Origin of the sequence: Pseudomonas sp. RA_15y_Pfl2_54 (assembly GCF_963971015.1) — a bacterium.
Classification (GTDB): Bacteria; Pseudomonadota; Gammaproteobacteria; order Pseudomonadales; family Pseudomonadaceae; genus Aquipseudomonas; species Aquipseudomonas baetica_A.
The window spans coordinates 56,184-113,854 of sequence record NZ_CAXAPN010000011.1; the positions used below are offsets into that span (position 1 = coordinate 56,184).

General features: G+C 59.4%; 51 protein-coding genes (2 of these 51 cut by a window edge). 25 read left to right on the plus strand and 26 right to left on the minus strand.

Translation table 11 applies throughout. The features are described from left to right. From AACY50_RS10440 to yaaA, 11 genes are all read right to left on the minus strand, one after another. On the minus strand, positions 1–89 hold the beginning of the coding sequence (locus AACY50_RS10440) for an alginate O-acetyltransferase (protein WP_339494789.1). It extends 1,087 nt beyond the left edge of the window; the window shows 89 of its 1,176 coding nt (coding positions 1–89); it begins with the start codon at positions 87–89; the stop codon falls past the left edge of the window. Positions 90–99: 10 nt separating this feature from the next. After that, positions 100–1,665, minus strand: a complete 1,566-nt coding sequence (locus tag AACY50_RS10445; RefSeq protein ID WP_221729956.1) for an MBOAT family O-acyltransferase — start codon at positions 1,663–1,665, stop codon at positions 100–102. A 132-nt stretch (positions 1,666–1,797) separates the two neighbouring features. Then, a complete protein-coding gene (locus tag AACY50_RS10450; RefSeq protein ID WP_339432065.1) occupies positions 1,798–2,922 on the minus strand; it encodes a mannuronate-specific alginate lyase in 1,125 nt (374 codons plus the stop codon). A gap of 8 nt (positions 2,923–2,930) precedes the next feature. Further along, positions 2,931–4,391 (minus strand): alginate O-acetyltransferase, encoded by a 1,461-nt coding sequence (locus AACY50_RS10455; protein ID WP_339538536.1) that lies wholly within the window; start codon positions 4,389–4,391, stop codon positions 2,931–2,933. A gap of 10 nt (positions 4,392–4,401) precedes the next feature. Next, a complete protein-coding gene (algG, locus tag AACY50_RS10460; protein ID WP_339432067.1) occupies positions 4,402–5,973 on the minus strand; it encodes a mannuronan 5-epimerase AlgG in 1,572 nt (523 codons plus the stop codon). A 26-nt stretch (positions 5,974–5,999) separates the two neighbouring features. Then, positions 6,000–7,487: an alginate export family protein gene (locus AACY50_RS10465; RefSeq protein WP_339494793.1), complete on the minus strand. Its 1,488-nt coding sequence runs from the start codon at positions 7,485–7,487 to the stop codon at positions 6,000–6,002. Beyond that, a complete protein-coding gene (gene algK / locus AACY50_RS10470) occupies positions 7,484–8,989 on the minus strand; it encodes an alginate biosynthesis TPR repeat lipoprotein AlgK (protein ID WP_339432069.1) in 1,506 nt (501 codons plus the stop codon). Before algK ends, AACY50_RS10465 begins: the two co-directional genes overlap by 4 nt. Positions 8,990–9,004: 15 nt before the next feature. Further along, positions 9,005–10,174, minus strand: a complete 1,170-nt coding sequence (locus AACY50_RS10475; protein WP_339432070.1) for an alginate biosynthesis protein Alg44 — start codon at positions 10,172–10,174, stop codon at positions 9,005–9,007. 35 nt (positions 10,175–10,209) lie between these two features. Then, positions 10,210–11,691, minus strand: coding sequence for a mannuronan synthase (gene alg8 / locus AACY50_RS10480; protein ID WP_339432071.1), 1,482 nt, complete (start codon positions 11,689–11,691; stop codon positions 10,210–10,212). 85 nt (positions 11,692–11,776) lie between these two features. Continuing rightward, the gene (locus AACY50_RS10485; protein ID WP_339432072.1) at positions 11,777–13,093 is read right to left on the minus strand and encodes a nucleotide sugar dehydrogenase; all 1,317 of its coding nucleotides are present in this window, start codon (positions 13,091–13,093) and stop codon (positions 11,777–11,779) included. An 811-nt stretch (positions 13,094–13,904) separates the two neighbouring features. Next, positions 13,905–14,684, minus strand: coding sequence for a peroxide stress protein YaaA (gene yaaA, locus AACY50_RS10490; protein WP_339432073.1), 780 nt, complete (start codon positions 14,682–14,684; stop codon positions 13,905–13,907). A 199-nt stretch (positions 14,685–14,883) separates the two neighbouring features. On the opposite strand from yaaA, the gene AACY50_RS10495 reads away from it, so the two are divergent. From AACY50_RS10495 to AACY50_RS10520, 6 genes are all read left to right on the plus strand, one after another. Further along, complete coding sequence (locus AACY50_RS10495; protein ID WP_339494796.1) at positions 14,884–16,008, plus strand: polysaccharide deacetylase family protein; 1,125 nt, start codon at positions 14,884–14,886, stop codon at positions 16,006–16,008. 348 nt (positions 16,009–16,356) lie between these two features. Beyond that, positions 16,357–17,751 carry a PhoH family protein gene (locus AACY50_RS10500; RefSeq protein WP_339432075.1) on the plus strand — a complete coding sequence of 465 codons (1,395 nt, stop codon included), beginning with the start codon at positions 16,357–16,359 and terminating at the stop codon, positions 17,749–17,751. Positions 17,752–17,986: 235 nt separating this feature from the next. Then, positions 17,987–18,460, plus strand: a complete 474-nt coding sequence (gene moaC, locus AACY50_RS10505; protein WP_221729944.1) for a cyclic pyranopterin monophosphate synthase MoaC — start codon at positions 17,987–17,989, stop codon at positions 18,458–18,460. After that, positions 18,457–18,699 carry a MoaD/ThiS family protein gene (locus AACY50_RS10510; protein WP_339432076.1) on the plus strand — a complete coding sequence of 81 codons (243 nt, stop codon included), beginning with the start codon at positions 18,457–18,459 and terminating at the stop codon, positions 18,697–18,699. The genes moaC and AACY50_RS10510 overlap by 4 nt, the downstream gene beginning before the upstream one ends. 3 nt (positions 18,700–18,702) lie before the next feature. Beyond that, entirely contained in the window at positions 18,703–19,155 is a 453-nt protein-coding gene (gene moaE / locus AACY50_RS10515; RefSeq protein ID WP_339538537.1) for a molybdopterin synthase catalytic subunit MoaE, read from the plus strand. 278 nt (positions 19,156–19,433) lie between these two features. Further along, positions 19,434–20,210 carry an ABC transporter substrate-binding protein gene (locus AACY50_RS10520; protein ID WP_339432078.1) on the plus strand — a complete coding sequence of 259 codons (777 nt, stop codon included), beginning with the start codon at positions 19,434–19,436 and terminating at the stop codon, positions 20,208–20,210. A gap of 124 nt (positions 20,211–20,334) precedes the next feature. Here the strand turns inward: AACY50_RS10520 and AACY50_RS10525 are convergent, their stop codons facing one another. The 5 genes from AACY50_RS10525 to AACY50_RS10545 all read right to left on the minus strand — a co-directional run bounded on the left by AACY50_RS10525 (position 20,335) and on the right by AACY50_RS10545 (position 25,644). After that, positions 20,335–20,961: a helix-turn-helix transcriptional regulator gene (locus AACY50_RS10525; protein WP_339432079.1), complete on the minus strand. Its 627-nt coding sequence runs from the start codon at positions 20,959–20,961 to the stop codon at positions 20,335–20,337. Between the two features lie 77 nt (positions 20,962–21,038). Beyond that, on the minus strand, positions 21,039–22,181 hold the full coding sequence (locus tag AACY50_RS10530) for an NAD(P)/FAD-dependent oxidoreductase (RefSeq protein WP_339465859.1): 1,143 nt from the start codon (positions 22,179–22,181) through the stop codon (positions 21,039–21,041). 149 nt (positions 22,182–22,330) lie between these two features. Further along, positions 22,331–23,275 carry an ornithine cyclodeaminase family protein gene (locus AACY50_RS10535; RefSeq protein ID WP_339538538.1) on the minus strand — a complete coding sequence of 315 codons (945 nt, stop codon included), beginning with the start codon at positions 23,273–23,275 and terminating at the stop codon, positions 22,331–22,333. A gap of 137 nt (positions 23,276–23,412) precedes the next feature. After that, positions 23,413–24,891 carry an ATP-dependent RNA helicase RhlB gene (gene rhlB, locus AACY50_RS10540; RefSeq protein ID WP_339465861.1) on the minus strand — a complete coding sequence of 493 codons (1,479 nt, stop codon included), beginning with the start codon at positions 24,889–24,891 and terminating at the stop codon, positions 23,413–23,415. Positions 24,892–24,987: 96 nt separating this feature from the next. Next, a complete protein-coding gene (locus AACY50_RS10545) occupies positions 24,988–25,644 on the minus strand; it encodes an alpha/beta hydrolase (RefSeq protein WP_339432083.1) in 657 nt (218 codons plus the stop codon). Positions 25,645–26,111: 467 nt separating this feature from the next. Here AACY50_RS10545 and AACY50_RS10550 point away from each other — a divergent pair, with 467 nt between their 5' ends. The 4 genes from AACY50_RS10550 to AACY50_RS10565 all read left to right on the plus strand — a co-directional run bounded on the left by AACY50_RS10550 (position 26,112) and on the right by AACY50_RS10565 (position 30,273). Then, complete coding sequence (locus AACY50_RS10550; RefSeq protein WP_221729935.1) at positions 26,112–27,143, plus strand: amino acid ABC transporter substrate-binding protein; 1,032 nt, start codon at positions 26,112–26,114, stop codon at positions 27,141–27,143. 65 nt (positions 27,144–27,208) lie between these two features. Then, a complete protein-coding gene (locus AACY50_RS10555; protein WP_339432084.1) occupies positions 27,209–28,390 on the plus strand; it encodes an amino acid ABC transporter permease in 1,182 nt (393 codons plus the stop codon). Positions 28,391–28,400: 10 nt separating this feature from the next. After that, positions 28,401–29,498, plus strand: a complete 1,098-nt coding sequence (locus tag AACY50_RS10560) for an amino acid ABC transporter permease (protein ID WP_339432085.1) — start codon at positions 28,401–28,403, stop codon at positions 29,496–29,498. A 10-nt stretch (positions 29,499–29,508) separates the two neighbouring features. Next, positions 29,509–30,273 carry an amino acid ABC transporter ATP-binding protein gene (locus AACY50_RS10565; RefSeq protein ID WP_221729932.1) on the plus strand — a complete coding sequence of 255 codons (765 nt, stop codon included), beginning with the start codon at positions 29,509–29,511 and terminating at the stop codon, positions 30,271–30,273. A gap of 57 nt (positions 30,274–30,330) precedes the next feature. On the opposite strand, the gene AACY50_RS10570 is transcribed toward AACY50_RS10565, so the two are convergent. Both AACY50_RS10570 and AACY50_RS10575 read right to left on the minus strand, forming a co-directional pair. Continuing rightward, entirely contained in the window at positions 30,331–30,819 is a 489-nt protein-coding gene (locus tag AACY50_RS10570) for a type II toxin-antitoxin system MqsA family antitoxin (protein WP_339538539.1), read from the minus strand. Next, positions 30,816–31,127 carry a type II toxin-antitoxin system MqsR family toxin gene (locus AACY50_RS10575; protein ID WP_339494801.1) on the minus strand — a complete coding sequence of 104 codons (312 nt, stop codon included), beginning with the start codon at positions 31,125–31,127 and terminating at the stop codon, positions 30,816–30,818. The genes AACY50_RS10570 and AACY50_RS10575 overlap by 4 nt, the downstream gene beginning before the upstream one ends. 165 nt (positions 31,128–31,292) lie before the next feature. On the opposite strand from AACY50_RS10575, the gene AACY50_RS10580 reads away from it, so the two are divergent. The 5 genes from AACY50_RS10580 (at position 31,293) to AACY50_RS10600 (ending at position 35,204) form a co-directional block, all read left to right on the plus strand. Further along, a complete protein-coding gene (locus tag AACY50_RS10580; RefSeq protein WP_339432088.1) occupies positions 31,293–31,952 on the plus strand; it encodes a FadR/GntR family transcriptional regulator in 660 nt (219 codons plus the stop codon). Then, positions 31,942–33,228, plus strand: a complete 1,287-nt coding sequence (locus AACY50_RS10585) for a CynX/NimT family MFS transporter (RefSeq protein ID WP_339432089.1) — start codon at positions 31,942–31,944, stop codon at positions 33,226–33,228. Before AACY50_RS10580 ends, AACY50_RS10585 begins: the two co-directional genes overlap by 11 nt. 143 nt (positions 33,229–33,371) lie before the next feature. Further along, entirely contained in the window at positions 33,372–33,842 is a 471-nt protein-coding gene (locus AACY50_RS10590; RefSeq protein ID WP_339432090.1) for a nuclear transport factor 2 family protein, read from the plus strand. Positions 33,843–33,881: 39 nt separating this feature from the next. Further along, complete coding sequence (locus tag AACY50_RS10595; protein WP_339432091.1) at positions 33,882–34,184, plus strand: GIY-YIG nuclease family protein; 303 nt, start codon at positions 33,882–33,884, stop codon at positions 34,182–34,184. A gap of 84 nt (positions 34,185–34,268) precedes the next feature. Continuing rightward, entirely contained in the window at positions 34,269–35,204 is a 936-nt protein-coding gene (locus tag AACY50_RS10600; RefSeq protein ID WP_339432093.1) for a glutathione S-transferase family protein, read from the plus strand. A 48-nt stretch (positions 35,205–35,252) separates the two neighbouring features. Here AACY50_RS10600 and AACY50_RS10605 read toward each other — a convergent pair whose 3' ends face one another. Beyond that, positions 35,253–35,603, minus strand: a complete 351-nt coding sequence (locus AACY50_RS10605) for a glutaredoxin family protein (RefSeq protein WP_339432094.1) — start codon at positions 35,601–35,603, stop codon at positions 35,253–35,255. Further along, positions 35,603–36,607 carry a nucleoid-associated protein YejK gene (gene yejK / locus AACY50_RS10610; RefSeq protein ID WP_339432095.1) on the minus strand — a complete coding sequence of 335 codons (1,005 nt, stop codon included), beginning with the start codon at positions 36,605–36,607 and terminating at the stop codon, positions 35,603–35,605. Before yejK ends, AACY50_RS10605 begins: the two co-directional genes overlap by 1 nt. 396 nt (positions 36,608–37,003) lie before the next feature. Between yejK and AACY50_RS10615 the strand changes: the two genes are divergently transcribed. Further along, entirely contained in the window at positions 37,004–37,285 is a 282-nt protein-coding gene (locus AACY50_RS10615) for an HU family DNA-binding protein (protein WP_003221909.1), read from the plus strand. Between the two features lie 186 nt (positions 37,286–37,471). Here AACY50_RS10615 and rlmF read toward each other — a convergent pair whose 3' ends face one another. From rlmF to AACY50_RS10640, 5 genes are all read right to left on the minus strand, one after another. Further along, positions 37,472–38,491: a 23S rRNA (adenine(1618)-N(6))-methyltransferase RlmF gene (gene rlmF, locus AACY50_RS10620; protein ID WP_339432096.1), complete on the minus strand. Its 1,020-nt coding sequence runs from the start codon at positions 38,489–38,491 to the stop codon at positions 37,472–37,474. Between the two features lie 147 nt (positions 38,492–38,638). Next, positions 38,639–41,485, minus strand: a complete 2,847-nt coding sequence (locus AACY50_RS10625; protein WP_339538540.1) for a valine--tRNA ligase — start codon at positions 41,483–41,485, stop codon at positions 38,639–38,641. Between the two features lie 201 nt (positions 41,486–41,686). After that, positions 41,687–42,082: a DNA polymerase III subunit chi gene (locus AACY50_RS10630; protein ID WP_339432098.1), complete on the minus strand. Its 396-nt coding sequence runs from the start codon at positions 42,080–42,082 to the stop codon at positions 41,687–41,689. Between the two features lie 8 nt (positions 42,083–42,090). Then, complete coding sequence (locus tag AACY50_RS10635; RefSeq protein ID WP_221729919.1) at positions 42,091–42,519, minus strand: DNA polymerase III subunit chi; 429 nt, start codon at positions 42,517–42,519, stop codon at positions 42,091–42,093. A gap of 60 nt (positions 42,520–42,579) precedes the next feature. Then, positions 42,580–44,070 (minus strand): leucyl aminopeptidase, encoded by a 1,491-nt coding sequence (locus AACY50_RS10640; RefSeq protein ID WP_339432099.1) that lies wholly within the window; start codon positions 44,068–44,070, stop codon positions 42,580–42,582. 308 nt (positions 44,071–44,378) lie between these two features. Between AACY50_RS10640 and lptF the strand changes: the two genes are divergently transcribed. The 8 genes from lptF to pdxJ all read left to right on the plus strand — a co-directional run bounded on the left by lptF (position 44,379) and on the right by pdxJ (position 52,791). Beyond that, entirely contained in the window at positions 44,379–45,500 is a 1,122-nt protein-coding gene (gene lptF, locus AACY50_RS10645; protein ID WP_221729917.1) for an LPS export ABC transporter permease LptF, read from the plus strand. Then, positions 45,493–46,554 carry an LPS export ABC transporter permease LptG gene (gene lptG / locus AACY50_RS10650; protein ID WP_339432100.1) on the plus strand — a complete coding sequence of 354 codons (1,062 nt, stop codon included), beginning with the start codon at positions 45,493–45,495 and terminating at the stop codon, positions 46,552–46,554. Before lptF ends, lptG begins: the two co-directional genes overlap by 8 nt. 172 nt (positions 46,555–46,726) lie before the next feature. Further along, positions 46,727–48,523 (plus strand): translation elongation factor 4, encoded by a 1,797-nt coding sequence (lepA, locus tag AACY50_RS10655; protein ID WP_339432101.1) that lies wholly within the window; start codon positions 46,727–46,729, stop codon positions 48,521–48,523. Positions 48,524–48,532: 9 nt separating this feature from the next. Next, entirely contained in the window at positions 48,533–49,387 is an 855-nt protein-coding gene (lepB, locus tag AACY50_RS10660; protein ID WP_339432102.1) for a signal peptidase I, read from the plus strand. Positions 49,388–49,556: 169 nt separating this feature from the next. Next, on the plus strand, positions 49,557–50,246 hold the full coding sequence (rnc, locus tag AACY50_RS10665; RefSeq protein ID WP_221729913.1) for a ribonuclease III: 690 nt from the start codon (positions 49,557–49,559) through the stop codon (positions 50,244–50,246). Beyond that, on the plus strand, positions 50,239–51,141 hold the full coding sequence (gene era, locus AACY50_RS10670; RefSeq protein ID WP_221729912.1) for a GTPase Era: 903 nt from the start codon (positions 50,239–50,241) through the stop codon (positions 51,139–51,141). The genes rnc and era overlap by 8 nt, the downstream gene beginning before the upstream one ends. Before the next feature lie 170 nt (positions 51,142–51,311). After that, positions 51,312–52,001, plus strand: coding sequence for a DNA repair protein RecO (recO, locus tag AACY50_RS10675; protein WP_339432103.1), 690 nt, complete (start codon positions 51,312–51,314; stop codon positions 51,999–52,001). 46 nt (positions 52,002–52,047) lie between these two features. Continuing rightward, positions 52,048–52,791: a pyridoxine 5'-phosphate synthase gene (gene pdxJ, locus AACY50_RS10680; RefSeq protein ID WP_129389552.1), complete on the plus strand. Its 744-nt coding sequence runs from the start codon at positions 52,048–52,050 to the stop codon at positions 52,789–52,791. 66 nt (positions 52,792–52,857) lie between these two features. Here pdxJ and mltF read toward each other — a convergent pair whose 3' ends face one another. Next, complete coding sequence (gene mltF, locus AACY50_RS10685; RefSeq protein ID WP_339432104.1) at positions 52,858–54,318, minus strand: membrane-bound lytic murein transglycosylase MltF; 1,461 nt, start codon at positions 54,316–54,318, stop codon at positions 52,858–52,860. A 285-nt stretch (positions 54,319–54,603) separates the two neighbouring features. On the opposite strand from mltF, the gene purL reads away from it, so the two are divergent. Then, on the plus strand, positions 54,604–57,671 hold the 5' portion of the coding sequence (gene purL, locus AACY50_RS10690; RefSeq protein ID WP_339466157.1) for a phosphoribosylformylglycinamidine synthase. The gene runs 829 nt beyond the window's last position; only the first 3,068 of its 3,897 coding nucleotides appear in the window; it begins with the start codon at positions 54,604–54,606; its stop codon lies beyond the right edge, outside the window.

Genomic DNA, 57,671 nt, shown 5'->3' on the forward strand with positions numbered 1-57,671 from the left:
CCGAAAAAGCTGCGCACTGACCACAGACCCAAGACCAGCAGAGTCACCAGGAACAGGGCGATGTAGAAAATGCGTAATGAGCGGGTCATGTCAGATCCCTCAGAACTGGAAGTAAAGGAACGGCGAGAAGCTTTGCGCCGAGAGTTTGAGAATCGAGGCGATGAACAGCAGCAGGATCAAGCCGCGCATCACGTAGCGTGACCAGTCCGCCGTCCAGTAGGCCGCTTGCACCTGGGCTTCAACGCCGACGGTGTAGCCAGGCTCGTGGATGCTCGCCGGGTTTTCGCCGGGGGCAGCCTTGATCATTCCTGGGGTCGCAGCGGCCGGGCCGTCGGTTTCGACGTTGACCGCTGGCTTGGTTTTGACCGGAGGCTGGTTGGTGTACAGATCACGCAGACCGAAGAACGCCAGCGTCACGTAAGCCACCACCAGCGTCGCCACTTGCAGGCCGGTGAGGCTGGCCTGATTGAGTTCCGACAGCGACCAGTCGCCGAAGCTGAACATCGCGCCGTACATGCGCCCGGCAACGTGCAGGTTCTCGGCACGGAAGATCACCCAGCCCATCACCACCAGCAGGAAGGTCAGCGCCCAGCGGATCGGGTTGAGGCTGCGCGGCGAGGTATTCAGGCCCAGCGCTTTTTCAATCGCCAGCCACATGCCGTGCCAGGCGCCCCAAACGATGTAAGTGATGTTCGCGCCGTGCCACAGACCGCCCAAAAGCATGGTCAGGAACAGGTTGCGATAGGTCATCAGCGTGCCTTTGCGGTTACCGCCGAGGGTGATGTAGAGGTAGTCACGCAACCAGGTCGACAGGCTGATGTGCCAGCGGCGCCAGAACTCGGTGATCGACTGGCTGATGTACGGCTGTTTGAAGTTTTCCATGAAGCGGAAACCCATCATCAAACCCAGGCCGATGGCCATGTCGCTGTAACCGGAGAAGTCGAAATACAGCTGCGCGGTGTAGGCCAGCGCGCCGAGCCAGGCATCGCCCGTGGTCGGGTTTTGCAGGGCGAAGCAATGGTCGGCCACCACCGCGAGGGTGTCGGCGATGAAGACCTTCTTGATGAAACCCTGCATGAACCGCGTGCAGCCTTCGGAGAATTTGTCGAGGGTGTGCGTGCGGTTGTTGAACTGGTCGGCCAGGTCACGAAAACGCAACACCGGGCCGGCAATCAGGTGCGGGAAGATCGCCACGAACGCGGCAAAGTCGATCAGGTTGCGCGTGGCCGGGGTGTCGCCGCGATACACGTCGATGATGTAGCTGATCGACTCGAAGATGTAGAACGAGATACCGATCGGCAGCAGTACGTGGGTCAGGATGAACGGCTCAAGACCGACCGAGGTCATCATCGCGTTGATGCTGTCGACGCCGAAGTTGGCGTATTTGAAGTAGCCCAGGATGCACAGATCCACCGCGACGCCGGCCAGCAGCCAGCGCTGGGCCGGTTTGGTACGCACGCCGGCGGCACCGACTTTGAGGCCGATCCAGTAGTTCCACAGCGTCACCGCTGCAAACAGGGCGAGGAAGTCCACGCGCCACCAGGCATAGAACACGTAGCTGGCGATCAGCAGCAGCAGGTTGCGATAGCGTTGCCCGCTCAGGTAGTACAAGCCGAGAAAGATCGGCAAGAACAGAAACAGGAACACGTTGGATGAAAATACCATCCCGATCTCTCCATGTTTGAACCAACAGTCAAGGGCCAAAGCCCCCCCAAACCCCCCGTGAAAATTCAGGGGGCGACATCACTTCACTGTGAGAGCGAGCAAGCCCGCTCCCACAGGGGATTGCATTCCTTCTTACGAACCCTTGTTGCCCTTCTCATGCGCCGGGTCGTAGACCTTGGTCAGGTCGCCACCCAGGCGGAAGGTCTTGAACGGTTGCATCCCGTGCTTCTTCTCCAGCACATCCGCCGAGCAGGTGTAGAGGGTGCAGAACGGTTCGAGCCAGGCGAATTTCATGTCCTCTTTCAGGTCGGTCATGTCCTGTTTTTTGCCGTTCTTCTTCTCGAATTCATCCGGGTTTTTCACCCCGGACAGCACGCGATCAGCCAAGCGTTTCAGTGCGCCATTGTTTTCCTGGCGCAGATCGACACCGTTGACCTGGGCGAAACTGGCGATCATCGCCAGCGGCGGCAGGGCGTAGTTGTGATAGGCGAGGGCGCGTTGCTGGCGCTTGAGTTCGTTCGGCAGGTAGCCGTCGGCGTCGATCTGATTGGCGCCGACCTTGTATTCCTTCACTGCCCAATCGAACAGGTCGCGGCGGTTGGTCGCGACCGACGTCGCCATCACCGACCACGCCGCCCAGTACGAATGGTTGTTGGTTTTTTCCAGCGGCAGATTGTCCCAGTCGCTGATCACCTGATCGGCCATTTTGCTGAACCAGGCTTCGATCACCTGCGCTTGCTGCTGATGCTCCGCCAGTGGATGCGAGTCGGAGAATTTCAGGCGAATGTACGAAGAGGCCATGCTGCCCAGCGCCCATTTGCGCATCGATTTGCCGGTGTGGTTGAAGTCTTTCGACATCAAGGCGTCGGACTTGGCCCACGCGGCCAGCCAGTCCAGCGTGCAATCGAGCTGCTCCGGGCGACCATCACGCATGAACTGCATGACGCGTTTGGCGGTGCCGCGTTCCAGCGTGGTGATGTCTTTGGTGGTGTCGCGGAAGGCTTTTTCCGATTGCACATTGAGCGTCGCGCGGGCCTTGTCCGAGCCTTCGTATTTGCTGCGAAATTGCAGCGGGCCGGTGTACGGCGTCGGCATTGCGTCGCAGCCTTCGCTTTTGTCGCTGGTCTTGAATTTATCCACAGGGGCGAAGTAGCCCTGAGGTGGACGCAGTGGCGCCGCGGCCTGAGTCGCCCCGGCGAACATCGCCAGGGTGAGCAGGGATGGCGCAAGCAGGTGTTTGATCGTTCGATTTCGCATAGCAGACCTCATTGCCCGACCTGAGCGGTGTGTTGCCCAGCGCCCGGGAATACGTTGCGTTTGCAGATTTTCGCTTCGACTTTCTGTGGCGCGGTGCCCGCTTCCGGGCCCTGAACTTCGACTGCCAGCAGGTTTTGCGAGCCCCAGTCTTCGTCGGTGCGCAACTCAAAGGCGAAACGACCGTCGGTGTCGGAGGTTTCCGGTTTCTCGATCTTGATGTCCTCGTGGCGACCGTTCATGTACCAGAGGGTGGCTTGCAGGGTTTTCACCGAGGTGTCGGCGAAACGGATGTCAACCTGATGACTGCTGTTTTGCAGGTTCATGTTCTTGCTGTTGACCAGCAGTTCCTGTTTGCTGCCCGGTTTCAGCGTGGTGCTGGCGCTCATCTGAGCGTCTTTGCCTTCGCAGCCGTTATCGAGCAGCGCCATCATCTGGCGGTAGATGGTTTCCTGATCGAGGCGATACAGCGGCGAGAACTCCCAGATGAGAATTTTCGGCGGGCTCTTCTGGAATTCGTCGCTGCCCAGGTACTGCAACATCGAACCTTCCAGACCACCGCCGGGGAAGGCAACGTTGAGAATGTCGGCACCGATGTCTTCTTGCAGGAAACCGGCGAAGTTGTAGTTCTTGCCGCTGTGGGACGTACCGACCAGGGTGATTTGCGGGTTGCCGGAATCGCCGAACAGATCGCCGTCAGCGGCCTCGCCTTTCGGCTCGGTGGTGAACTGATCCATGTACTGGATCGCGTAACTGGTGCCGCACAGTTGCCCGGCCATGTTATGCAAAGTGCCGGTTTTGCCCATGCGGCCGGACCGCTTGGTCTCGAACTCACGCTTGGGAATGTCGGCGAAGGCCGGGATCTGCTTGACCTTCTCGGCGACGATTTTTGCCGTGCGCTGCGCGCCGTATGGCGTCCAGTGCTGGTCGCCACGGAAATAGAAATCGTGGGCGGGCAGGGTGTCCGGCAGCGATTCGTTGGTCAGCGGCGACAGGTCCGGCACCACGTAGCCCATCTGCGCAAAACGGCCGAGCATGGTCTTGTAGTTGCCCAAAGCCTTCTCGTAATCGAACGCGGCTTTTTCCTGCGGGTTGAGTTTGTTGCGGTTCACCAGGCCCCGGGTCGGTTGATAGACGATCACCAGTTCCACGCCTTTGCTCTTGAACGCATCGTGCAACTGTTGCAGGCGTTTGTAGCCGGCCGGGGTGGTGTTGAATTCGGTGCGCAGGTCTTCCTGAGTCCGGAACAGCCAGTCGCCTTGCGCCTGCACCAGGGTGGTGAAGTTCTGCTGATAACGCGTGGTGTAGTTCTTCGCGTCATGGGCGGCCGGGCACAGGTTGCAGCACGGCTCGGCGGTGAACCTGGGCGGGGTGACACCGGCAGCCTCGTCGGCGCGAGCGCCATTGCTGGCGGTCAGAATGCCCACGGTCAGGGCCGACAGGCTGAGTAATCTGATCAAGTGTGGGTGCATAAAATTATCCTCAGTCCTGCAGTTCGGTCTGGCGTTCGACAGGGTCGATCAGCACGGCTTTCTGCTGGCGCACCAGCAGGTCGAGAATTTCATCCTGGCGCTCGCCGAGGATGCCGTTGAAGCTGATGCCGCTGGATTTGGTCGGCGCCAGCATCGACACGCGATACAGCTCGACACTCAAGGGCGAATCGATCGACAGCGGGCCGCTGCCGTTGGCCGCGAGTTCACCGCCCACCACGATCAGCGAGACCTGGGCGTCGAACGGGTCGAGCTTGATGTCACGGTCGGTGTCGGTCAGGTCTTTGATGTGGCCGTAGACGCCGGTCAGGCCGTTGGCCATGGCGATGTTCTCGTAGAGGCGGATGTTCACGCTGTTACGAATGCGGATGCCGTGGCGCTTGTTGCTGATGACCTTGTTGCCCCACAGCAGGTTGTCGGCGGACTCGTAGAGGGTGATGCCGTCGGTGTGGTTCTTGTAGATCTCGTTGTAGGCCACGATGTTGTTGACGCTGTTACGGTCGATCACCAGGCCCGAGAGGTGGTTGTCGTAGCTTTTGTTGTTGAAGATGAAGCTGTCGTTGACCTCACGGGAAATGATGATCCCGTGCTTCTTCTTCGTGCCGTGAACGGTGTTCTGGGCAATGATCAGGCCGTGCGAGCGGTCATGCGGGTCGATGCCGTAGACGATGTTGTCTTTGTAGGTGTTGCCCTTGACCACGAAGTCGCGGGTCTCGTAGCAGTAGAAGCCGTACCACATGTCCGAGAACTCGGAACCGACGATCCAGCCGGTAGGCTCGGGACGCTTGAGTACCTTGGCCATGTTCGGCGTGTACTGGGAAATGCTCACCCCGTACGACTTACTGTTGGCGTAGCCGAAACTGGCCATTTTGCTGTTGACGATGTAGGTCTCGGTGCCACCCCAGGCGAGCAGGAACGGCCGGAATTCCTTCGGCGAACGGAAGGTCGCCGGGCCGTTGTCCTTCTCGCGCCAGCCCGTGACTTTGGTGTCACGCACAAACAACTGGCCGTCGTTGACCAGGAACGAACCGGCCTCTTGTGACAGGCGCAGCTCTTGGGTCTGGCCGTCGATTTCGAGGATGCCTTTACGGCCAACCACGATCGGCAATTTGGCCAGGTACACGCCCGGTGAGGTTTCGCTGAAGTACTGCTTGGGCAGCTTCTGCGCCAACTCTTTGAGGTTCATGTAGCCGTCGTCGACGAAGATCGCCTGCGGGATGCCGTGCTGACGCACCACCCATTCAGCCATTTTGTTGTCGCCGCCGATGAAGTCCTTCAGGGCGTCTTCCTGCATCATCCGGCGCACGCTGATCTTGCCCGGTTGGCTACGGACGATTTTCGCGGCGGCGGCTTCGGCGGTGTAGCCGGAGAGGTCGGGCAGTGTCGGCCTGGCCAGTTCCAGTTCCTCGGTCGGCGCGCTGCTGACGGTATAGGTCTTGGCTTGCTGCAACTCTTTGGCAACGGTGACAGGCTTGACCGGCGCACCGGTGGCGAAGGCGCCAGCGGAGGCCAGCAGCAGGGCGCCGGCCAACAGGCTGAGCGAGCCTTTCCTTGCGTTATTCATGTCGGGCACTCCCTTCGCGGTTTGCATCAGAAGCGCCAGATCACGTCGATGAACGCGCGGTGCATGTACGAATCAACCTGTTTGCCGTAGGCGTCGCCCGGCTTGAACACGCCACCACGCAAACGCACCAGCGCCGAAGGTTCGTCGATCGACTGGCTCAACGCCGCCGGCAACAGGCCTTGCTTGAAGTACTTGGTGACCACCAGATCCATCTCCTGACCCAGATCCTTGTTGCCGTCTTCAAGCGGCAAAGAGGTGCTGGAAAGGATCGCGCCAGTGACGTCGTCGGTGTTGTTTTGCACGGCGTTGATGCCGTTGCTGCCGACCGGTTTGCTACCGTCGACACGCCAGAACTTGTGGTAGATCAGGCTGGCGTCGTACTCGTCGTTGAGCATCCACGAACCGAACAGGGTGGCGGTCTGCATGTTGTTCATTTCGCCACGGAAGGCTTCGCCGAAACGGTGAACGCGCGAACGCGTACCGGTGTAGTTCGAGCGGTTGCTTTCCAGGCCGTTCTGTTCGTAATCGGCACTGGCGCGGGCATACGCGGCACCGACCTGCCATTGCGGATCGAGGCGCAGACGCACACCAATGTCTGTAGCCCAGCCGTTGACGTCATCGCTGCGTTTGGCTTGCGCCGGGCGTGAACCATCGGCGTTGAGGGCGTTGACCGTGTCGCGCTCGCCGCTCATGCCGGTGATGCTGCCCCAGTAGTTGACGGTGTTGGTGTTGCGCCAGTTGTAGGCGTCGCTGTCGGCGGTCAGGCCGAGCCAACTGATGTCGCCGTTCTCGGTCTTGTCCAGCGAGTCGCGGGGCACGCCCGGTTCGGCGTAATCGAGCTTGCCGTCGTCGTGGGTGTGGTGACCGCGAATGCCGACCCATTGCCCCGGTGTCCACTGGTAAGCGGCATCGGCGTAGGCGTGCAGGCGATCCTTGTCTTTGGGCGCCAGCTCTTTGAGGTCGGTGCGGTATTCGCTGAAGCGTTCGGCAACACCGGCGTTGGCGCGCAACAGGGTGGTGTCGAAGGTCCAGTTCAGCGCTTCGATGTTGGTGTCGCGCCATTGGCCGTCGTCATTGCGCAGGCGCTGGCGACCGAACTTGAGCATCTCGCCCGGGTAAGGGGTGAGGCCGCTGTAGCCGACCCAGAACTCGCGCATTGCCAAGTAGTTTTTCTTGGTCTTGCGGTCACCGTTGTCGGTGGTCTGCGTACCTTCGCTGTCGGACTGCTGCAGGGTGTCGGTCTCGATGATGTCGGTCGAGGTCACGGCCTGACCCATGGCGTAGGCGCTCCACGCGCCGCTTTCGCCGTAGACCCACGGACGCAGGTCGAGCCCGAGGCCGTTGACGTCGCCGCCACCGGCGGTGCCGAGGTCGCGGTCGTCTTCGGACTGGCCGGTGATTTTCACTTCCAGGCCGAAGTTTTTGCTTTCAGTCATCGCAGCCAGTGTCGGGCAAGACCAGATCAGCGCGAAAGTGAGGCCAATGCCGGCCTTCACGAATGGATTGAGCTTCATAGTTTTTCCTCGCCGTCTTCTTCTTGCAGGGCGTGCAGTTGCAGCGTGTTCGGGTTCAGGGCACCACGACTGGCCTGCTCTTGCTGCAGCAGGCGCTGGGCTTGGGCCAGACGCTCGGGCGGCAATTGCGCCTCGAGGGTGGCGGCCAGTTCATTGGCTTGCGGGGTGTTTTGCGCCTTGGCCAATTGGCTGAACACATAGGCGTTGACCGGGTCGGGCTGGGTGCCTTTGCCTTGGGAGAACAGTTGGGCGATGGCGAAGTCGGCGCTGTTCTGGCCGTTGCGCGCAGCGGTCAGCAAGTGGTCGAGAGCCTTCTGCGGATAGACCTTGCCCAGGTAACCACGGCGATAGATCTGGCCGAGGTAGTAATCGGCGGCGACTTCGCGGCCGACGGCTTTCTGGAAATGTTCCTCGGCGACTTTCGCATCGGGCGGGACCATTTTGCCTTCGTAGTAGAGCTTGCCCAGCAACAGTTCGGCACGCGGCTGGTCGGCGGCGCGGCCGTTATCCAGGTACTGCATCATCTGATCGATGTCGCCCAGTTCCGGGAAGTCGTAGAGCAATTGCGCAAGCGTCACCCACGATGCCGGGTAGCCCGGAGCAATCGGTTCGAGCAACGACTGCGCGGTTTTTTCGTCGGTCGTGCCCAGGGTCGGATCGGCCAGCACACGGGCGACCGAATCGACGCGTTGAGCGGTGACGGTGCCACGGCTGTAACCGGCCTGCATCTGCTTGATCAGCTCGGCCTGTTGTTCAGGCTGGGCACGTTTCTGATAGACCGTGGCCAGTTCGACGTAGCAGATGTCGGTGGTGTTGAGCGCGGCTTTGCATATTCTTTCCACGTCATCCAGATGCTGGTCGTAAGTGCCTTGGGTGCGATAGAGCAGCACTTGGGCCAGACCCGCCTCGGGGTAACCGGATTGGCGCCACTGATCGATCTGTTGCTGAGCGTTGATGTTCGGAAAACTGTGCGGGTATTGCAGGTACAGCATCGCCAGCGGGATCAACGTGTTGCCTTCGCCTTGGGCGGCCGCCTTTTTCAGCAGGCTTTCGGCCTCCTGACGCTCGGCTTCGGTGGAACCGGGTTTGGCTACCAGCAAGCGGCCGAGTCGCGCCTGGGCTCGCGATGAAACACTGGCCGCTGCGCGGTAAGTCGCTTCGGCCTGTTTCATTTGCTCGGGGTCGTGGCTGTCGACCTGAATATCTGCCAGGCCCACTTGCGCTTCGCTGTAACCCAGATCGGCCAGTTGCTGATAGTTCTGCGCAGCGGTGGCGGTGTCGCCACGCTTGAGTGCTTCGTTGGCCAGGCGCTGGTCGGGCAGGCCGGCGCAACCGGCCAGACTGACCGCCAATGCCACTGCACACAGCGGCCCCATGTGGGAGCGGGCTTGCTCGCGAAAGCGGTGTGCCAGCCCACATTGATTTTGAATGTTCAACCGCATTCGCGAGCAAGCCCGCTCCCACAAGGGCTGCGGCGTGTTCAACAAAACAGGAATCGTCACAGGCATGTCCTCGACTTAAAGACCGGCAGCCATGGCTTTGTCGATCAGCCAGTTCAGGTTCGGGCCCCGGTCGCTGTTCACTTCCACCGGGCGGCCGGCGAAGCGGCTGTCGAGCGGCTCGTCAGGCTGGATCTGCACGCGGATGTCGGAGGACAGGTCTGCGCTTTTCAGGCTGGTGCTGCTGACGATCTTGCCGGTGCGGGTCTGGTCTTCGCCGGCGATCTGGAAGCTCACAGGCGTACCCGGACGCACGTCGCCGAACTGGCGATAGGAGAACCGCGCATCAACGGTGGCCTGGGTGTTGCGCGGCACCAGTTGGAAGATCACGTCGCCCTTGCTCGCGTATTGACCGTCGGCCACCAGTTGCTGAGCCACGGTGCAGTCGCACGGCGAAGTCAGGGTGCCGGTCATTTGCTTGCCGAACAGTTCCTCGACCTTGGCCGGGGTCAACTGGTCTTCTTCCAGGTGGCCCTTGAGCACGTCAAGCATGCTGGTGCTGAACGTCGCCAGTGGTGCACCTTTGGCGGCGACGCCGTCGGACTTGACCAGGCTCTGCACGGTGCCGTCACGCGGCATGGTGATGTTCATCCCCGGCACGCTGACCAGGCCAGCCTGCGCGTGGCTGACGAAGTACATGCCGTACACCGATTTGAAAATGAAACCGGCGGCGACCAGGCCGACGACAAAAACACCGGCGCTGAACGTCACGGCCTTCAAACGGCCGAACGGCGTCATGCCGGAGCCGCTGTCCTTGACCTTGCGGGCCTTGGTGAAGTTGTCGCGCTGCAGGGTCGCCAGCACTTCACCCATGCTGACGATGTCGCCAGCCAGGTGCGAGGTGATCAAGTGGCGCAGGGTGGAGATATCCTGCGGCTCAAGGTTCTGAAACTGGCAGCCAACGCGACCGCTCGGGCGGTCGTAAGAGCGAACCTGCAGTTCAACGTCCATGGCCAGGCCGAGGTTGTCGATGACAAATTGCAGGCGGGCCTTGTACACCTCGCCGATAGTCAGCGGCAGTTGCCCGGCGTTGAACGCCAGGCCGCCGGCCGAGAGGTCCAGGACCCGCGTTTCAACGGGCGCCCGGTCAGGGCCGAAGAAACGCAGTTTGGCCGGGATTTTCACGCGGGCGTGCTGACGCTGGGCTTCGGATTCATGCACTACATTGGCGTTGACGGCGGTATTCATAGGGGCGATTTCCTTGTTAATTCAAGAGGGGCGGGTCAGACCATCATCAGCAGCACGGCGACGAAAATGCTGCCGGCGGAGAAGGTCATGGTCCGAGACGACCAGGTGTTGAACCAACGTTGAAAGCTGGCGAGATCACGGGTCAGGGACGTGGGCTGGCGAGTCCAGGACTGTTGGTCGAGGCGGAAGAACACGTAGATCTTCACCAGCGCACCGACGATCTGGTTGTAATAGAGAATCGCCGGATAAGCCGGGCCGATCCGGTGACCGGAGCAGGACAACAGCAAGGTCAGAATCAGGCGGGTGATGCCGATCCACAGCAGGTAAACCAGAATGAATGCAGTGCCGTACTTGAAGCTGGCGATGATCGCCACGGTCAGGCCGAGCAAGGACGTCCACATCGATACGCGCTGATCAAACAGCACCACCGAGGTGAAGGCGCCGAGGCGTTTCACACCCAGACCCAACGCGCGGGAGTTCTGCCGCAGGTTGTTGCCGTACCAGCGGAACATGAGTTTGCGGCTGGCCTTGATGAAGCTCTTTTCCGGCGGATGTTCAACGGTGTTGATCGCCGCGTCAGGCACGTAAAAGGTGTCGTAACCCAGACGCATCAGGCTGAACCAGCTCGACTTGTCGTCGCCGGTCAAAAACTTGAAACGACCCAGGCGCCAGTGCTGCAGCGAGTCGCTCTCCACGTCGGCGATGAATTCCGGGTTGGTCACCACGGTGGCGCGGAACACCGACATGCGCCCGGTCATGGTCAGTACGCGCTTGGACAGGGCCATCGAACACATGTTGATGTGACGCTGGGCGAAGCGCAGCTTGTGCCATTCGCTCATGATGTAGCCGCCGCGCACTTCGCAGAACTCGTTGGTGGTCAGGCCGCCGACGTTGCCGAACAACTGAAACCACGGCACGGTCTTGCGCACGGTGCCTTCGCCGAGCACGGTGTCGCCATCGATCACGGCGACCACGGCGCGGTCGTCCGGCAGGTGACGGGAGATCGCGCGGAAACCGTAGGCCAGGCCATCACGTTTGCCGGTGCCGGGAATGCGCACGAAGTCGAGCTTGACGCGTTCGGGCGGATTCATCCGCGCCCACAACGCTTTCACCAACAGCTCATCGGACATTTCGACGATCGAGCAGACCACAGTGGTCGGCAGTTCGCAGTCGATGGCTTCGCGGATCACCGAGCTGTAGACCTGCGCGGTGGTGAGCGCGTCGATACGGAAACTGGTGACCATCAGAAACACATGCGAGGGGTCCGCTGCTTTACCCAGCTTGCGCACTTTACGGCGCAGGTGCGGATAAACGATGTAGAGAAAAATCATGCCGCGCACAAAGTGCGTTGCACCCATCGAGTAGCGCCAGATACCCACGGCGCCAATCAGGAAAATGAAGTCCTTCGACTCGGAGTCGAATGTGGACGCGGGCAGCATCAAGGCCAGGCCCATCAGCAGACTCAAATAGAAAAGCCAGCCGGCGGATTGCAGAAAAAAATGTTTGAGCTTGGTCATCAACGTCATCCGAAGGTATTGGAGGCTTCGAGCTGCAAGCCTCGAGCTGTAAGCCGCAGCTCGAGGCTTTTCGCTTAGGGCTGCGTTACCAGCAAATGCCTTCGGTGCGCGTGCCGGCGTCGGTGGCTTTGGCCATGAAACCGACCAGATCGATGACCTGTTTGCCGTGCGGTGCTTGCTGGGCCAGCGAACGGAATTTCTCGTCGCGGTTGCCGAGGATGATCACGTCGGAGTTATCGATGACCGAGTCGAAGTCCGCGTTGAGCAGGGACGACACATGCGGAATCTTCGATTCGATGTAGTCCTTGTTCGCGCCGTGAACACGGGCGTACTCGACGTTGCTGTCGTAGATGCTCAGGTCGTAACCCTTGCCGATCAGCATTTCAGCCAGCTCAACCAGCGGGCTTTCGCGCAGGTCGTCGGTGCCGGCCTTGAAGCTCAAACCGAGGAGAGCGACTTTGCGTTTGTCATGGCTTTCAACGATGTCGAAGGCGTTCTGCACTTGCGATTCGTTGCTGCGCATCAGCGAGTTGAGCAGCGGCGCTTCGACGTCCAGGGAGCCGGCGCGGTAGGTCAGGGCACGCACGTCTTTGGGCAGGCACGAGCCGCCGAACGCGAAGCCCGGACGCATGTAGTACTGGGACAGGTTGAGGGTCTTGTCCTGGCAGACCACCTCCATCACTTCACGGCCATCGACGCCGACGGCTTTGGCGATGTTGCCGATCTCGTTGGCGAAGGTCACTTTGGTCGCGTGCCAGACGTTGCAGGTGTACTTGATCATCTCGGCGACGGCGATGTCCTTGCGGATGATTGGCGCGTCGAGTTCTTCATACAGCGCTTGCAGAACGTCGCCCGAAGCCTTGTCGAACTCGCCGATGACGGTCATCGGTGGCAGGTCGTAGTCGGCGATGGCGGTGGATTCACGCAGGAATTCCGGGTTGACCGCGACGCCGAAATCAACGCCGGCCTTCTTGCCGGAGCAGTCTTCCAGGATCGGGATCACCACGTTGGCAACGGTGCCCGGCAGTACGGTGCTGCGAACGACGATGGTGTGGCGGGTGGTTTTTTCTCGCAGGACAAAACCGATCTCGCGGCACACCGCTTCGATGTAGTTCAGTTCCAGATCGCCGTTCTTCTTGCTCGGCGTGCCGACGCAAATCATCGACAGATCGGTGTCACGAATCGCCTCGGCGAAGTTGGTCGTGCCACGCAGACGACCGGTCTGGACACCCTGTGCCAGAAGTTCGCCCAGGCCCGGTTCAACAATCGGCGATTTGCCGGCGTTGATCATGTCGATCTTGTCTTTGGCAACATCGACGCCAACCACGTCATGGCCCCGTGCAGACAGGCAACCGGCACACACTGCGCCAACGTAACCCAAACCAAATATGCTGATGCGCATCGCAATTACCTCTGTATATATCAGGCCGTTAGAGGGCCGGAGTTAATGGTGTTCAGCGTTCATTAGTGCACTCGAAAGTGCGGCATACAGGCGCCACAATGCCGTGTGCAGGCATACTAAGTTTCGAGTGTCTAAATAAGTGCACTCAAGATGTGCGCAACCAGGCCTTGTTGTTATGACGTGCCCTGTTTTGCAGCCAATCTTCATGTTTGAAGATCTTGGTACAGTCGTTTTTACGCGCTTGATCTCAGGTTTAAGCCTTGCGTATCAAGCGGTTGGGTGCTCAGACGAGCACGTTTACAGGGGCGCGGCCATGGCCTTGCAGGGGATGTTAATGGTGCTTATCTCCTGTCCATCAAGTTGCTTTCAGACTAGTTAGTCATCTAGGCAAGTTGCTGTGACAACTTGGTTACATGGCTATCTGCCTGGCGTAAGTTATCTCGTACAAACTCGGCGAGAATCGTTACCGGTGGTATGAGCTATGCATTTGGACATAGTTCCAGCCCGCTCATCGCGAAATCTGAAATTTCTTGAAATATTGTCAAAGATGGCACTAATCTCAATTTGATAGCACTTTCGTTTTCGACCTTTATTAACAGGCGAATAATCACGTTAGATAGTTTTGTGCCACTACCGTGAAAAAATTCAGGTGCCACTACTGAAAAAAATGAAGAGTGTCGAGTGAAACTAATATTAGAAAAGAGGGTGTTGATTTTATGGCGCCATTAAAATGGCGATATCGAGGGAGGGATTTTTGACATCGTGCTCAATGCACGACTCTTTATAGAAAGCGTCGTGCATTGAGCATGCTTTATTCGGGGGCGTGGTCGCGCAAGAACACCAGCGTGTCCGGTTTCGATTGCTCGGTACTGTAGCGATAACCCTGCACATCGAATTGCTTGAGCAGGGCTGGGTCGTTGATTTTTTCCTGGATCACGAAACGGCTCATCAGGCCTCGGGCCTTTTTCGCGTAGAAACTGATGATCTTGTACTGGCCGTTCTTCTGGTCCTTGAACTCGGTGTTGATGATCCGCGCGTTCAGGGCGCTGCGTTTGACCGCCGAGAAGTACTCGTTGGAGGCCAGGTTGAGCAGCACGTCGTCGCCCTGATCTGCGAGCGCCTGGTTCAGCCATTCGCTGATGCGCGTGCCCCAAAAGGCGTACAGATCCTTGCCACGGGCGTTGGCCAGTTTGGTGCCCATTTCCAGGCGATACGGTTGCATCAGGTCCAGTGGACGCAGCAGGCCATAAAGGCCGGAGAGCATGCGCAGGTGCTTTTGCGCGTAGTCGAACTGGGCTTCGCTGAAGGACTGCGCGTCGAGACCGGTGTACACGTCACCCTTGAACGCGAGCAGGGCTTGCTTGGCATTTTCCGCGGTGAAGGCGGGCGTCCAGCTGCCGAAACGCGCGGCGTTGAGGCCGCCGATCTTGTCGGAAACGTGCATCAGTTCGCTGATCTGCGCCGGGCTCAGTTCGCGCAACTGCTGGATCAGCTCCTGGGAGTGGTCGAGGTATTGCGGCTGGGTAAAGCGCTGGGTCGCCGGCGGTGTTTCGTAGTCGAGGGTCTTGGCGGGGGAAATCACCATCAGCATGAAGTCGTCTCCTTTAATCGTGGGGGCGATTCTAGGGGGTTGGAGCGGATGACTCCAGCTATCAAGTCCATAGGTGATCGACGGCCTGCTGCGTAACCCCGGTGGGAGCGGGCTTGCTTGCGAAGGGGATGGGGGGAGTGCGGGAAGTTGGGCGGGATCAGCTATAGTGCCGCGCGGGTTTTGTTATGGAGACACCTCTTTGCGCATTGTTCTTTTATTCACCGCGTGGCTATTGAGCTTCGGTGCCGTCGCGGCGCCGGGCGATGTGGCGACGCTGGATCGCAGCACTTGGCCTGAGCAACTGACCAGCCCGACCCTGTTCGATGTCGCTTCGCGTGCGGAAATCCTTATGTTCGCTCGCGGTTTGCTCGGCACCGAGTCCATGGGCGAAGCTGCACTGGCTCAGCGCCTGGGGCTGCGTACAGTCAATATCGACGCGATCAACAGCCTGCGCCAGCGTCTCTGGCAGCGCTTGCTGAGCAGCTATAACTACGCCCAGCAAAGCTGCGATCAGGATGCCTCGTTCTGCTTCCTCGTTGAGGACTTGCCGACGTTGCGCGAGCAGGCCGCCAAGTTTGTGGTCAGTGACGACAGTTTTTACACCCAGTGGGCAGAGCCGAGCCGGATCTTCCATTTGCAGTATCTGAACGAGTTGATGCGCAAGGCTGCGCTGTCACCGCAGACCAGCAATGAATTCGATCGTTTTGGCGACTACGAGCGTAATGGCGACGAGATGCACGACCGGCTGTTTCTGCTGACGTTCGACAGCGCTGCCAATGTGCAACCGGACAACACCGACTGGCTCACCGAGTACCTGCGCAAGGCAAACTTGAGCGGTACTTTCTTCATGCTCGGCAAGGATATCCAGGCGCGGCTGGCCGATCGTTCGGTGAGCAGCCTGCAAGCGGCGTTCTCTCAACAGTGCGTAGGCGTGCAGGGTTGGGAGTTCCGCTCCCATAGCTACTGGCAGGACTGGCAGGATTCGGTGCGCCGCAGCGCCGATCTGGTGAGGAACAAGTTGCCGGAAAACTACGTGCCGCTGTTCCGTCCACCGGAAGGTCAGCGCCGCAGCGATGCACAAGGGTTCTTCAATACCCAGGGCCTGCACGTGGCGCTGTGGGACATCGATGCCCAGGACGGTGCGGGCAAGCTCAAGGGCAACCCAAGCGCGCAGCGAGTGCTGACCCTGATGTTGTTGTGGCGGCACGGGGTGATCAATTTCAACATGAAACAGGATGCGGTGAAGACCTCGCTACCGTGGCTGATCACGCAAACCGCGCAAAGCGGCATTGGTTGGGAAGACTGCCAGGACGGGTTTCGCTGAAAAACGGAAAAAGCCCGGAAACATTGGGCTAGAGGTGGTTTTTTTCGAGGAATCGATGCAGGCGGACTTCCGACTCTAACGGTGTCGACAGAGTCCGCCAAGGGCTTTTCGTCACTTTGCAAAATAAACTTAAAAAAACCGTCAAAGTGCTTTTTTATGTCATGGGTTTTGGAGTATTACGAAGACAGACCGCCGAAACCTGCAACACAGGTGGCGTCTTCCAAGACCCATTTTGTGTGCAGTTCATCTGCTCCTCACCGAGAGCTTCGCAGATGAATTCGGTAGTCACTTCGAGGCGCAGCACCGCCCAGGTATTGCGTCGAATGGCTCCCACAAAGGTGACCGAGTATGGATGATCACGGACGTAGCCCTTCTTCCAACCAGCCAATCCTTTATGTACTCGATACCAACGTATTGATTCACGATCCAAACGCCCTGCTTAACTTTGAAGAACATCACGTCGCCATCCCGATGACCGTGCTGGAAGAGCTCGACAAGCTCAAGAGCGGGCATCACAGCGTGGCCGCCGAATGCCGTCAGGCCATCCGGCTGATCGACAAGACCCTGGGCGATGCGTCCCCTGAAGACGTTGAACTGGGTGTGCCGATCCAGCGCGGCAAGGGCGGGCCGAAGGGCTTGCTGTCAATTTTGATGAGCAAGCACGCCGAGCCGCATCTGATTCTGCCCGAGCACCTGAACGACAACAAAATCATCAACCAGTTGATCGACCTGCACGCGCGCGATCCGAAAAAACCTGTGGTGCTGGTCACCAAAGACATCAACATGCGCCTCAAGGCGCGCGCCTGCGGGATTGCCGCCGAAGACTACAGCACCGACCAACTGGTCGATGACGTCTCCCTGCTGCCCAACGGCTATCACAACATGACCGGCTCTTTCTGGGACCGCGTGAGCAAGGTCGACACCCGCCAGGACCACGGCCGCACCTGGCATCAGGTGCAACTGATCGACAACCTGCCGGCGGTCCACATCAACGAGTTCATCATTGACGAACAGGGCTTTGTCGGCTGGATCAAGGAGATCGAAGAAGACAAGCTGCTGATCCTCGACCTGCATCAGGAACCGCTGCTCCATCAAGAGGCTTGGGGGCTCAAGCCACGGGACATCTATCAGAGTCTGGCGCTGTACGCGCTGCTGGACCCGGACATCCATCTGGTCAACCTGTCCGGGGCTGCCGGTTCGGGTAAAACCATTCTGGCGCTGGCGGCTGCGATCGAGCAGACCATGGTCAGCAAGCGCTATCGCCGCATTATCGCGACCCGCAGCGTACAAGGGCTGGATCAGGAAATCGGCTTCCTGCCCGGCACCGAAGCGGAAAAAATGGAGCCTTGGCTGGGCGCCATCACCGACAACCTCGAAGCCTTGCACATGGATGACGAAAACACCCATGGCAGCGTCGACTACATCCTCAGCAAAGTGCCGCTGCAATTCAAATCGCTTAACTACATTCGCGGTCGCAGCTTCCAGCAAAGCCTGATCCTGATCGACGAATGCCAGAACCTCACGCCGCACCAGATGAAAACCATCATCACCCGGGCTGGCGCCGGCTCCAAAGTGGTGTGCCTGGGCAACCTGGCGCAGATCGACACCCCTTACCTGTCCGCGACCAGCTCCGGGCTGACGTACCTGACCGAACGCTTCAAAGACTTCCCCAACGGAGTGCACATCACCCTGCAAGGGGTGCCTCGCTCGATCCTGGCCGAATACGCCGAATCGCACCTGTAACCCCGCAAACAAAACCGGGCGGCCCAACAGCCGCCCGGTTTTTTATGGGTAAACACAAAACCAAATGTGGGGCTTGCTCGCGAAGGCAGTGTCTCAGGTCATATTACTGGTGACTGACACTGCGCTTTCGCGAGCAAGCCCGCTCCCTCAGTAGATTTGCGGTGTGGCTGTAATCAAACTCGCGGAAATTTGACTCGCAGGTTTACAATCCCCGCTCCTGATCAGGAGTAATCCCGTGCTGACTCATCTCGATTCCCAAGGTCGCGCCAACATGGTCGACGTCACCGAAAAAGCCGTGACGTTCCGTGAAGCGACGGCCCAAGCGCTGGTGCGCATGCTCCCCGAAACCCTGCAAATGATCGTCAGCGGCGGCCATCCCAAGGGTGATGTGTTCGCCGTGGCGCGTATTGCCGGCATTCAGGCAGCGAAGAAGACCAGCGATCTGATTCCCCTTTGCCACCCGCTGATGCTGACCGGCGTCAAAGTCGAGCTCAGCGCTGAGGGCGATGACGCCGTGCGTATCGTTGCCCGTTGCAAGCTCTCGGGCCAGACCGGTGTGGAGATGGAAGCGCTGACCGCTGCCAGCGTCGCCGCCCTGACCATCTACGACATGTGCAAAGCCGTGGATCGCGGCATGACCATCGAAAGCGTGCGCTTGCTGGAGAAAGTCGGCGGCAAGAGCGGGCATTTCCAGGCGGAGCAGCCATGAACCTGACCGTAAAATTTTTTGCCCGATACCGTGAAGCGCTGGGTATGGACTCGCTGCAGGTCGAAGGTGATTTCGCCACGGTCGATGACGTGCGTGCGTTGTTGGTCCAGCGTGACGGTGCCGACGTGCTGGGCGAGCAGAACCTCATGTGTGCGCGCAACGAAGACCTCTGCCAGCTCGACGAACCGGTGGCCGAGGGTGACGAAGTGGCGTTCTTTCCCACCGTGACCGGAGGCTGAACCATGGCGATTCGCGTGCAGGCCACGCCGTTCGATCCGGGCGCTGAAGTCAATGCGATGCACGCGGCCAATGTCGGGGTCGGCGCCGTGGTGAGTTTTGTCGGCTACGTGCGCGACTTCAATGATGGGCTGGATGTAGCGGGGATGTTCCTCGAACACTATCCGGGCATGACCGAAAAGGCCCTTGGCAAAATTGCCGTCGAAGCCGAACAGCGCTGGCCGTTGTTGAAGCTGGAGGTGCTGCACCGCATTGGTGCTCTGGAGCCGGGTGAACCGATTGTGTTCGTCGGCGCCGCCAGCGCCCACCGTGAAGCCGCGTTCGATGCTTGCGCCTTTGTCATGGACTACCTCAAAACCCGTGCGCCGTTCTGGAAGAAAGAAAACACCAGCGACGGACCACGTTGGGTTGAGGGGCGTGACAGCGATCATACCGCCGCAGATCGCTGGAAGGTTTAAAACCGGCGTCACCCTCAAGTCAGTCTTCGCGAGCAAGCCCGCTCCCACATTGGAATGCGTTCCTTTGTGGGAGCGGGCTTGCTCGCGAAAGGGCCCTCAGTCTCACCGTATAAACATCCTGAATCACCCGACCACCGGCCGCTACGATCTGCGCACACCCGATTGACGATGTATACATTAAAGTCCAGTATGGAATTATAAGTACAAAAAAGGCATTCCCCTGTTTCAATTCTTTCTTCTGTCTTGCCAAACCAACAACAACCCGCGAGAGAACGAATATGAAGAAGCTCCCCCTCATCACCGGTCTGGCGTTCAGCCTGCTGGCGTGCAGCAACGTATTCGCTGCCGAGAAAACCCTGCGCATCGGAATCGAAGCCGCTTACCCGCCCTTCGCCTCGAAAACCGACAAAGGTGAAATCGTTGGTTTCGACTACGACATCGGTAACGCCCTGTGTGCGCAGATGAAGGCCAAGTGCGTGTGGGTCGAAGGTGAGTTCGACGGTCTGATTCCTTCCCTGAAGGTGAAGAAAATCGACATGGCGCTGTCGTCCATGACCATTAACGAAGATCGCAAAAAATCGGTGGATTTCAGCCACAAGTACTACTTCACGTCATCGCGTCTGGTGATGAAGGAAGGCGCCACGGTCGATGACCAGTACGCCAGCCTCAAGGGCAAAAACGTCGGCGTGCAGCGCGCAACCACCACCGACCGTTACGCGACCGAGGTGTTTGAACCCAAGGGCATCAACGTCAAGCGCTACAGCAACAACGAAGAAATCTACATGGACCTGGCGGCCGGGCGCCTCGATGCGATTTTTGCTGACACCATTCCACTGAATGACTTTCTGTCGATGCCGCGTGGCAAGGGGTATGCGTTTGTCGGGCCTGAGTTGAAGGATCCGAAGTACGTCGGCGAAGGCGCGGGGATTGCGGTGCGCAAGGGCAATAAGGAATTGGTCAGCGAGTTGAACAGCGCGATCGACGGGATTCGCGCCAGTGGCGAATATCAGAAGATTTCCGAGAAGTATTTCAAGTCCGATATCTACGGCGACTGATCATCCGCCTTCGGGAGCAAGCCGCCTCCCACAGTGATGGCGTCGTACATGAAACCTGTGTACGGCTCGGTCACTGTGGGGGCAAGCTTGCTCGCGAAAAGGCCGCTACGGTCTCTGCAAATCTTTAGCCCTTCAATTCCTTCAAATGCTTGTACACCGTCGCCCGCCCCATGTTCAGCACATTGGCCACGTAGTTCGAGGCGCTCTTGCCCTTGAACGCGCCTTCGGCGTGCAGTGCCAGCACCAGTTCTCGCTTGTGATCGCGGGTCAGCAGATTCAGGCTCAGTTGCCGTTCACGCAGCCAGGCGTGCAGGAAGGTGTTGATGCGCTCCTGCCAGTCATCGCGAAACAATGAGTCTGGTTGCGGGATCAGTTTGCTCGGCGACAGAAACAGGTCCAGCGCGGCCTTGGCGTTCTCGAACAACGAAATATTCAGATTGATGCACAGCACCGCCTGCGGATGGCCTTCGCTGTCACGCAGCACGGTACTCAGGCTGCGAATTTTCTGACCGTCCCAATTCAACTTTTCGTACGGGCCGATATTGCGCTCGCTGACCTCCTCGCTGAGCATGTCCTCCAGTGATGAATCGTCGCCGATTTCCCGTTTCGACAGGTTGTTGGCGATGTAGTCGACTTTCTGCGTGCGCAGGTCGTGCAGCACCACTTCGGCGTGCGGGAAGAACAGGGTGGCGATGGCGTCGGCGATGGCGCGGAAGTTATCCAGTGCCGGATCGAGTTCGTTGGCGGTCATGACAGTGGAGCTCCAGGCAGCGTCAGCGCCCCCGTAAACAGGAGGCGCTGCGAGTTTGCCGCAATCGGTGGAGCGCGTCATCCGGGGTGTTGCTCAGACAGCCGGGCAGGGGAGAGCATGGCGCTGCTCAGACCGAACTGGTGCAGATGTTCAGGCAGTGGCTGACCGCGCACCAGCGCCGCACTGGCCTGACCCATCGCCGGTGAAGTCTGAATGCCGTAACCGCCTTGCGCCGCGACCCAGAACAGCCCCGGTACTTGCTGATCGAAGCCACTGATCAGGTCGCCGTCGGCGACGAAGCTGCGCAGTCCGGCCCAGGTGCGGGTCGGTCGGCGGATGGTCAGGGTGGTCGCTTCTTCGATCTGGTAGATGCCCATGGCAATGTCCAGTTCTTCCGGCTGTACATCGTGGGGTTCGACCGGGTCGGCATTGGCTGGCGAGCCGAGAAACATCCCGGCGTCGGGTTTCATGTAGAAGGATTCGTCGAGGCTGACCAGCATGGGCCAGTGATGAATGTCGACGCCTTCGGGACCGGCAAAGATGAACGCGGCGCGGCGCTTCGGTTGCAGGCCCAGCGGTTTTGCCCCGGCCAGTTCGCCGATCTTGTCGGCCCAGGCACCGGCGGCGTTGATGATCACTGGCGCGCTGAACGTCTGATCCTGGGTTTGCACTTGCCAGAGGCCATCGGCATCGCGGTTCAGACTGAGCACTTCGCAATCGGTGTGCACTTCGCCATTGTTCCGGCGGATACCGCGCAGATAGCCCTGATGCAATGCGTCAGTATCAATGTCGCTGGCGCTCGGATCGTAGATCGCGCCGTGGACTTTTTCTCGGCGCAGGATCGGCAGCCGTGCACACGCTTCGTCGGCGCTGAGCAGTTGCATCTGCGGCACTGTCGCTTTTGCGCTCAGGTACTGGTTGCTCAGTTCGGCGGCGTCACCGGTGAAATCCACGGTCATTTCGCCGCGTGGCGTGAGCAATGGGTGCTCGCAGAAACCGGCGGGCGGGTGGTCGAAGAATGCGCGGCTGGCTTGCGTCAGAGCGCGTACTTGCGGCGTGCCGTAAGCGGCGGTGAACAGCGCCGCGGAGCGTCCGGTGGAGTGATAGGCCGGGTGCGATTCACGTTCCAGCACAATCACTTTGGCATGCGGCGATAGCCAGAAACCGGTGGAGGCGCCGGCAATCCCGCCGCCGATGATGATGAAATCTGCCTGGCTCATGAATGTCTCCAGTAAGGCGCAATATCGGGAAGTTCGACGATTTCCCTGTGGGCGCGGGCTTGCTCGCGAAAGCGGTGTGTCAGACGACACCAACGGTGCCTGACACTCCCTCTTCGCGAGCAAGCCCGCTCCCACGGAGAGGCGAGGTGTCAGTGCTGCAGGTGGTAAACCGCATTGGCCACGGCGATATCTTCCAGACCCAGGCCGATTGAACGGAAAAATACGTGACGTTCGTAACCGGGGCGCTGCACTTTTTCACTCAGCAGATCTGCCAGATCGCCGATGATCGAATCCTTGTCCCAGCCATGCTGTTCAGCGGCAATCAACATCTCACCCGCCGAGTCTGGCGTGGTCAGTCGATAGTCGCAGAACACCTGCATGTCGTTGAGGCTCTGCGGCGGTATTTCATGGGCGCGCGGGGCGTTGGTGCTGATCGAGGTGATCAGCGCCGGTTTGCTCAAGGTTGCCGGGTCGATCACGGGGCCTGCGGACGAGGTGCACAGCATGATCACGTCCGCATCGGCGATGGCGGCTTCACGGTTGTCGGCGATCTTCAGGCTTGGGGCAAGGGCTTTCAACACGGCCTGTGTTTCAGGATCTTCACGCAGGCTCGGCGAGTAAAGGCTGATGCTCTGCCAGTCGCGCAACGATTTGACGTCATGCAGATGCGCCTGGGCGACCTTACCGCTGCCGATAATCGCCAGACGCCGCGCATCCAGCGGGGCGAGCGCATCGACGGCGACAGCGGTGGTCGCGGCCGTGCGTGCGGTGGTCAGTTGACCGGCATCGCAAAGCAGCAACGGTTGACCGGTTTTCATCGACATCAGCAGCGTCCACGCCGTGACCAGCGGCCCTTGCTCGTGGACGATGTACGGCGACGTCTTCACGCCGTACACACCGTCCTCGGCCAGCACGCCCAGATAGTTGATGAAGTCTCCGGCGCCCTGCGCGAATTCCACCCGTTGCTGGGCCGGTTGCACCGCATGGCCAGCAGCGAGATCGCGGAACAGCTTGCGCAGAATCTGCGGTACATCGATGCGGGCCAGCAGTTCCTGAGCCTGGGCTTGGTCGATCACGTAAGGCGTACTGGACATATCTGGCTCCGGAGACAAGAGTTAAACTAATTTGTCCATTATGGACTTTTAGTTCTGCCTAGCAAGCGCCTGTTGAAAAAAATCAGGCGAAAAAAAAGCGCAGTCCGTTACCGGCTGCGCTTCTTTTATGGCGTCGCTTACTGTGGACGCTTGCGCTCAACGGCGCGCAACAGATGCGTTGGCGGCGTTTCACAACTGATCTTGCGGCCCAGTTTTTCTTCGATGGACGGCAATTGATAGGAGTCGTCCTCGCCGGCGAAGCTGATCGACACACCATCGGCGCCAGCACGACCGGTACGGCCGATGCGGTGCACGTAGTCGTCCGGCACTTCCGGCAGGGTGAAGTTGATCACATGGCTGATACCGTCGATGTGGATGCCGCGACCGGCAACATCGGTGGCCACCAGCACGCGAATCTTGCCTTCGCGAAAGCCTTCCAGCGTCTTGATGCGTTTGTGCTGCGGCACGTCGCCGGACAGTTGCGCGGCGTTGATGCCATCACGCACCAGGCGTTCTTCGATGCGGCGTACTTCGTCCTTGCGGTTGGCGAACACGATCACGCGTTCCCAGCCGTTATCGTTGACCAGGTTGAAGAGCAGTTTGTACTTGTCGGCGCCGGCCACGGCATAAATGTGCTGTTCGACGTTTTCGTTGGCGACGTTCTGCGACTCGATCTCGACGATGGACGGGTCGGTGGTCCACTGCTTGGCCAGGTTCATCACGTCTTCGGTGAAGGTCGCGGAGAACAGCAGCGTCTGACGTTCGCTTTTCGGTGGCGTCTGGCGAATGATCTGGCGTACTTGCGGGATGAAGCCCATGTCGAGCATGCGGTCGGCTTCGTCCAGCACCATCACTTCGACCATGTCCAGGTGCACGTCGCCGCGCTGGTTGAAGTCAAGCAGACGGCCCGGTGTGGCGACGAGGATGTCGCAATGGCGTGCTTCGAGGTGTTTGAGTTGCTTGTCGAAATCCATGCCGCCCACAAACGTCATCACGTTCAGGCCGGTGTACTTGGTCAGGTCGGCGGCGTCCTTGGCGATCTGCACCACCAGTTCGCGGGTCGGCGCGATGATCAGCGCGCGGGGTTCGCCCATGTAGCGCTCTTTGGGCGGCGGCGTCTGCAACAGTTGAGTGATGATCGAGATTAAAAACGCGGCCGTCTTGCCAGTGCCGGTCTGCGCGCGACCGATGGCGTCTTTGCCGGCGAGGGTGAAGCCCAGCACTTGCGCCTGGATCGGCGTGCAATACGGGAAGCCCAGGTCCTGGATGGCGTGCATCAGTTCCGGGGACAGCTTGAAATCGTGGAAGCGGGTTTTGCCTTCCTGAGGCTCGACGACGAAGTCTTCGAGTTTCCAAGGGATGACCGGTGCCTTGGGCTTGGGCTCGCGACGCGCTCTGGCCGGTTTTGGCGCTTCGCTCATTGCCGGCGTTGCGACAACGGGTACGGTCGGGGCAGGTTTTGGCACTTGCTTGGGTGGCGCTACAAAAGCCTGGCGGTCGACCGCAGGCACATCGGTGCGATGACCGGGGGCGCTCGAGGGCGCACTGGGAACTGGCGCGAGCTGCTCAGCCTCGCTTTTACCGAACATTTTCTTGAGTGCTTTGAGCACGGTCATCTCATCAATTGGTTAAGGAATGTACGCCGGCCAGTGTAATGCAAGAATCGGGCGCGGCGTAGTGGGATGATCAAAGGGCAGGGCTTGCGCGCAAAATCAGCGCAGGCGTTCGCTCAACCAGACGCCGATGTCGCGAATTTCTTCGGGTAACACTTCGTGCTCCATTGGGTATTCCTGCCATGTCACGGTGACACCATGCTGCTTTAAATACTCAAATGCGCTACGCCCCATCGAGTTCTGCACCACACCGTCGAATTGACCGTGCAGGCAAAGCGCCGGGATGCGCTGCTGGCTGGCGGACAACTCCAGTGCATCGCTGAACGTTGGCGCATACGTCGACAGCGCCAGCACCCCGCCCAATGGGCCCTGCCATTTCAAAAACGCGGTGTGTAAAACCACGGCGCCGCCCTGGGAAAAACCGGCAAGAAAAATTCGCGAGGCGTCTATTCCGCTGGCTCGCTCGCTTTCTATCAACTCGATAATGTCTTCGGCAGAGGCTTCCAGTTCATCGCGGTCGATCGCTCGCGCCGGGCTCATGGCTTTGATGTCGTACCAGCTCGGCATGGCATATCCACCATTAATGGTAACGGGCCGGGTCGGCGCCTGAGGCAGCACGAAACGCGTGCTCAAGAGGCTTTCCTGCAACGCTTCAGCCACCGGCAGGAAGTCATAGCGATCGGCGCCGAGGCCGTGCAGCCAGATCACGCAGGCGTCTGCGGGCTTAACAGGCTGAAGAATCAAGGGCTCGGTCATGGCTGCTCCAATTGTGTGCGGGCGCTCTCATTGAGTGCGCGATTTGCGTGCGCGCCCGGTTTATCTGTTAAGAATATGTCGCAAGGCTGCAAGTTTTGCTATTGACCTGTCGCTCAATCGCTTCAGCGGCCGGTGTGGTACGGGCTTTGCTTTGAGGTAGTCGTGCAATCGATCTCGCGCCTGGCGGTAACACTATCAGTGAACGCCTGATGACGGGATAGCAAAGAATCCGGTGATGGATGTTCGCCAATGGCCGCTTCGGGCTTAGCGAACGTGAAAGGGCTACAGCCCGTTCGGCCGACTGGTGAGAAGTGAGTTGTCCATGATGTGGATTTTCTCCTACTAGACTCATAGCGAAGGTTCATACGTCGGTTGACCCCAAAAAAGCCAACACGGGTCAACAACGCCTCAAAAGGGTGCGACAGGACTCAAGCTCCGACACAACAAGAGCAAAACTGGAGGTTTGAATGAAGATGTTGAAATCCACTCTGGCGATCGTGACTGCAGCAACGGTTCTCGGCGTCAGCGGGTTCGCTCAGGCGGGTGCAACGCTGGATGCCGTGCAGAAGAAAGGTTTCGTGCAGTGTGGCGTGAGTGACGGTCTGCCGGGCTTCTCGGTGCCGGACTCTACCGGCAAGATCCTCGGGATCGACGCTGACGTCTGCCGCGCGGTGGCCGCTGCTGTTTTCGGCGACGCGACCAAGGTCAAGTTCAGCCAGTTGAATGCCAAGGAGCGCTTCACCGCGCTGCAATCCGGCGAGATCGACGTTCTGTCGCGCAACACCACCATGACCAGCTCGCGTGATGCCGGCATGGGCTTGAAGTTTCCTGGTTTCATCACTTATTACGACGGTGTCGGCTTCCTGGTTAACAAGAAGCTGGGCGTGAAAAGTGCCAAGGAACTGGACGGTGCGACCATCTGTATTCAAGCCGGTACCACCACCGAATTGAACGTTTCCGATTACTTCCGTGGCAATGGCCTGAAGTACACCCCGATCACTTTCGACACCTCCGATGAAAGCGCCAAATCGCTGGAATCCGGTCGTTGCGACGTGCTGACTTCCGACAAGTCGCAGCTGTATGCACAACGCACCAAGCTGGCCTCGCCGAAGGATTACGTAGTTCTGCCGGAAACCATTTCCAAAGAGCCTCTGGGTCCGGTCGTGCGTAACGGTGACGACGAGTGGCTGGCCATCGTTCGTTGGGTTGGCTATGCAATGCTCAACGCTGAAGAGGCCGGCATCACTTCGAAAAACGTTGAAGCCGAAGCCAAATCCACCAAGAACCCGGACGTTGCCCGTCTGCTGGGCGCTGACGGTGAATACGGCAAAGACCTGAAACTGCCCAAAGACTGGGTCGTGCAAATCGTCAAGCAAGTCGGTAACTACGGCGAGATCTTCGAGAAAAACCTCGGCAAGAGCACTCCGCTGGAAATCGACCGCGGCCTGAATGCCCTGTGGACCAACGGCGGCATTCAATACGCACCACCAGTGCGCTGATGGTTCTATCACCCGGTGGGCCAACCACCGGGTGATGTTCTGTTCCATTCTTTGCGGGGCACTTCATGCAAAATTCAATCGGCGCACCAAAGCAGAGGTTCAGCCTCAGCGATCCACGTGTGCGTGCGTGGCTGTTTCAGATCATCACGGTTATCGCGGTGGTCAGTATGGGTTGGTATCTGTTCGATAACACGCAAACCAACCTTCAACACCGGGGCATTACTTCCGGTTTCAGCTTTCTGGAACGCAGTGCCGGGTTCGGCATCGCACAACACCTGATCGACTACACAGAATCGGACAGCTATGCCCGGGTCTTTGTCATCGGCCTGCTCAACACCTTGCTGGTGACCATCATCGGCGTGATCCTGGCGACAATCCTGGGCTTCATCATCGGTGTGTCGCGGCTGTCCAAGAACTGGATCATCAACAAGCTGGCGACAGTTTACGTTGAGGTTTTCCGTAACATCCCACCGCTGCTGCAAATCCTGTTCTGGTACTTCGCGGTATTTCTGACCATGCCAGGGCCGCGCAACAGTCATAACTTCGGTGACACCTTCTTTGTCAGCAGTCGCGGCTTGAATATGCCCGCGGCGTTGGCGGCGGACGGGTTCTGGCCGTTTGTGGTCAGCGTCGTCGTGGCCATCGTTGCTGTTGTGCTGATGTGCCGCTGGGCCAACAAGCGCTTTGAAGCAACCGGTGTGCCGTTCCACAAGTTCTGGGCCGGGGTGGCGCTGTTCTTTGTGATTCCTGCGTTGTGCGCACTGATCTTCGGCGCGCCGCTGCGTTGGGAATTCCCCCACCTGCAAGGTTTCAACTTTGTCGATGGCTGGGTGCTTATTCCGGAACTGCTGGCCTTGACCCTGGCCCTGACGGTCTACACGGCGGCCTTTATTGCCGAGATCGTGCGGTCGGGTATCGCCTCTGTCAGCCACGGGCAAACCGAAGCGGCGCACTCTCTGGGTTTGCGAAACGGCCCAACCCTGCGCAAGGTGATTATCCCGCAGGCTTTGCGCGTGATCATTCCACCGCTGACCAGCCAATACCTGAACCTGGCGAAGAACTCCTCGCTGGCGGCCGGTATCGGTTATCCGGAAATGGTTTCGCTGTTCGCCGGCACCGTGCTCAACCAGACCGGTCAGGCGATCGAAGTCATTGCCATCACCATGAGCGTGTACCTGGCGATCAGTATCAGCATTTCCCTGCTGATGAACTGGTACAACAAGCGCATTGCGCTGATCGAGCGGTAAGGAAAAGCGCATGAGTACTCATACTTTCAAACCCGACATGCCTCCACCGAGCAGTAGCATCGGTGTGATTGCATGGATGCGCGCGAACATGTTCTCCAGCTGGCTCAACACCCTGCTGACCCTGTTTGCGTTCTATCTGATCTATCTGGTGGTTCCTCCGATTCTCAGTTGGGCGATTCTCGATGCCAATTGGGTCGGCACCACTCGCGCCGATTGCACCAAGGACGGCGCCTGCTGGGTGTTCATTCAGCAGCGTTTTGGCCAGTTCATGTATGGCTATTACCCGACGGCCTTGCGCTGGCGGGTGGATCTGACCGTATGGCTGGCGGTCATTGGCGCGGCACCGCTGTTCATCTCGCGTTTTCCGCGTAAAGCGGTGTACGGGCTGAGCTTTCTGGTGTTGTACCCGATCATTGCCTACTTTCTGCTGCACGGCGGACTCTTCGGCCTGATCAACGTCCCGACGCCTAAATGGGGTGGTCTGATGCTGACGTTGGTGATCGCCACCGTCGGTATTGCCGGTGCGTTGCCACTGGGGATCATTCTGGCACTGGGCCGTCGTTCGAATATGCCGGCGATTCGTGTGGTCTGCGTGACCTTCATCGAGTTCTGGCGCGGCGTGCCGTTGATCACGGTGCTGTTCATGTCTTCGGTGATGCTGCCGCTGTTCCTGCCTGAAGGCATGAACTTCGACAAGCTGCTGCGGGCGCTGATCGGCGTGATCCTGTTCCAGTCAGCCTATGTCGCTGAAGTGGTGCGCGGCGGTCTGCAAGCGATCCCCAAAGGTCAGTACGAAGCCGCTTCGGCGATGGGCCTCGGTTATTGGCGAGCGATGGGCCTGGTGATCCTGCCCCAAGCCCTGAAAATGGTGATTCCCGGGATCGTCAACACCTTCATCGCGCTGTTCAAGGACACCAGCCTTGTGATCATCATCGGCCTCTTTGACCTGCTCAACAGCGTCAAGCAAGCCGCTGCCGATCCAAAATGGCTGGGCATGGCCACCGAAGGCTACGTGTTCGCCGCCCTGGTGTTCTGGATTTTCTGTTTTGGTATGTCGCGCTATTCCATGCACCTGGAACGCAAGCTCGACACTGGCCACAAGCGTTAGGAGTTGTGTAATGACTGAAGCAAGCAAAAAGCCTGTGAGCCCTGAAGGCATCATTCAGATGCAGGGCGTCAACAAGTGGTACGGCCAGTTCCACGTGCTCAAGGACATCAACCTCAACGTCAAGCAGGGCGAGCGTATCGTCCTGTGCGGCCCGTCGGGTTCCGGCAAGTCGACCACCATTCGTTGCCTCAATCGCCTGGAAGAACACCAGCAGGGCCGCATTGTTGTCGATGGCGTAGAGCTGACCAACGACCTCAAGCAAATCGAAGCGATCCGCCGTGAAGTCGGCATGGTGTTTCAGCACTTCAACCTGTTCCCGCACCTGACCATTTTGCAGAACTGCACCCTGGCGCCGATGTGGGTACGCAAGATGCCCAAGCGCAAGGCCGAAGAAATCGCCATGCATTATCTGGAGCGCGTACGCATTCCGGAACAGGCGCATAAATTTCCGGGGCAATTGTCCGGCGGTCAGCAGCAGCGTGTGGCGATCGCCCGCGCCCTGTGCATGAAGCCGAAAATCATGCTGTTCGACGAACCGACCTCGGCGCTCGATCCAGAGATGGTGAAAGAAGTTCTGGATACCATGATCGGCCTCGCCGAAGACGGCATGACCATGCTCTGCGTGACCCATGAAATGGGCTTCGCCCGTACCGTGGCCAATCGCGTGATCTTCATGGACAAGGGCGAGATCGTAGAGCAGGCTGCGCCGAACGACTTCTTCGATAATCCGCAGAATGAGCGGACGAAGCTGTTCTTGAGTCAGATTTTGCATTGATCGAGTCCAGGCATTGAATTAAACCCGGATTGAGTTCCGGGTTTATTTTGTCCGGGGTCAGGAGGTCAATACAGGTTCGTGTTCTGGGTAACGCGCAGCCATTAGCTGCTTGAGATCGTTACCTTGATTGACTGCCTGTACGTCGGCCAACAAATGCGGGTGGCGATCCAGTAGTTGCATCAAGGTGAGCAGCGGTTGAGGAGGAGCAAGCTCGCCCCGCTCGTAGCGTGAAAATGCATTGTGTCCTCCACCCGATAACAACTTCACCGCGTTCCTTTGGGTGAGATGAAGCTTAAGTCGGATGCGTTTCATCTCGGTGCCAATAAGTCGAAGGGAGTCTTCGAGCAAACGATCCCCGGCATCCACGTAGCGTTCAGCGCTGTCGGTGTCGTTGTCAAAAATGATTTCACCGCAAGCCCTGCACTCCCAACCGGCAAGAGTGTGCACGAGCCGCGAAAACTGTTTGTAATTGACGGTGAGACTGCGATTTCGAAAATGACTCATTCCGTCTTCGGTGCCGCAACTGATGCACGGTCTTTTGCTCATGTGTTTTTCTCCTTGAAGGAGATTCCCGGGGGCCCACCGCCAGAGCAGTAAGTCACTTTGATGTAAATCTCCAAACCACGAAACGAGGTGTGATAAACGTCGTGCCAGTTGCGATGGTTGGCGTAGGACGTCATGGATTTGTAAAGCATGCGCCGCTCAAGCGAGCAGACGATATGCGTCATTGATTCATATGACATGCCCATTTCCCTGCCAGTCTCCAGCGCGCGTCGGGTGAAGGCTTCTTTGCCGCGTCGCACGACATCCGCCTTAATCACCGCCACGTCGTAATGGGGTGTGTTCTTTTCCATAAGAAAGCAAAACCCTGTCCCTAAAATTACCCTTAAAGGGTAATTTCACCAATCGAAAATGCCGCTCCATGTGTCTCCGATTGACCCTAGGTGGTTGCCGTCCCACAAGGGTCTGACTAACATGTCAGAAAATTCATCCTATGATTGGATGAAAGGGCGAATCCTATGTCAGATATTTCTCCACTCATCAAACGATCCCTGGTCGATCAGGCCCTGGATCAGCTTCGCCAGCGTATCAACAGCGGCGTCTGGCAGGTCGGTGAGCGTCTGCCCACCGAACCTGAGCTGTGCGCCGAACTGGGCATCAGTCGTAACACCGTGCGTGAAGCCATGCGCGTGCTGGCGTTTTCCGGGCTGATCGAAATCCGTCAGGGCGACGGCAGTTATTTGCGCGCGGTGGTCGACCCGATGGACACGCTCAAGGCGCTGTCGCGCTGCTCACTGGAGCAGGCCCGGGAAACCCGGCACATCCTTGAGGTCGAGGCCATTGGTCTGGCGGCGTTGCGCCGCAGCGACGAAGACCTCGTCGCATTGCGCGAGGCGCTTGGCACCAGCGGCAGCCATTACCACGGCGATCTCGATACCTACATTGCCTGCGATCTGGTGTTCCATCGTCGGCTGGTGGACGCCGCGCACAACCCGACCCTCAGCGAGCTGTATCGCTATTTTTCCAGCATCGTCGGCGCGCAATTGCGCCAGACCCTGAACATCTCCCCGCGTCGTCAGGAAGTGTTCGATCTGCACATCGAATTGCTCGATGCGGTCGAGCGACGTGACCCGGAGCGGGCCAAAGCCATATCGAGGCAGTTGATCAATGAATCTTGAAAGCGAAATAAACCTGTCCGCTCCCAAGCGAACAGCCGAACTTGAAGAGCTGCTGATCGACGCCGAGGCCGATGACGAGCAGGTGCAACAAAGCCACCCCCTGGTACGTCGGCCGTGGCTGTTGCTGCTGGGCTTGATTCTGGTGGCGCTGAACCTGCGCCCGGCGCTGTCGAGCATGGCACCGTTGCTCAGCGATGTTTCCAAAAGCCTCGGGCTGTCGGCGGCGCAGGCGGGTTTGCTGACCACGCTGCCGGTGCTCTGCCTCGGATTGTTTGCACCGCTGGCACCGATTCTGGCGCGGCGTTTTGGTGCAGAACGGGTGGTGCTGGGGATTCTGCTGACACTGGCTGGCGGGATCATTTTGCGCAGCAACTTTGGCGAGATCGGCTTGTTCGCCGGCAGCGTATTGGGCGGCGCCAGCATCGGCATCATCGGCGTTTTGCTGCCAGGCATCGTCAAACGCGACTTCGCCAAACACGCCGGCACCATGACCGGTGTCTACACCATGGCCTTGTGCCTGGGCGCAGCAATGGCGGCAGGTTCGAGCGTGCCGCTGAGCGAACACTTGGGTCACAACTGGACCATGGGCCTGGGCTTTTGGGTCATTCCGGCGCTGGTCGCCGCGGTCTTCTGGTTGCCGCAAGTCGGGCGCAAACACGGTGCGCATAACGTCGCCTACCGCGTGCGTGGTTTGCTGCGTGACCCGCTGGCCTGGCAGGTGACTTTGTACATGGGCCTGCAATCGTCGCTGGCCTACATCGTTTTCGGCTGGTTGCCCTCGATCCTCATCGGTCGTGGGCTGACACCGACTCAGGCCGGCCTGGTGCTGTCCGGCTCGGTGATCATCCAGCTCGCCAGTTCGCTGGCCGCGCCCTGGCTGGCGACCCGTGGCAAGGATCAGCGTCTGGCCATCGTGGTGGTGATGGCGCTGACCCTCGGCGGTTTGTTCGGTTGCCTGTATGCACCGATCGAAGGCCTGTGGGGCTGGGCGATTCTACTGGGGCTGGGGCAGGGCGGTACGTTCAGTCTGGCGTTGACGTTGATTGTGTTGCGCTCGCGGGATGCTCATGTAGCGGCGAATCTGTCGAGCATGTCCCAGGGCTTCGGCTACACGCTGGCGTCGATGGGGCCGTTCGCGGTCGGTGTGGTGCATGACTGGACCGGCGGCTGGAATGCGTTGGGCTGGATCTTCGGCATCATTGGCTGTGGCGCGATCCTCGCCGGCCTGGGGGCCGGTCGTGCGTTGTACGTTCAGGTCACAAGCGAAAAAATCTGAATGCGCTGATTTCAAATGTGGAACCGAGCAGGCTCGCACATAGGTTTTGTGTGCTGCGGGTATTCGGTTTACGAATGCCGATAGTGTTTGCGCACTTTGCGGATTATCGTACTGGCAATCTGTCCATTTTTTGGAGTTTGCCCATGAGTGAAGCCCACGCCGCGCTGATCACCCGGTTCTACCAGGCCTTTGAGAACCTCGATGCCGACGCCATGGCCGCGTGTTACACCGATGACGTCGTGTTCAGCGATCCGGCCTTCGGCGAACTGCGCGGGCGCGATGCCGGCGACATGTGGCGCATGCTCACCACGCGGGCCAAAGACTTCTCCCTGACCTTCGACAACGTTCGCGCCGATGAGCGCAGCGGTGGCGCGCACTGGGTCGCGACCTACCTGTTCAGCCAGACCGGCAATGTCGTGGTCAACGATATCCAGGCGCGCTTCGTATTTCGCGACGGCAAGATCTGCGAACACCACGACCACTTCGACCTGTGGCGCTGGTCACGTCAGGCGCTGGGCTTCAAAGGCTTGCTGCTGGGCTGGACGCCGCTGGTGCGCAACGCCGTGCGCGCCCAGGCGCTGAAGGGACTGAAGGCATTTCAGGCTGGTCGCTGATAAGATCGCCGCCTGTTTTCTACACGCCTAAATCCCAAAGTGACCAACCTTAGCGAAAAATCTGTCGATGTTGGCGAGCCGGTGAGCAAGTCCTGGTTCGTCTACCTCGTGCGCGCCGCCAATGGTTCGTTGTATTGCGGGATCAGCGATGATCCCGTGCGCCGTTTTGCCAAGCATCAGAGTGGCAAAGGCGCGCGATTCTTCCTCTCCAGCCCGGCCATGGCGCTGGTTTATACCGAGCTGTGCCGCGATAAAAGCGATGCGTTGCGCCAGGAGCGGTTGATCAAAAAGCTCAAAAAAAGCGCCAAGGAATGCCTGGTGGCGTCTTATCAGTCTGACTGATTGGTTCCTATCAGCCAGACCTGTAGGTTGCCAAGCCAATGCACGCTAAGCTGCCTGCTTACTATCTGAGCGGCGGAGCCGAGCATGTCCGAGTTGATTCTGCATCATTACCCGACCTCCCCATTTGCCGAAAAGGCCCGCCTGCTGTTGGGGTTCAAAGGCTTGTCGTGGCGCTCGGTGCATATTTCGCCGGTGATGCCCAAGCCTGACCTGACGGCCCTGACCGGTGGTTACCGTAAAACGCCGGTGCTGCAGATTGGCGCTGACATCTACTGCGACACTTCGCTGATCGCCCGTCGTCTGGAGCAGGAGAAAGCCCTGCCGGCATTTTTCCCTGAAGGTCAGGAAATGATTACCGCCAGTTTCGCTGGATGGGCGGATTCGGTGGTATTCCAACATGCGGTCAGCCTGGTGTTTCAACCTGAATCGGTGGCGGTGTGTTTCGGCAAACTGCCGCCGGAAGCCATCAAGGCCTTTCTGGCAGACCGTGCCGGGTTGTTCAGCGGTGGCAGTGCTACGCGTTTGTCCACCGAACTGGCCAAACACCAATGGCCGACGATCATGGCGCGTCTGGAGCAGCAGTTGCTGCGCGAGCAGGGTGACTATCTGTTTGGTGAGCCATCGATTGCTGACTTCGCCTTGGTGCACCCGATGTGGTTCCTCAAGGCGACGCCTGTCACCGCGCCGCTGGTGGATGAGTATCCGGCGGTGTCAGCATGGGTGGGCCGCGTATTGGGCTTTGGCCATGGCGCCGCGAGCGAGATGACGGCCGAGGAGGCGCTGGAGGTGGCACGTAACTCGACGCCACAAGCGTTGCCAAGTGAGCAATTCGAAGACCCGAACGGCTTCAAGGCCGGGCAGCCAGTGGCAATTGCCGCGACGGATTACGGGGTTGATCCGGTGGTTGGGGAGTTGTTGTTTGCAGGCAGTGAAGAGTTGATCCTTCGTCGCGAAGACCCACGCGCTGGTGTGGTGCATGTGCACTTCCCACGCTTGGGTTTCCGTATCGAAGCGCGCTGATTCACCCCGTCATCTGCAAAACCCGTGGGAGCGCGTTTGCTCCCACATTCATTTCAGGGCAGCGAGGATTTCGTCCGGGTCGAATCCGCGAATCAACGTGCCATTCACGTCGATCAATGGAATCCCGCGCCCACCCAATGCCTCATACGCCTTGCGCGCTTCGGCATCCTTCTCGATATCGAATTCCTTGAACGCAATGCCCTTGCTGTCGAGAAAGCGCTTGGTCTGCTTGCAGTAGCCGCACCAGTCGGTCGCATACAGCACGACATGGGCACTGGCACGGGTCTGCTCGGAAACCATTTGTGACGGATTGAAAACCCGCTCGATCTTGCCCCAGTTCTGATAGACCACCACCACGAGCAGAACCAGCGCGACCTTCTTCAGTACATTGGCGAGCATCAGTTGCGGCGCTTCAGCTGATCGGTGAGCGACGTCGGCAGGCCCTTGATGACCAGGGTGCCGGCCTCTTCGTCGTACTCGATCTTGGAGCCCAGCAAGTGCGCTTCGAAACTGATCGACAGGCCCTCGGCGCGGCCGGTGAAACGGCGGAATTGATTCAAGGTGCGTTTGTCTGCCGGAATCTCCGGCGAGAGGCCGTAATCCTTGTTGCGGATGTGATCGTAGAAGGCCTTCGGACGTTCTTCGTCGATCAACTCCGACAGCTCTTCCAGGCCCATCGGTTCGCCGAGCTTGGCCTGGCTGCTGGCGTAATCCACCAGTGTCTTGGTTTTCTCTCGGGCCGAATCTTCCGGCAGGTCTTCGCTCTCGACGAAGTCGCTGAACGCCTTGAGCAGGGTGCGGGTTTCGCCCGGGCCATCGACGCCCTCCTGGCAGCCAATGAAGTCGCGGAAGTATTCCGAGACCTTCTTGCCGTTTTTGCCTTTGATGAACGAGATGTACTGCTTGGACTGTTTGTTGTTCTGCCACTCGGAGACGTTGATCCGCGCCGCGAGGTGCAGTTGACCGAGGTCGAGGTGGCGCGACGGCGTCACGTCCAGCTCATCGGTCACCGCCACGCCTTCGCTGTGGTGCAGCAGGGCGATGGCCAGGTAGTCGGTCATGCCTTGCTGGTAGTGGGCGAACAGCACGTGGCCGCCGACTGACAGGTTCGACTCTTCCATCAGCTTTTGCAGATGTTCGACCGCGACTTTGCTGAACGCGGTGAAGTCGTGAGCGCCCTCCATGTATTCCTTCAGCCAGCCGCTGAACGGGAATGCACCGGATTCCGGATGGAACAGGCCCCAGGCTTTGCCTTGTTTGGCGTTATAGCTCTCGTTGAGGTCGGCGAGCATGTTCTCGATGGCCGCGGACTCAGCCAGTTCAGAGTCACGGGCGTGCAGAACTGCGGGCGTGCCGTCGGGTTTTTTGTCGATCAGGTGGACGATGCAATGACGGATCGGCATGGGCTTCTCGGCTGTTGGAAGGGAGGAGGGCAGGCTCCCCCGAAAAAGCGCCCAGTGTACCGCAACCACTGGTTTTGGCGCGGGCTGAAGGGCAAAACCGGGGGGCTCGAAGGTGGTTATGCAGTTTTTTGCCGATTTAGAGCAATAAAGCTGACCAAATGGGTAGCTAGAAGCGGATATTTCCCCGCCTCTGTGCTAGTTTTGCCCGGTCTTACGCGAAGTCACTGCGTTAAGCGTGCATTCAGCATTTGTCAGGTCGAACCAAACCCTGATTTCGGTATCTATAACCCCGACTCGTCGTGGTTATCGCCGAGGGTGCCAGATCCAGAAGATCGGGCTCGATGGCTGACACTGCACTCTGCAATCCATATGAATTTGATAGGGAAGGAACACTACATGGCTCTTACTAAAGACCAACTGATCGCCGACATCGCTGAAGCTATCGACGCGCCGAAAACCACCGCGCGTAACGCTCTGGACCAACTGGGCCAAATCGTTGCTGATCAGCTGGAAAACGGCGGCGAAATCACCTTGCCAGGTATTGGCAAGCTGAAAGTGACCGAGCGTCCTGCCCGCACTGGCCGTAACCCTTCGACTGGCGCTGCCATCGAAATCCCTGCCAAGAAAGTGATCAAGCTGGTTGTGGCCAAAGGCCTGACCGACGCTGTGAACAAGTAAGACGCAGCGATAAAAAAACCGTGCACCGGAGCAATCCGGGCACGGTTTTTTTGTGTCCGTTTTTTACTGACACCATAAATCAAATGTGGGAACGGGCTTGCTCGCGAAAGGGCAGTGTCAGTCGACATGTTTATTGACTGATCCACCGCATTCGCGAGCAAGCCCGCTCCCGCAAGTAGAGCAGTGTTAGCGCGTCCAGCGCTCGCGGCGCCAGATCTGCTGCTCGGATTTGGTCTGGAAGGTCCACGCGACGAAGCGGCTCTGTTTCTGCCCTTGGGACATTTCCACCACCTGGCTTTCCAGCGCGCCGGCCTTTTTCAGCGCTGTCTCTATGGCGGGCAGGTTCGAGGCTTTCGAAACAAGGGTGCTGAACCACAGCACTTTGTGCTGGAAGTTCGCGCTCTCGGCGATCAGTTGCGTCACGAAGCGTGCTTCGCCGCCCTCACACCACAACTCCGCCGACTGGCCGCCGAAGTTCAGCACCGGCAATTTGCGTTTCGGATCAGCGCGGCCCAGCGCACGCCATTTGCGCTCGCTGCCCTTGGTCGCTTCATCCATCGAGGCATGGAACGGCGGGTTGCACATGGTCAGGTCAAAGCGCTCACCCGGCTCCAGCAGACCAATCAGGATGTGCTTGCGGTTCTCCTGCTGGCGCAGCTTGATGACCTTGTTCAGGTCGTTGGACTGGACGATAGCCTTGGCAGCCGCCACGGCGGTCGGATCGATTTCAGAACCGAGGAAGTGCCAGCGGTATTCGCTGTTGCCGATCAGCGGATAAACGCAGTTGGCGCCCATGCCGATGTCCAGCACGTTGACGATCGCACCGCGTGGCACCTTGCCGTCGTTCATGCTGGCCAGCAGGTCAGCGAGGAAGTGCACGTAATCGGCACGGCCCGGCACCGGGGGGCAGAGGTAGTCCGCCGGAATGTCCCAATGCTCAATGCCGTAGAACGACTTGAGCAGCGCCCGGTTGAACACGCGCACTGCATCGGGATTGGCGAAGTCGATGCTTTCCTTGCCGTACGGGTTGATGATCACGAACTTCGCCAGTTCCGGCGTGGTTTTGATCAGTGCCGGGAAGTCGTAACGACCCTGATGGCGATTGCGCGGGTGCAGGCTGGCCTTTTCACGCGGCTCAACGGCTTTGGCCGGGGTCGCGGATTCAGGCTTCTTGCGCGCAGGTTTCGGGGGGCGGGGGGCGTTCATGGGTGTGGTCGATTCGGGTATGGCTGAAAGTGGCGGCTATTGTCCCACATCTAAAGACAACACCGTTCAAACTGTGGGAGGGGTATCGTGCTGCAGAAATAAAAAAGGGAGGCCAATGTGGCCTCCCTTTTTCATTGCGATGTGCCGTTACAAACTGGCAATCCGCGCGCGTTGCTCAGCCAACTTGCCCAAAGCCTGTTCCGCTTCAGCCAGTTTGGCGCGTTCCTTGTCGATGACTTCGGCCGGGGCCTTGTCGACGAAACCTGCGTTGGACAGCTTGCCGCCAACACGCTGGACTTCGCCCTGCAGGCGCAGGATTTCCTTGTCCAGGCGCGCCAGTTCAGCAGCCTTGTCGATCAGGCCGGCCATTGGCACCAGCACTTCCATCTCGCCGACCAGCGCGGTGGCGGACAGCGGTGCTTCTTCGCCAGCGGCCAGAACGGTGATCGATTCCAGACGCGCGAGCTTCTTGAGCAGCGCTTCGTTCTCGGTCAAACGGCGCTGGTCTTCGGCGCTGACGTTCTTCAGGTAGATCGGCAGTGGCTTGCCCGGGCCGATGTTCATTTCGCCACGGATGTTACGCGTGCCGAGCATCAGCTCCTTGAGCCACTCGATGTCGCTCTCGGCAGCCGGATCGATGCGCTCTTCATTGGCCACTGGCCAAGGTTGCAGCATGATCGTCTTGCCCTGAATACCGGCCAGCGGCGCGATGCGCTGCCAGATTTCTTCAGTGATGAACGGCATGAACGGGTGCGCCAGACGCAGCGCCACTTCCAGTACGCGCACCAGCGTGCGACGGGTGCCGCGCTGACGTTCAACCGGAGCGTTTTCGTCCCACAGCACAGGCTTGGACAATTCCAGATACCAGTCGCAGTACTGGTTCCAGATGAACTCGTACAGCGCTTGCGCGGCGAGGTCGAAACGGAACTGATCCAGTTGACGGGTGACTTCGGCTTCGGTGCGTTGCAGTTGCGAGATGATCCAGCGATCCGCCAGCGACAGCTCGTAGGCCTCGCCGTTCTGGCCGCAGTCTTCGCCCTTGTCCAGAACATAACGCGCGGCGTTCCAGATCTTGTTGCAGAAGTTGCGATAGCCTTCGACGCGGCCCATGTCGAACTTGATGTCGCGACCGGTCGAGGCCAGCGAGCAGAAGGTGAAGCGCAGTGCGTCGGTGCCATAGCTGGCGATGCCGTCGGCGAACTCGTCGCGGGTCTGCTTCTCGATCTTCTTCGCCAGTTTTGGCTGCATCAGGCCCGAGGTGCGTTTGTGCACCAGCGTTTCCAGGTCGATGCCGTCGATGATGTCCAGTGGGTCAAGGACGTTGCCCTTGGACTTGGACATCTTCTGGCCCTGGCCATCGCGCACCAGACCGTGCACATAAACGGTCTTGAACGGCACTTGCGGCGTGCCGTCCTCGTTCTTCATCAAGTGCATGGTCATCATGATCATCCGGGCCACCCAGAAGAAAATGATGTCGAAACCCGTCACCAGTACGTCGGTGGAGTGGAATTTCTTCAGGAATTCGGTCTGCTCAGGCCAGCCCAGCGTGGAGAACGTCCACAGACCGGAACTGAACCAAGTGTCGAGCACGTCGTTGTCCTGTTGCAGCGCCACGTCCGGGCCAAGGTTGTGCTTGGCGCGCACTTCGGCTTCGTCGCGGCCGACGTAGACCTTGCCCGATTCGTCGTACCAGGCTGGAATGCGGTGGCCCCACCACAGCTGACGGCTGATGCACCAGTCCTGGATGTCGCGCATCCAGGAGAAGTACATGTTTTCGTACTGTTTCGGCACGAACTGGATGCGACCGTCTTCAACGGCAGCAATCGCAGGCTCGGCCAAAGGCTTGGTGGAAACGTACCATTGGTCGGTCAGCCACGGCTCGATCACGGTGCCCGAACGGTCGCCTTTGGGCACTTTCAGGTTGTGGTCGTCAACGCTGACCAGCAGGCCGGCGGCGTCGAACGCAGCAACGATTTGTTTGCGCGCTTCGAAACGGTCGAGACCGACGTATTCAGCCGGGATCTTGCCGTCGATGCTTTCGTTCAGCGTGCCGTCGAGGTTGAACACCTGACAGGCCGGCAGTACGGCGGCGTTCTTGTCGAAGATGTTCAGCAGCGGCAGGTTGTGGCGCTTGCCGACTTCGTAGTCGTTGAAATCGTGGGCCGGGGTGATTTTCACGCAACCGGTGCCGAATTCAGGATCGCAGTAATCGTCGGCGATGATCGGGATGCGGCGGCCAACCAGTGGCAGCTCGACAAACTGGCCGATCAGGGCTTTGTAGCGCTCATCGTTCGGGTTAACCGCGACGGCGGAGTCGCCGAGCATGGTTTCCGGACGGGTGGTCGCGACGATCAGGAAATCGTTGCCTTCAGCGGTTTTCGCGCCGTCGGCCAGCGGGTACTTGAGGTTCCACAGGAAGCCTTTCTCGTCGTGGTTTTCCACTTCGAGGTCGGAAATCGCCGTGTGCAGCTTGGTGTCCCAGTTGACCAGACGCTTGCCGCGGTAGATCAAGCCGTCCTCGTGCAGGCGCACAAAGGCTTCTTTGACCGCTTCCGAGAGACCGTCGTCCATGGTGAAGCGCTCGCGGCTCCAGTCCACGGATGAGCCGAGGCGGCGGATCTGACGGCTGATGTTGCCACCGGACTGATCCTTCCACTCCCAGACTTTCTCGAGGAATTTTTCGCGGCCCAGGTCATGACGGTTCTGACCGGTGGCTTCCAGTTGACGCTCCACCAGCATCTGCGTGGCGATACCGGCGTGGTCGGTGCCCGGCTGCCACAGGGTGTTGCGACCCTGCATGCGGCGGAAACGGATCAGGGCGTCCATGATCGCGTTGTTGAAACCGTGCCCCATGTGCAGGCTGCCGGTGACGTTCGGCGGCGGGATCATGATGGTGTAGGAATCGCCCGCGCCTTGCGGTGCGAAATAGTTCTCGGACTCCCAGGTGTTGTACCAGGAAGTTTCAATGGCGTGCGGCTGGTAGGTCTTATCCATGCGCGGCGGGACCCTATTGGCATTTATTCAGGAAAAGCCGGGAAGTATAGCGGGGCATGGGGCCGAGGGCGAGCGGGGGAGGGTGGTGTGCGTTTCAAATGTGACAGGGGGCTTGCTCGCGAATGCGGTGTGTCAGGCGCCCTCATCACTGGCCGATACACCGCATTCGCGAGCAAGCCCGCTCCCACAGGGGATTTGTGGTTATTCGTATTGGCTCAAAAGCCGTTCCATTCGCGCATCGAGGCGACGTTTGATCTCGGTTTCGATGTGGGGAGCGAAGTCGTCGATCACGTCTTGCATGATCAACTGTGCGGCGGCGCGCAGTTCGCTGTCCAGGTGCAGCAGGGCATCCGGGCCTTTGTCGAGGGTCGCCGAAGGTTGCGCGGCAGGTGTCGCAGAGGGAGCCGGTGGCGGTTCGACGGCTGGCGGCTGGGTGCCGGCTGAGTCGAACAACATCGGAATCTGTTCCTGTTCACCGTCGTCGACCGTGTCGGTCAGCAGCGGTGGCTGCAGGTTGTCATCGCCGAGCAACTGGCGGATTGATTCAAGATCGTCCAGCAGGTGTGCGGACTTTTGCTGCGGTTTTGGAGTGTCCATCGCAATGCTCAGAGTCGCTGTAAACGGTGATCTTGCAGAGGATAGCCCTGTTCGCGGTAGAAACGGAAACTCTCCCGCGCAGCCGCCCGTATGGTTGGGTCCTCCACCACCACTTCCGCCACCCGGGCGAATTTGCTGGCGAAAGTCGGGACTTTCAGGTCGAGATTGACCAGCAGGTCCTGATGCTCGCCGCAGTCAGCGCCCAGTCCCAGCACGATCAAACCGTCAGGTTCGCTGTCGGCCGGGCCGTGGGGCACGAAGGTTTCGCCCTTGAACGCCCACAAGCGAGCATCTAGATCGTCACGCTGAGCGGCATCGCTGCAATGCAGGTAGATGCGGTGGCCCATGCGCCAGGCTTTTTCAGTGAGCTTGCAGGCAAAGTCCAGACGAGCCGAAGGATCGGCGCTGGGCAGGATATAAAAGTCGACTTTGGTCATTGCGGTTCCAGAGCGGCAAACGGCGTCACCTGAAAGTGACGCCGCCGCCCGTCAGCGGTTTCAGGCTTTGGCGCGATCGAGCAGGTACTGGGTCAGCAGTGGCACCGGGCGGCCGGTGGCGCCCTTGTCCTTGCCGCCGCTGGTCCACGCGGTGCCGGCGATGTCCAGGTGCGCCCAGTTGAGGTTCTTGGTGAATCGCGACAGGAAGCAAGCTGCCGTGATGGTGCCGGCCTTTGGGCCACCAATGTTGGCGATGTCGGCGAACGGGCTGTCCAGTTGCTCTTGATACTCATCGAACAGCGGCAGTTGCCAGGCACGGTCGTCGGCCGTTTTGCCGGCGCTGAGCAGTTGCTCGATCAGTTCGTCGTTGTTGCCCAGCAGGCCGGAAGTGTGTGCACCCAGTGCCACGACGCAGGCGCCGGTCAGGGTGGCGATGTCGATCACCGCTTGCGGCTTGAAGCGCTCGGAGTATGTCAGGGCGTCGCACAGCACCAGACGGCCTTCGGCGTCGGTGTTGAGGATTTCCACGGTCTGGCCGCTCATGGTGGTGACGATGTCGCCCGGACGCGAGGCATTGCCGCTCGGCATGTTTTCGGCGCAGGCGAGGATGCACACCAGGTTGATCGGCAGTTTCAACTCGAGCACGGCACGCAGGGTGCCGAAGACGCTGGCAGCACCGCCCATGTCGTACTTCATTTCGTCCATGCCGGCGCCCGGCTTCAGGCTGATACCGCCGGTGTCGAAGGTGATGCCTTTGCCGACCAGTGCGTATGGCTTCTCGGATTTCTTGCCGCCGTTGTATTGCATGACGATCAGGCGCGGCGGTTGGGCGCTGCCCTGGCCGACGGCGTAGAACGAACCCATGCCCAGCGCCTTGATCTTCTTCTCGTCGAGGACTTCGACTTTCAGATCCTTGAACGCTTTGCCCAGATCCTTGGCTTGCTCGCCGAGGAACGTCGGGTGGCAGATGTTCGGCGGCAGGTTGCCCAGATTACGGGTAAAGGCCATGCCGTTCGCGATCGCAGTCGCGTGAGTCACGGCGCGCTGCACTTCGGCCTGGGCAGCCTTGATGGTCAGCAGGGTGATTTTCTTCAGGGCACGGGGTTCGGCTTTTTGGCTCTTGAACTGGTCGAAGGTGTATTCGCCGTCCAGCAGGGTTTCTGCCAGCAGACGGGTTTTGCCGTAGCTGTCGCGGTTTTTGACAATGATTTCATCCAGCGCCAGTACGGCATCACTGCCGCCCAGGCCCTTCAGCGTGTTGAGGATGCCGGCAACGATTTTGCGCAGCGGGCGGTCGCCCAGTTCTTCATCCTTGCCCACACCGACCAGCAGCACGCGCTCGGCTTTGAGGTTCGGCAGGCTGTGCAGCAGCAGGCTTTGGCCGACTTTGCCGGCCAGATCGCCACGCTTGAGTACCGCGCTGATCGCGCCGCCGCTCAGTTCATCGAGCTGCTTGGCGGCGACGCCGAGCTTGCGGCCTTCACCGACGGCAACCACCAGGGTGGCGGTTTTCAACGTTTCTGGGCTAACGCTTTTTACAACCAGTTCCATGTCCGGATCCCTGAATGAATGATCAACACACAGGCGTTCGACGGTGTTCGCAGTCGCCTGCTTATAGATAGAAGAGGCGCAGGCCAAGGCCTGCGACAAGGGCCGCAGTTTGAACCTCGCTCACCGCGCCTGACAACCCTCGGTTGTACGATCTTCAACCGATTGCACGCGCGGATGAGTGTGCGCAGTGACAGGCGCCCTCAATCACAGGATAATGCCGCATCTTTTTTCGACGGCTCTGCCTTGCGGGCCGGTTGATGTGTTTGCTTGTTTGGCCGCCTTAGCCTGACAACCCTGGAGTGTCTGGTTTGATCGTCTTCCGTTATCTGTCCCGCGAAGTCCTGTTGACCCTCAGCGCTGTGAGTGCTGTGCTGCTGGTCATCATCATGAGCGGTCGCTTCATCAAATACCTCGCTCAGGCCGCTGCCGGCCAGCTCGATCCGGGTTCTCTGTTCCTGATCATGGGCTATCGTCTGCCGGGGTTCATGCAACTGATTCTGCCGCTGGGCCTGTTCCTCGGGATCCTGCTGGCCTACGGTCGCCTGTACCTCGAAAGCGAAATGACCGTGCTCTCGGCCACCGGCATGAGCCAGCAGAAGCTGTTTCGCATCACGCTGTTTCCGGCCACCCTGGTTGCGCTGGTCGTGGCATGGCTGAGCCTGGGCCTGGCCCCGCAAGGTGCCAACCAGTTCCAGTTGCTGCTCAACAAGCAGGACGCGCTTACCGAATTCGATACGCTCGAGCCAGGTCGCTTCCAGGCGCTGCGTGACGGCACCCGCGTGACCTACACCGAAACGCTGAGCGATGACCGCGTCAATCTGGGCAGCGTGTTTATCTCGCAGAAGAACCTCGGCGCCGATCAGAAGGATCGCGGGATTTCCGTACTGGTGGCCGAGAAGGGCCGTCAGGAAGTTCGTCCTGACGGCAATCGCTATCTGATTCTCGAAGACGGCTATCGTTATGACGGCAGCCCAGGGCTGGCCGATTACCGCGCCATCCATTACGAAACCTATGGTGTTTTGCTGCCCAAGCCGGACGTCAGCGAAGAAGTCACTGACCGCGATGCGATGCCGACATCGACCTTGCTGGGCAATGACGACATCCGCTCCAAAACCGAACTGCAATGGCGTCTGTCCCTGCCGTTGCTGGTGTTTATCGTGACCCTGATGGCGGTGCCGCTGTCGCGAGTCAACCCGCGTCAAGGGCGTTTCCTCAAGTTGCTGCCGGCGATTCTTCTTTATATGGCTTACCTGACCATCCTGATTGCCGCCCGCGGCGCCCTTGAAAAAGGCAAGATTCCACCCGCCCTCGGCTTGTGGTGGGTGCATGCGATCTTCCTGTTCATCGGTATCGGCCTGCTGTACTGGGAGCCGTTGCGCCTGAAGATGGCCAGCCGTCGCGCCGCTGCACTGGAGGTGGCTCGTGGTTAAACTCGACCGCTATATCGGCAGCAGCGTCTTCATGGCGATCATCGCCGTGCTGGCAATCATTCTCGGTCTGGCGACCCTGTTCGCCTTTATCGATGAGATGGGCGACGTCAGCGATACCTACACCCTGGTTGATGTCCTGGGGTTCGTTTTGCTGACCGCGCCACGCCGGCTCTATGAAATGCTGCCGATGGCAGCGTTGATTGGTTGCCTGATCGGCCTCGGCAGTCTGGCCAGCAGCAGTGAGCTGACCGTGATGCGCGCCGCCGGCGTGTCCATCGGCCGGATCGTCTGGGCGGTGATGAAGCCAATGCTGGTGCTGATGCTGGCCGGCGTGCTGATCGGTGAGTACATAGCCCCTGCCACCGAAAGCATGGCCCAGGCCAACCGCTCGCTGGCTCAGGGCAGTGGCGACGCGCAAAGCGCCAAGCACGGTATGTGGCACCGCCAGGGTGAAGAGTTCATTCACATCAACGCCGTTCAACCCAATGGCCTGTTGTATGGCGTGACGCGCTATCGCTTTGACAAAGAGCGCCATCTTCTGAGTTCGAGCTTCGCCAAAAAGGCCGAGTTCGATAAAGATCACTGGGAGCTCACCGACGTAGCAACCACCGTTTTCCATGACCGCAGCACCGAGGTTGTAAACACGCCCACTGAGCGTTGGGATGTGTCCCTGAGCCCGCAATTGCTGAGCACAGTGGTCATGGCTCCGGAATCGCTGTCAATCACCGGCCTGTGGGGTTACATCCACTATCTGGCGGAGCAGGGCCTGAGCAACGGCCGTTACTGGCTGGCATTTTGGGTCAAGGTGTTGCAGCCATTGGTCACCGCCGCACTGGTATTGATGGCCATTTCCTTCATCTTCGGCCCGCTGCGTTCGGTGACCCTGGGGCAGCGTGTCTTCACTGGCGTGCTGGTCGGCTTCACCTTCCGCATCGTTCAGGATTTGCTCGGCCCATCGAGCCTGGTGTTCGGTTTCTCACCGCTGTTTGCGGTGCTGGTGCCGGCCGGAGTCTGTGCGCTGGCCGGTGTCTGGCTGCTGCGACGAGCGGGTTGATGAACAAGCTTTCATCCGCCGTTTAACCCTGAAAACGCCTCGATCAACCGATCGGGGCGTTTTTGTATGCAATCCGGGTGACAGGTGAACGTGACGCTTGCGCCGTGTATCAGGTACAATTCCCGGCTATTTTTCGGCGGGCCAAGCCTGCAGCCTTTTTGAGTGTTGATCCGTGAGTGATTTGAGTCATATCCGCAATTTCTCCATCATCGCCCACATTGACCATGGCAAGTCGACGCTGGCCGATCGCTTTATCCAGATGTGCGGCGGCCTGGCCGAGCGTGAAATGGAAGCCCAGGTACTGGATTCCATGGATCTGGAGCGTGAACGCGGGATCACCATCAAGGCCCACAGCGTTACCCTCTATTACAAAGCCAAAGATGGCGTCACCTACCAGCTGAACTTCATTGACACCCCTGGCCACGTCGACTTCACCTATGAAGTCAGCCGTTCCCTGGCGGCGTGTGAAGGTGCCTTGCTGGTGGTCGATGCCGGTCAAGGTGTTGAAGCCCAGTCCGTGGCCAACTGCTACACCGCGATCGAGCAGGGCCTTGAGGTCATGCCGGTCCTGAACAAGATCGACCTGCCACAGGCCGAACCGGAACGCGTCAAGGACGAGATCGAGAAGATCATCGGCATCGACGCCGCCGACGCCGTCACCTGCAGCGCCAAGACCGGTCTGGGTGTCGACGAAGTGCTCGAGCGTCTGGTGCACACCATTCCTGCGCCGACCGGCAACATCGAAGATCCGCTGCAGGCGTTGATCATCGATTCCTGGTTCGACAACTATCTGGGCGTTGTCTCCCTGGTTCGCGTGCGCCACGGCCGTGTGAAGAAGGGCGACAAGATTCTGGTGAAATCCACCGGCAAGATCCACCTGGTCGACAGCGTCGGCGTGTTCAATCCGAAACACACCGCCACGGTTGACCTGAAGGCCGGCGAAGTGGGCTTCATCATCGCCAGCATCAAGGACATCCACGGTGCCCCGGTCGGTGACACCCTGACCCTCAGCTCCACCCCGGATGTTCCGGTACTGCCGGGCTTCAAACGCATCCAGCCACAGGTTTACGCCGGTCTGTTCCCGGTCAGCTCCGACGATTTCGAAGATTTCCGCGAAGCGCTGCAGAAGCTGACCCTCAACGACTCGTCGCTGCAATACACCCCGGAAAGCTCTGACGCACTGGGCTTCGGCTTCCGTTGCGGCTTCCTCGGCATGCTGCACATGGAGATCATCCAGGAGCGCCTGGAGCGCGAGTACAACCTGGACCTGATCACCACGGCGCCGACGGTAATCTTCGAACTGGTGCTCAAAACCGGTGAAACGATTTACGTCGACAACCCCTCCAAGCTGCCGGATGTCTCGGCCATCGAAGACATGCGCGAGCCGATCGTGCGTGCCAACATCCTGGTTCCGCAAGAACACCTGGGCAACGTCATCACCCTGTGCATCGAGAAACGCGGTGTACAGGTCGACATGCTGTTCCTCGGTAATCAGGTGCAAGTCACTTATGACCTGCCGATGAACGAAGTGGTCCTGGACTTCTTCGACCGTCTCAAATCCACCAGCCGCGGCTATGCTTCGCTGGACTACCATTTCGATCGTTACCAATCGGCTAATCTGGTGAAACTGGACGTGCTGATCAACGGCGACAAGGTCGATGCTCTGGCGTTGATCGTGCACCGTGACAACTCGCACTACAAAGGTCGCCAGTTGACCGAGAAGATGAAAGAACTGATTCCGCGACAGATGTTCGACGTGGCCATCCAGGCCGCCATTGGCGGTCAGATCGTTGCACGGACAACCGTCAAGGCGCTCAGAAAGAACGTATTGGCCAAATGCTACGGTGGTGACGTCAGCCGTAAGAAGAAACTGCTCGAGAAGCAAAAGGCCGGTAAGAAACGCATGAAGCAGGTCGGCAACGTGGAAATTCCACAAGAAGCCTTCCTTGCCGTGCTCAGGTTGGAATAGTCAGGTCCTATGTCACTAAATTTCCCGCTGTTGCTGGTCATCGCCGTGTTCGTCTGCGGCCTGTTGGCGTTGCTTGATCTGTTGATCCTCGCGCCGCGTCGACGCGCTGCCATTGCCTCTTATCAAGGCAGTGTCGGCGAGCCCGATGTGGTGGTGGTCGAAAAACTGAACAAAGAGCCGCTGCTGGTGGAATACGGCAAGTCGTTCTTCCCGGTGTTGTTCATCGTGCTGGTGCTGCGTTCGTTCCTGGTGGAGCCGTTCCAGATCCCGTCCGGTTCGATGAAACCGACCCTGGATGTCGGTGACTTCATTCTGGTGAACAAGTTTTCTTACGGGATCCGCCTGCCGGTGATCGACAAGAAAATCATCGAAGTCGGTGATCCGCAGCGGGGCGATGTGATGGTGTTTCGCTACCCAAGCGACCCGAGCGTCAACTACATCAAGCGTGTAGTCGGCCTGCCGGGCGACACCGTGCGTTACACCGCTGACAAGCGTCTGTTCGTCAACGGCGAATCGATTGCCGAGCAGTTGGTTGGCTCCGAGCCGGGCACCCTGGGCAGCGCTGAGCTCTACCAGGAAAAACTCGGCGCCGCCGAGCACTTGATCCGCAAGGAAATGAGCCGCTACCGCGCGACCCCGGATCATTCGTGGACCGTGCCGGCCGGGCACTACTTCATGATGGGCGACAACCGCGACAACTCGAACGACAGTCGCTACTGGGATGATCCCAACATTCCCAAGGACATGTTGGGCATGGTTCCCGACCAGAATATCGTCGGCAAGGCCTTTGCAGTCTGGATGAGCTGGCCGGAACCGAAACTCAGCCACCTGCCGAATTTCTCGCGGGTAGGCCTGATCAAGTAATCACACACGGCGCTGTTGACCACAGCGCCGAATGCATTTCTGGAGTCGACACAATCGGCTTCGTAATAGTCAGGATGTAATTTTTGAACACAGCGTTAATTGTCCCAGACCTGCGCCGTACCCCGGCGATGGCGGTGGAATCCAGCTTTGATCTCAGCGTGGGTAAACCGTGAGCGCCTCATTAAGCCGTCTCGAGCGTCAGCTCGGTTACACCTTCAAGGATCAGGAGCTGATGCTCCTGGCTCTCACGCACCGCAGTTTCGCCGGGCGTAACAACGAACGCCTGGAATTCCTCGGTGATGCCATCCTCAACTTCGTGGCGGGCGAGGCGCTGTTCGATCGTTTCCCGCTCGCCCGTGAAGGCCAGTTGTCGCGTTTGCGCGCACGCTTGGTGAAAGGTGAGACGCTGGCCGTGCTGGCTCGCGGTTTCGACCTGGGGGATTATCTGCGTCTGGGGTCCGGCGAGTTGAAAAGTGGCGGTTTCCGTCGCGAATCGATTCTGGCCGATGCCCTCGAAGCCTTGATCGGTGCGATTTACCTCGACGCCGGCATGGACATGGCTCGCGAGCGCGTACTGGCCTGGCTGGCGGGTGAGTTCGAAGGTCTGACCCTGGTCGACACCAACAAGGATCCGAAGACCCGCCTGCAGGAATTCCTGCAATCACGCGGTTGCGACCTGCCTCGTTACGAGGTGGTGGATATCCAGGGCGAGCCGCACTGCCGAACCTTCTTCGTCGAGTGCGAAGTTGTCTTACTGAATGAAAAAAGCCGAGGTCAGGGTGTGAGCCGTCGTATTGCCGAACAGGTAGCGGCCGCCGCAGCACTGATTGCCCTGGGCGTGGAGAATGGCAATGACTGATACAAACGCAACTCGCTGTGGCTACGTTGCCATCGTCGGCCGTCCCAACGTGGGCAAGTCCACGCTGCTGAACCACATTCTTGGTCAGAAGCTGGCGATCACCTCGCGCAAGCCACAAACCACTCGTCACAACATGCTCGGGATCAAGACCGAGGGTGGCGTGCAGGCGATCTACGTCGACACCCCCGGCATGCACAAGGGTGGCGAAAAGGCGCTGAACCGTTACATGAACAAGACCGCTTCGGCGGCGTTGAAAGACGTCGACGTGGTGATCTTCGTGGTCGATCGCACCAAGTGGACCGAAGAAGACCAGATGGTGCTGGAGCGTGTGCAATACGTGACCGGCCCGCTGATCGTCGCACTGAACAAGACCGACCGTATCGAAGACAAAGCCGAGTTGATGCCGCACCTGAGCTGGTTGCAGGAACAGCTGCCGAACGCGCAGATCATCCCGATTTCGGCGCAGCACGGGCATAACCTCGACGCGCTGGAAAAGGTGATTGCCGATCACCTGCCGGAAAACGATCACTTCTTTCCCGAAGACCAGATCACCGACCGCAGCAGCCGTTTCCTCGCCGCTGAACTGGTGCGCGAGAAAATCATGCGCCAGATGGGCGCTGAGCTGCCATACCAGATCACCGTCGAAATCGAAGAGTTCAAGCAGCAGGGCAAGACCCTGCACATCCATGCGCTGATCCTCGTCGAACGTGACGGCCAGAAGAAGATCATCATTGGCGACAAGGGCGAGCGCATCAAGCGCATCGGCACCGAAGCGCGCAAGGACATGGAGTTGCTGTTCGACTCCAAGATCATGCTCAACCTGTGGGTCAAGGTGAAGGGCGGCTGGTCCGACGACGAGCGTGCGCTGCGTTCGCTGGGTTACGGCGACCTGTAATACCGGTTTTCTGATACTCCAGAGAACCCCCCTGTGGGAGCGGGCTTGCTCGCGAATGCGCAGTGTCAGTCGACATTCACTTCGACTGATTCACCGCTTTCGCGAGCAAGCCCGCTCCCACAGTAGTTTTGGGTTGTGAGTAAAAAACGCGTTTCTTCATCGAGAATTCCATGTCGCAAACTCCACCTCCTGCCCAACCCGCCTACGTCCTGCATTCGCGCGCCTACCGCGAAACCAGCGCGTTGGTGGATTTCCTCACGCCGCAAGGTCGGCTGCGAGCGGTGCTGCGCAGTGCGCGGGGAAAGGCCGGGACGTTGGCGCGGCCGTTCGTGGCGCTGGAAGTCGAGTTTCGCGGCAAGGGCGAGTTGAAGAATGTCGGGCGCATGGAAAGTGCCGGCACCTGCGCCTGGCTCAATGGCGAGGCGCTGTTCAGCGGTCTTTACCTCAACGAGCTCTTGATCCGCCTGCTGCCTGCCGAAGATCCGCACCCGGCGGTGTTCGATCACTACGCAGCAACCCTGCTGGCTCTGGCCGAAGGCCGGCCGCTGGAACCGTTGTTGCGCTCTTTCGAATGGCGTCTGCTCGATGATCTCGGTTACGGCTTTTCCATGAATACCGATATTCACGGCGAGCCTGTTGCGCCCGATGGTCTCTACCGTCTGCAAGTGGACGCCGGCCTTGAGCGCGTTTACTTGCTGCAACCCGGCCTGTTCAACGGCGTTGAATTACTCGCCATGGCCGAAGCCGACTGGTCGGCTCCCGGCGCACTCTCCGCCGCCAAGCGTTTGATGCGTCAGGCCTTGGCCGTTCACCTCGGCGGTCGCCCTCTGGTCAGTCGCGAGCTGTTTCGCAAGCCCTAGCCCCGTGTATGCTGTGCGCCGAATCTTTCCATTCAGGAGCGCATCCGTGACCACCAGCAATCGCATTCTTCTTGGCGTGAACATCGACCACGTCGCCACCCTGCGTCAGGCCCGTGGCACGCGCTACCCGGATCCGGTCAAGGCTGCGCTGGACGCGGAAGAGGCGGGCGCCGATGGCATCACGGTGCATCTGCGCGAAGACCGTCGGCACATTCAGGAGCGCGACGTACTGTTGCTCAAGGACGTGCTGCAAACCCGCATGAACTTCGAAATGGGCGTCACCGAAGAAATGATGGCGTTTGCCGAACGTATCCGTCCGGCGCACATCTGCCTGGTCCCGGAAACCCGTCAGGAGCTGACCACCGAAGGCGGTCTGGATGTGGCAGGGCAGGAAGAACGCATCAAAGCGGCGGTTGAGCGTCTGTCGAAGATCGGCAGCGAGGTGTCGCTGTTCATCGATGCCGACGAGCGTCAGATTGCGGCCTCCAAGCGCGTCGGTGCGCCGGCCATTGAGCTGCACACCGGGCGTTATGCCGATGCCGAAACCCCGACCGAAGTCGCCGAAGAACTGAAACGAGTGGCGGACGGTGTGGCGTTTGGTCTGGCTCAGGGGTTGATCGTCAATGCCGGTCATGGTCTGCATTACCACAACGTTGAGGCCGTGGCCGCGATCAAGGGCATCAACGAACTGAACATCGGCCATGCGCTGGTGGCGCATGCGTTGTTCGTTGGCTTCAAGTCTGCCGTCTCTGAAATGAAAGCGCTGATTCTGGCGGCTGCAAAAGCTTAAGCCTCATCGCAAAACCAATGTGGGAGCCAGCAGGCTGGCTCCCACATTTGATTGAAGGTATCTGGGCTAGAGCGGGGCTGGCTCTTGAGTCGGTTTGGACTTGTCGATCCCCGGCACATGAAGGTTGCCTTCAGCCACCTGATCACCTTCAAGCTGCGGCTGGGTCACCCAAGTGAGAATGTCGTAGTAGCGACGAATGTTCGCGACAAAATGCACCGGTTCGCCGCCCCGGGCGTAGCCATAGCGGGTCTTGCTGTACCACTGCTTCTGCGCGAGGCGCGGCAGCATTTTCTTCACATCCAGCCACTTGTTCGGGTTCAGGCCTTCTTTGGAGGCCAGTTTGCGGGCGTCGTCCAGGTGGCCGCTGCCGACGTTGTACGCCGCCAGGGCAAACCAGGTGCGATCCGGCTCCTGAATCGAATCGTCGAGCTGATCCTTCATGTTAGCCAGGTACTTCGCGCCGCCCATGATGCTCTGCTTCGGATCGAGTCGGTTGGACACACCCATGGCCTGAGCGGTGTTCTGGGTCAGCATCATCAGCCCCCGCACGCCGGTTTTGGAGGTGACCGTCGGTTGCCACAGTGATTCCTGATAACCGATGGCCGCGAGCAGGCGCCAGTCGACTTTCTCTTTTTTGGCGTAGGTCTTGAAGTGCTGTTCGTATTTGGGCAAGCGTTGCTGCAAGTGCTGGGCGAACGTGGTGGCACCCATGTAACCGAGGACGTCGACATGCCCGTAGTAGCGGTCTTTGAGGCGTTGCAGGGTGCCGTTCTTCTGCACCTTGTCCAGATAGCTGTTGATCTCGTTGAGCAGGCTGTTGTCTTCGCCCGGTGCGACGGCCCAACTCTGGCTGCGCGCATCGCCGAGATCGAAGGCCACGCGGATGTTGGTGAAGTACACCTGGTTCATTGCCACTTCGTTGGAGTCGACCAGGGTCAGGTCGATCTGGCCTTCATCAACCATGCGCAGCAGGTCGACCACTTCAACCGCGTCGGACTCTTCGTATTCGATGGCGGGGTATTTCTGTTTCAGTTCGGCCAGTTGTTCGGCGTGGGTGCTGCCCTTGAGCACCATGATCTTCTTGCCCACCAGGTCACCGGCGTCGGTGGGCCGTGACTGGCCGTTGCGATAGATGATCTGCGGGGTGACTTCGAGGTAGGGGTGGGAAAACCTCACCTGTTTCTTGCGCTGTTCACTGCTGACCAGCCCGGCGGCAGCCAGGACCGGGCCGTTTGGTTTGCCGATCTGGTCGAAGAGGTCGTCGAGGTTGTCGGCGGTCTCGATTTTAAGCTCGACACCCAAATCTTCGGCAAAGCGCTTCACCAGCTCGTATTCGAAGCCGGTTTCACCGCTGCGATCCTGAAAGTAGGTGGCGGGGCTGTTCCGGGTAATCACCCGCAGCACACCATCCTCCTTTACGCGCTCGAGTGTGTTGGGTTTATCAACACAGCCACCGAGCAACAGGAAGAGTCCGGTTGCGATCAGCCATTTGGCGTACCGCGGACGCAAAGCCTTTGGGAAAAACATTTGCGCAGTATACGCAAAGGACCGCGGACGCCATATCTCGACAGTGCAGGGCTTGTCTGCTAGCGATCACAAAACCGAACGAAACCCCTCATAAACGGGCCTTCCGGGCATTTTGTTACAGCAAAAATAAGCCATTGTCGCAGGCTGGGTAAATTTGACTTGCGAATCAGAAACACAGATCGACGTCCGGGTGCAACCGTGCGTAGCGTTTCGGGTGATGTTGAGGGCGGTTTAGGCTAGAATGCACGGCCTCAAAGCACACCCCTTCCCGAGGCTGTCCCGAAGATGTTGATCCTGCGCGGCGCTCCTGCCCTTTCTGCCTTTCGCCACAGCAAACTCCTTGAGCAACTGAGCCAGAAGGTTCCGGCTGTCAGTGGCTTGTATGCTGAATTCGCTCACTTCGCCGAAGTCACCGGCGTCCTGACCGGCGACGAACAGCAGGTGCTTGCGCGCCTTCTGAAGTACGGTCCAAGCGTTCCGGTTCAAGAGCCGACCGGCCGTCTGTTCCTGGTGTTGCCGCGTTTTGGCACCATCTCGCCATGGTCGAGCAAGGCCAGCGACATCGCTCGCAACTGCGGTCTGAGCAAGATCCAGCGCCTGGAGCGCGGCATCGCGTTCTACGTGGCCGGTCAGTTCAGCGACGCCCAAGCCCAGCAGATTGCCGATGTCCTGCATGACCGCATGACCCAGATCGTTCTGGCCAATCTGGAGCAGGCCGCCGGCCTGTTCAGCCACGCCGAACCGAAACCGCTGACCGCCATCGACATTCTCGGTGGCGGTCGCGCCGCGCTGGAAAAAGCCAACACCGAGCTGGGCCTGGCCCTGGCCGAAGACGAGATCGACTATCTGGTCGACGCCTTCAACGGTTTGCAGCGCAACCCGCACGACATCGAACTGATGATGTTCGCCCAGGCCAACTCCGAGCACTGCCGCCACAAGATCTTCAACGCCAGTTGGGACATTGACGGCCAGAGCCAGGAAAAAAGCCTGTTCGGCATGATCAAGAACACCTATGTGATGCACAGCGAAGGCGTTCTGTCGGCTTATAAGGACAACGCCTCGGTGATCGTCGGCAACGTGGCCGGCCGCTTCTTCCCGAACCCTGAAACCCGTCAGTACGGCGCGGTTCAGGAGCCGGTGCACATCCTGATGAAGGTTGAAACCCACAACCACCCGACCGCGATTGCCCCGTTCCCGGGCGCATCCACCGGTTCCGGTGGCGAGATCCGTGACGAAGGTGCAACCGGTCGTGGCGCCAAGCCTAAGGCTGGCCTGACCGGTTTCACCGTATCGAACCTGCAAATCCCGGGCTTCGAACAGCCGTGGGAAGTGCCGTACGGCAAGCCTGAGCGCATCGTCACCGCGCTGGACATCATGATCGAAGGCCCGCTCGGCGGTGCCGCGTTCAACAACGAATTCGGTCGTCCGGCCCTGACCGGTTATTTCCGTACCTTTGAACAATCGATCACCACCCCGCACGGTGACGAAGTTCGCGGTTACCACAAGCCGATCATGCTCGCTGGCGGCATGGGCAACATCCGCGAAGAACACGTCAAGAAAGGCGAGATCGTCGTCGGTTCCAAACTGATCGTACTCGGCGGCCCAGCGATGCTGATCGGTCTGGGTGGCGGTGCGGCTTCCTCCATGGCCACGGGCACAAGCTCGGCGGATCTGGACTTCGCTTCCGTTCAGCGTGAAAACCCTGAGATGGAGCGTCGCTGCCAGGAAGTCATCGACCGTTGCTGGCAACTGGGCGACAAGAACCCGATCAGCTTCATCCACGACGTGGGGGCGGGCGGTCTGTCCAACGCCTTCCCGGAGCTGGTCAACGACGGCGACCGCGGTGGCCGTTTCGAACTGCGCAACATTCCAAACGACGAGCCGGGCATGGCCCCGCACGAAATCTGGAGTAACGAATCCCAGGAACGCTACGTGCTGGCCGTCGGCCCGCAAGACTTCGAGCGCTTCCAGGCGATCTGCGAGCGTGAGCGCTGCCCGTTTGCCGTAGTCGGTGAAGCCACCGCCGAGCCGCAGCTTACTGTCACCGATAGCCACTTCGGCAACAACCCGGTGGACATGCCACTGGAAGTGTTGCTGGGCAAGGCGCCGCGCATGCACCGTTCGGTGGTTCGCGAGGCCGAACTGGGCGATGACTTCGATCCGTCGAACCTCGACATCACCGAGTCCATCGAACGCGTTCTGCATCACCCGGCTGTCGCGAGCAAGAGCTTCCTGATCACCATCGGTGACCGCACCATCACCGGCCTCGTGGCCCGTGACCAGATGGTTGGCCCGTGGCAGGTTCCGGTCGCCGACGTGGCCGTTACCGCCACCAGTTTCGACGTCTACACCGGTGAAGCCATGGCGATGGGCGAGCGGACTCCGCTGGCGCTGCTGGACGCTCCGGCGTCGGGCCGCATGGCCATCGGCGAAACCCTGACCAACATTGCCGCTTCGCGCATCAACAAGCTCTCCGACATCAAACTGTCGGCGAACTGGATGTCCGCTGCCGGTCACCCGGGTGAAGACGCACGTCTGTACGACACCGTGAAAGCGGTCGGTATGGAACTGTGCCCTGAGCTGGGCATTACCATTCCGGTGGGCAAGGACTCGATGTCCATGGCCACCCGTTGGAACGACAACGGCGAAGAAAAAACCGTGACCTCGCCGATGTCGCTGATCGTGACCGGTTTCGCGCCAGTGGCTGACATCCGTCAGACCCTGACCCCGGAACTGCGCATGGACAAGGGCACCACCGACCTGATCCTGATCGACCTCGGTCGCGGGCAGAATCGCATGGGTGCTTCGATCCTTGCGCAAGTACACGGCAAGCTCGGCAAGCACGCGCCGGACGTCGACGACGCCGAAGACCTGAAAGCCTTCTTCGCCGTGATCCAGGGCCTTAACGCTGACGGTCACCTGCTGGCTTACCACGACCGTTCCGACGGTGGTCTGCTGACTTGCGTGGTGGAAATGGCCTTCGCTGGCCACTGCGGTCTGAGTCTTAACCTGGACAGCGTTGCCGAAAGCGCCGCTGAAATCGCCGCCATCCTGTTCAACGAAGAACTGGGTGCCGTGATTCAGGTTCGTCAGGACGCCACGCCAGACATCCTCGCGCAGTTCAGCGCGGCCGGTCTGGGCGACTGTGTTTCGGTGATCGGTCAGCCGATCAACAATGGCCAGATCAACATCACCTTCAACGGTGACACCGTGTTCGAAGGCCAGCGTCGTCTGCTGCAACGTCAGTGGGCCGAGACCAGCTACCAGATCCAGCGTCTGCGTGATAACGCCGACTGCGCCGAACAAGAGTTCGACGTGCTGCTGGAAGAAGACAACCCGGGCCTGAGCGTCAA

Bases quoted from the DNA above. Each gene is read 5' to 3' on its own strand.
- AACY50_RS10445 (WP_221729956.1), bottom strand. From the start codon at position 1,665: ATGGTATTTTCATCCAACGTGTTCCTGTTTCTGTTCTTGCCGATCTTT.
- AACY50_RS10450 (WP_339432065.1), bottom strand. From the start codon at position 2,922: ATGCGAAATCGAACGATCAAACACCTGCTTGCGCCATCCCTGCTCACC.
- AACY50_RS10455 (WP_339538536.1), bottom strand. From the start codon at position 4,391: ATGCACCCACACTTGATCAGATTACTCAGCCTGTCGGCCCTGACCGTG.
- algG (WP_339432067.1), bottom strand. From the start codon at position 5,973: ATGAATAACGCAAGGAAAGGCTCGCTCAGCCTGTTGGCCGGCGCCCTG.
- AACY50_RS10465 (WP_339494793.1), bottom strand. From the start codon at position 7,487: ATGAAGCTCAATCCATTCGTGAAGGCCGGCATTGGCCTCACTTTCGCG.
- AACY50_RS10475 (WP_339432070.1), bottom strand. From the start codon at position 10,174: ATGAATACCGCCGTCAACGCCAATGTAGTGCATGAATCCGAAGCCCAG.
- alg8 (WP_339432071.1), bottom strand. From the start codon at position 11,691: ATGACCAAGCTCAAACATTTTTTTCTGCAATCCGCCGGCTGGCTTTTC.
- AACY50_RS10485 (WP_339432072.1), bottom strand. From the start codon at position 13,093: ATGCGCATCAGCATATTTGGTTTGGGTTACGTTGGCGCAGTGTGTGCC.
- yaaA (WP_339432073.1), bottom strand. From the start codon at position 14,684: ATGCTGATGGTGATTTCCCCCGCCAAGACCCTCGACTACGAAACACCG.
- AACY50_RS10500 (WP_339432075.1), top strand. From the start codon at position 16,357: ATGGATGATCACGGACGTAGCCCTTCTTCCAACCAGCCAATCCTTTAT.
- AACY50_RS10510 (WP_339432076.1), top strand. From the start codon at position 18,457: ATGAACCTGACCGTAAAATTTTTTGCCCGATACCGTGAAGCGCTGGGT.
- moaE (WP_339538537.1), top strand. From the start codon at position 18,703: ATGGCGATTCGCGTGCAGGCCACGCCGTTCGATCCGGGCGCTGAAGTC.
- AACY50_RS10520 (WP_339432078.1), top strand. From the start codon at position 19,434: ATGAAGAAGCTCCCCCTCATCACCGGTCTGGCGTTCAGCCTGCTGGCG.
- AACY50_RS10525 (WP_339432079.1), bottom strand. From the start codon at position 20,961: ATGACCGCCAACGAACTCGATCCGGCACTGGATAACTTCCGCGCCATC.
- AACY50_RS10530 (WP_339465859.1), bottom strand. From the start codon at position 22,181: ATGAGCCAGGCAGATTTCATCATCATCGGCGGCGGGATTGCCGGCGCC.
- AACY50_RS10535 (WP_339538538.1), bottom strand. From the start codon at position 23,275: ATGTCCAGTACGCCTTACGTGATCGACCAAGCCCAGGCTCAGGAACTG.
- rhlB (WP_339465861.1), bottom strand. From the start codon at position 24,891: ATGACCGTGCTCAAAGCACTCAAGAAAATGTTCGGTAAAAGCGAGGCT.
- AACY50_RS10545 (WP_339432083.1), bottom strand. From the start codon at position 25,644: ATGACCGAGCCCTTGATTCTTCAGCCTGTTAAGCCCGCAGACGCCTGC.
- AACY50_RS10550 (WP_221729935.1), top strand. From the start codon at position 26,112: ATGAAGATGTTGAAATCCACTCTGGCGATCGTGACTGCAGCAACGGTT.
- AACY50_RS10555 (WP_339432084.1), top strand. From the start codon at position 27,209: ATGCAAAATTCAATCGGCGCACCAAAGCAGAGGTTCAGCCTCAGCGAT.
- AACY50_RS10560 (WP_339432085.1), top strand. From the start codon at position 28,401: ATGAGTACTCATACTTTCAAACCCGACATGCCTCCACCGAGCAGTAGC.
- AACY50_RS10565 (WP_221729932.1), top strand. From the start codon at position 29,509: ATGACTGAAGCAAGCAAAAAGCCTGTGAGCCCTGAAGGCATCATTCAG.
- AACY50_RS10570 (WP_339538539.1), bottom strand. From the start codon at position 30,819: ATGAGCAAAAGACCGTGCATCAGTTGCGGCACCGAAGACGGAATGAGT.
- AACY50_RS10575 (WP_339494801.1), bottom strand. From the start codon at position 31,127: ATGGAAAAGAACACACCCCATTACGACGTGGCGGTGATTAAGGCGGAT.
- AACY50_RS10580 (WP_339432088.1), top strand. From the start codon at position 31,293: ATGTCAGATATTTCTCCACTCATCAAACGATCCCTGGTCGATCAGGCC.
- AACY50_RS10585 (WP_339432089.1), top strand. From the start codon at position 31,942: ATGAATCTTGAAAGCGAAATAAACCTGTCCGCTCCCAAGCGAACAGCC.
- AACY50_RS10590 (WP_339432090.1), top strand. From the start codon at position 33,372: ATGAGTGAAGCCCACGCCGCGCTGATCACCCGGTTCTACCAGGCCTTT.
- AACY50_RS10600 (WP_339432093.1), top strand. From the start codon at position 34,269: ATGTCCGAGTTGATTCTGCATCATTACCCGACCTCCCCATTTGCCGAA.
- AACY50_RS10605 (WP_339432094.1), bottom strand. From the start codon at position 35,603: ATGCTCGCCAATGTACTGAAGAAGGTCGCGCTGGTTCTGCTCGTGGTG.
- yejK (WP_339432095.1), bottom strand. From the start codon at position 36,607: ATGCCGATCCGTCATTGCATCGTCCACCTGATCGACAAAAAACCCGAC.
- AACY50_RS10615 (WP_003221909.1), top strand. From the start codon at position 37,004: ATGGCTCTTACTAAAGACCAACTGATCGCCGACATCGCTGAAGCTATC.
- rlmF (WP_339432096.1), bottom strand. From the start codon at position 38,491: ATGAACGCCCCCCGCCCCCCGAAACCTGCGCGCAAGAAGCCTGAATCC.
- AACY50_RS10625 (WP_339538540.1), bottom strand. From the start codon at position 41,485: ATGGATAAGACCTACCAGCCGCACGCCATTGAAACTTCCTGGTACAAC.
- AACY50_RS10630 (WP_339432098.1), bottom strand. From the start codon at position 42,082: ATGGACACTCCAAAACCGCAGCAAAAGTCCGCACACCTGCTGGACGAT.
- AACY50_RS10635 (WP_221729919.1), bottom strand. From the start codon at position 42,519: ATGACCAAAGTCGACTTTTATATCCTGCCCAGCGCCGATCCTTCGGCT.
- AACY50_RS10640 (WP_339432099.1), bottom strand. From the start codon at position 44,070: ATGGAACTGGTTGTAAAAAGCGTTAGCCCAGAAACGTTGAAAACCGCC.
- lepB (WP_339432102.1), top strand. From the start codon at position 48,533: ATGTCACTAAATTTCCCGCTGTTGCTGGTCATCGCCGTGTTCGTCTGC.
- era (WP_221729912.1), top strand. From the start codon at position 50,239: ATGACTGATACAAACGCAACTCGCTGTGGCTACGTTGCCATCGTCGGC.
- recO (WP_339432103.1), top strand. From the start codon at position 51,312: ATGTCGCAAACTCCACCTCCTGCCCAACCCGCCTACGTCCTGCATTCG.
- mltF (WP_339432104.1), bottom strand. From the start codon at position 54,318: ATGTTTTTCCCAAAGGCTTTGCGTCCGCGGTACGCCAAATGGCTGATC.